The sequence below is a fragment of the Paenarthrobacter sp. 10L420 genome (assembly GCF_056395385.1).
In genome coordinates, this window is record NZ_JBFTJK010000019.1 from 1 (window position 1) to 56,746 (window position 56,746).

A 56,746-nucleotide genomic window follows, 5' to 3' on the forward strand; every position below is an offset into this window, starting at 1 on the left:
TGGCAGCGTCAGCTGCGACCCCGGTAGGCTCGTTCAAGGCTCGTGGTCCTGTTCCAGGTTGAATGCTTAGACACACTCATCCCAGCAGGGCCACGGGCCCTCTTGTCTTCAACGACACGAACTCACTTCCCCACCAACCACGAAGAGCCAGGTTACTGGCTACTGATCGCAACGCCAGCTTGTCATGCCAGACCGTTGCCCACGTTCATCTATCGGAGGCAAAGCGATTCACGACAGCGCCAATGGGTTCTATTGAATTCGAGGCATCGCTCCGAGTGCCGTGGCGCCGGACTGGTGGCTCATGGGCCGGGCCGGCCTCAAAGCCGTCGGCGTTCTAGGCGCGAAACCATGAAGTACAAACGCGACAACCTCATGGGCACTCTGAACCTGCTCCTTAGCCTTATCTAGCCCCCTGGCATCCGTTTCGAGTGCTGCCTGGCTTGATCCACAAGCTCAGTCATCCATGGCCGGTGCCCACGGTGGAGTGTCAAGCCCTCGGCCAGTCCGCTCACTGTGCATTCGGACCCGAAGACATCGATAGTGACGGGTCCGCGGCCCGTCGGGGCATTGGTGATATGTAGTCGGCCAAAGGACTCCGGGAGCGCCGGATCCAGCCACAAGCCTCCACGGGAAACGTGCGCGTCGTATCGCATCAGGCTCGTCACCAGCGCGATCGGAGCAGTTGCTGCCCATGCCTGCGGCGAACAAGCAGTGGGATAGGGCACGGGCTGCGCCACCTGTCCCCTATCAAAGCCGCAGAAAAGCTCGGGCAGCCGTCCGTTGGAGTACTCGGCGCCCTCCAGCAAGGCGGTGGCAATACGTTGTGCCTGCTCAACGAAGCCGTAACGTACTAGGCCCATGACAATGATGGCGTTGTCATGGGGCCAGACTGAACCGTTGTGATAGCTCGCGGGGTTGTAGGCTCCCATGTCGCTGGCCAGAGTCCGGACTCCCCAACCGCTGAACATTTCTGGAGACATTAGTCTTTCAACCACCAACGGCGCCTTGTCGTCGTCGACGATGCCAAACCAAAGACAATGACCCATGTTGGACGCGCACGCATCGACCGGACGCTTGTCGCGGTCCAGTGCGATGGCGTAGTAGCCACGCTCTGGCAGCCAGAACTGCTCATTGAACTGCTTCTTTAGCCGCTCCGCGCGGTCCATGAGTTCGGCCCCCAGCGACTCGTCACCGACGTCGTACGCCATCCAGGCCCGTGAAACATACGCGCCGTAGACATAGGCTTGCACTTCGCATAACGCCATCGGTGGCTCCGCCAGGGTACCGTCGGCAAAATTTATGCCATCCCACGAATCCTTCCAACCCTGGTTGATTAGGCCCTGATCGTTGAGGCGCGCGTACTCGACAAATCCGTCGCCGTCTTTGTCCCCGTAGTCCCGGATCCAAGCTAACGCACGGTCGGCATGGGGTAGCAGAGCAGCGGTGGTATCCGGGGAAAACCCCCAGCGGCTCACCGCCCCGAGCATCATCACGAACAGCGGTGTCGCGTCGACGCTGCCATAGTAGGCGGACTTGCCACCCAAAGCCAGCCCGCTGGAGACATCAAGCCTGACTTCGTGGAGGATCTTGCCGGGCTCCTCCTCGGTAACCGGGTCCACCACCTTGCCTTGGCGGTCCGCCAGCGTTTGCAGGGTGCCCAAGGCCAGGGATGGGTCAACGGGAAGCGCCATTAGAGACGTCCAAAGCGAGTCCCGGCCAAACAAGGTCATGAACCATGGCGCCCCCGCGGCTACAACCACACGCTCCGGATGATCCGGATCCTCGATCTGCAAGGCCCCCAAATCGTCGTAGCTGCGTCGCAAGGTCCGCTCGATGGAATGGTTACCCATCTGCAACACTGGGATTTTGGCCACCCACCCCCGGCGGCGCAGATCGCTGGGTGACGGTCCGCGGAGGTCCGGATGCATGAACGGTTCCACGTGATCGGCTCGGTCACCAGACGGCACTACGCTCAGTACAGCTTTCCAGTCGCTCGCTGGCCCCACCACCGTCCGGTATGTCAGAGCATCCGCCTCCACCTGAGCACCAATGGCCGTAATAACAACCCCTTTGCTGACCTCCTCCCAGAGTGCCTGAATGGTGAGTGAATCACTGTTCGGTCGTCGACTTTCGTCCCAACGCCGCTCGATCTTGGCTTCCTTCACTTCGAACACATCGGCGAAATCAGCCTCAACGCTGAGGCGGATCAGACATTCGACTGGACTTACCGAATAATTCCGAACGGTGATCTGCTCCAAGAGCCCAGCACCTACTTCGCGTAGCCGCTCAACAATTAGCGGGCTGTCTGCATAGCCGTCTGAACGGGGAACACGGCCGATAAAAAGTGCCCGGTAGGGTTCCTTCGTCTCCGCTGACAGTGGTTCAAGCGATTGGCCGTTGATAGTCAGGGCCCAGTTGGACAGAATCCGCGTGTCTTGAACAAAAACTCCCTGGGGGTAGCCCGGCAGGATGTCGCCGTTGGACGAGGAGATGCAGAAGGACGATCCTTCCACTAATGTGACCGCCCCGCTCCCCAACGGCCCTGCCGCAGTTTCTGCATTCCATCCCGCCATGTCCGATCCCTTCGAAAGGGTTTTTATGCGGCAATCGATGCGAGCTCCGGCCCGACTGCGGCCACCGTATTCATTGACATATCAGACGCTACGCTTCTCTTTCTTCCGGGACCAGACCGTGAATTGACTCGCAAAACCTCCACCAGGCGATTCGACCGTGGAAGGGCCCTACAGAAGTAAATCAGCATCTTCACGCCGACGAACGGAGCCCCTTCGTTGGAAATAGATGCCGGTGCTGGATCCGACCATGCCGAAGTCGCTTTGCTCGGCGAACGGTCCTGCCATTACTACCGCGGCGGTGTCGGGCGAACGGTTCGCCACACGCCTGGGAGCCGCTAGCGCCTAAATCCTGCCTAGCGGCCTCACTTCACGTTTGGTTGAGACCTTGACAACCAAAGGGTGTGTGCTGTGTCATATTCCTAATGCCTAAAGGTATTAGGTGTGAACCACAAGCCTAATGCGCACACCCCATGGGCCTCAGTCCACGTCCACCCCCTGGTCCCCAAATCTCAGGGACTTTTCTCCGTTCTAAGACGCAGCACCCCACCCCATAGGAGTCATCGTGACCCAAGCTCCATCAACCGCGGCCAGGCCACCAGTTACTGCAGGCTCCATCCCGCGGCGGCAGCTCGCCGCCGCCGCCGTTGGAAACCTCATCGAGTTCTTCGACTGGAACGCGTACGTCTTTCTGGCGGTCTACTTTGCAAAGCAATTTTTCCCAGCGGATACGGATCCGATGGCTGCCTTGATTGCCACTTTCGGAATCATGGCCATAGGCTTCCTTGTGCGTCCGATTTCGGGTCTGGTCATCGGAAAGATCGCGGACCGCCTCGGACGCAGATTTGCCCTCATGCTGACCGTTTACGGCATGGGCGGCGCAGCCCTCGTGATCGGGCTGACCCCGACGTACGCCCAGATCGGCATAATGGCGCCCATCATCCTGATTCTTGCCCGAGTGGTCCAAGGGATCTGCATCGGTGGAGAGTTCGGCGCGGTGACTGCTTTCTCCATGGAAGTCGCTCCCGAAGGACGCCGCGGATTCATTTCGGGCGTGATCTACGCCGTCGCGTGCGCCGGTCAAATTCTGGTCACGCTTCTTGTCGCCCTCGCGACATGGACGCTCTCACCGGCAGACATGACCAGCTGGGGATGGCGTGCCATCTTCATCTTCGGCGCAATGCTGTCCTTTGCCGGTATCTGGATTCGGCGCGGAATGGCAGAGACAATCGACACCGAGCCTGCCAAGCACGAGCCGCTGGGGATCTTCGACGCCATCCGCCAGCATCCGAAAGCGACCCTGAAGGTCGTTGGCCTGACAATCGGCTACACGGCGATGACCTACGCATGGGGAAACTACATGCCGACTTACGCGGCGACCTATAAGGGCCTGGACCCCAAGTACGGGCTCGTTTCATTGGCAATAGCAGTGTCCATAGTCGGCGTCGCTTCCATCGGGATCGGCCGACTGACCGACCGCTTCGGCCGTAAGCCCATTCTGCTGACAGCAGGTGTCCTACTAACCGCTGGCACCGTACCCGCACTGGCGCTGCTCAACGACCAGCTCATTACCCTGGTTATCCTCCAGACGATCGCCATGAGTACCCTTGCTCTGATCGCCGTAACGGCGGCACCGACGTTCGCTGAAATGTTCCCGAAGAAGTTTCGCGCCGCAGGACTGGGCTTCCCATACGCCGCCACTGTGGGCCTCGTGGGCGGCACCACTCCACTGGTCGGCACTCAGTTTGTCGCTTGGGGAGCGCCCCTTGCATTCCCGTGGTACCTCACCGGTTTGATGGTCATCTCAGTCATCTTTTACGCAACCATGAAGGAAACTGCGTTCAAACCAATTCCCAGCTAGTAGCTGAACCTCTTCATCATGATCCGGTTTGGCCACGAGAGCAGGTGGTTTGATGCCGTTGGTGGCATCAAACCACCTGTTCTGGCGCATCCCTGATGGGCCCTGGCCAGAAACTGTCAGAGCCTTGATCGCCCCATCAGACCTGCCCTGGATGAACGCCGGCGGAGCTTTGGGCCCGAAAATCCCGTCAACTACACATCACAGTCAAGTTCGAGACACGCTCGCCGGAGACATGGCAGCCGCCTTGACATGTGCTCTGGTTGAGGATCATCCTTTTAAGGTATGCGGTGTAGACCTCATACCCTAAAAAATAAAAAAACTGCAGCCAATTCACTGCTCGCTAAACCCCTGAGGAGAACACCTTGACCATGACAGAACCAACTCGCCCGAGAATCGGCATTACAGCCCGGCTCTCCCGGTTGGGTTGTGGATCGAGTGACCCGGCCATGCAAGAGGCAGAAAAGGCTTTTGATTCGGTAGTCGCCCTGATTCTCGAATCCGGCGCCGAACCTGTCATCATCGGCCCTGGAACCGACGAGGAACTCATGGAGAGGTTCGCCCGCTGCCACGGATTCGTGCTCCCTGGCGGCGGAGATGTCAACCCTGTTCTATTCGGCGGCCCGGACGATGATCCGACCCTGTTCGGGGTCGACCCGGAACAAGACCGCATTGACATGGCTGCCATCCGATTCGGCCTCGACAACGGCCTGCCTGTGTTGGGCATCTGCCGCGGGATGCAGTTATTGAACGTTGCCCGTGGCGGTTCCCTGCACACCGACCTGCGTCCCAGCAGCGTCTCCCACTACGAATTGCGCCATAACAACACCATGGATTTTGCGGTTCACGAAGCTGAGCTGGAGGCCGAAAGCCGGGTTTCAGCCGTCTTTGTAGGCGCAGCCCGGATTAAGGTCGCGTCATTCCACCATCAAGCCATCAATATCCTCGGTGACGGCCTGCGCGTCACAGCCCACGCCGACGACGGTCTCGCCGAAGCCATCGAACTCACCGGAGAAAACTGGGTGCTTGGTATCCAGTGGCACCCGGAGGCAAACCTGCCTGAGGCCGAACTGGGGCAACCGCTCTTCACCGCACTGAAAAAGGAGGCGGAGCTAACGCTCCTTCGCCTGACGACTCCCAACTTCGAATGCCAGGAGGCCTAACATCATGAGCAAGATTGTGGACTTCATCCGCCCCGCAGAGCGACTGGACAGCGTCCGGCCCTCGACCATTCGCGGCCGTCTTCAATCGTTCCGTGCAGATTGAGAGCCCGGCAACTACTACCCGGCCACCGTCCTGACCGATATCCCCGCCAATGCGGATGTCCGCACCGAAAAAATCTTTGGCCCCGTCGCAGGGATTTACACCTTCGAGATGGGTGGCAGACGCTCTCGACGCCGACATGACCGCACCACCGCCGGCCCGCAGCCGGCCCCTCCCCCTCGGTGGAACAAACCAATCCGGACTCCACGGGCACGCGGGCACCGAAGGCCTCGAGGCCTGCCAGGAAACGAAATACACCGGAATCCTGCTCTAAGAACCAGCCCACCCCATACTCCCCGAACTGGAGCCGCTTTGTACACCGTACCTGCTTATTCCGCCGCCGGCCCCGGCGAACCGCTCATTCTCACCACTGTGGAACGACGGGAGCCTGGGCCTAGCGACGTCCTGATCGAAATCAAGTACGCCGGCATTTGCCATTCGGACATTCACACGGTTCGGGGCGACTGGGGAGCCCAGAAGTATCCACTCTGCCCCGGCCACGAGATAGCCGGCATCGTTGCGGGCAAGGGCTCCGACGTGACCCGGTACGCCGTCGGCGACAGAGTGGGCGTCGGATGCTTGGTCGATTCCTGCCGCGAATGTGCGCACTGTCTCGCGGGTCAGGAGCAGTACTGCCTGAACGGTGGCGTCGGCACGTATGGTTCCATTGACCGCGACGGGAGTATCACACAGGGCGGTTACTCCACTCACGTTGTAGTGACAGAGGCATTCGTACTTCGAATCCCGGACGCGCTAGCCCTTGACGTGGCTGCGCCACTGCTCTGTGCGGGCATCACCACATACTCGCCGTTGCGCCACTGGGGAGCGGGCGCTGGGCGGAAAGTGGCCATTGTTGGCATGGGCGGCCTGGGGCACGTGGCCATCAAGATTGCGGCCGCCCTAGGTGCCGAAGTCACAGTCCTGTCCCAGTCACTCGCCAAGCAAGAGGATGGGCATCGTTTTGGAGCAACCACTTACAAGGCAACCAGCGACCCGGAGACCTTCAAAGAGCTAAGCGGAGTCTTCGACCTTATCCTCAACACCGTCAGCGCACCGATCGACATTGACGCGTACCTCGGGATGCTGGCGTTCAAGGGAACTTTGGTAAACGTAGGAGCCCCAGCTCAGCCCTTGCCCGTCAACGTCTTTTCGTTGCTCCGCAACCGGCGCTCGTTTGCCGGCTCGGCCATTGGGGGCATTTCTGAAACCCAGGAAATGCTCGACTTCTGCGCCGAACACGCCATCGGCGCGGAGGTGGAGGTTATCTCAGCCCGGGACGTCAACGACGCTTACCGACGAGTCATCGATTCTGATGTCAGATACCGTTTCGTCATCGACGCCACCACTATCGCCGGAAGCAGTGAGTAGGGTCACAACTGGCATTTTCCATGACCCTCTGGGAGAGGATGGCATCCCCAAGACCGAGGTGACCACTGCTGCAATCCATGGTCCGAGGTCCTTCCGGAAGGACGATGGGCCGACGCCGGACCGCCGCCGGCAATCCGTGGAGGAGGTGCTCGGCGATCTCAAGGAGTTGCAGGCAAACAAAAAAATTTGCTGAAGTCTGGGCTACCTCCACCAAAAGGACACCCTTTGGCCTTAAGCTGGGACCTATGTCCGATCAAGTAACTTCCGTCTCTGTTCCCCAAGGCGTGGCCGAATACGTCAAAGGCTTGATACATCGCGGCGAACTGGGCCCGGGTGACAGGCTCCCTCCGGAGCGGCAGCTCGCAGAATCTCTCGGCGTGGCAAGAGTAAGTTTGCGGGAGGCCTTCAAACAGCTTCAGGAAGAGGGCTACATCGTGGCCCGCCGGGGCAAGAGCGGCGGTAACTTCGTTACGGCCCTAAGCCAACCGCTCGCCGAATGGCGCCGGAACATGCTCGAACGCGAAGATGAGCTGGACGATCTCACAACGATGAGAGTTGCCGTAGAGTGCCACGCGGCTAGCTTGGCAGCATCGCGTCGGACATCAGCCGACTTGGAAGCTATGCTCGCCGCGATTCACCAGCAAGCCGCCGCTACCAACCACACCGAGTTCCGGTTGGCGGATGCTTCCTTCCACGATGCAGTTGCCAAGGCGGCAGGGAGCAAAAGGCTGGAAAACGCGGTCCGGCACGCCCGCAGTGAATTATTCAGCCCCGCGGACATGTTGGACCACCCCGATCCAATGGAAGATGATCAACTGCAACACAAGCTCGTGTTCGAAGCCATACGGGACGGTGATCCCTCACGCGCACATCAAGCGATGCAGGATCACATTGAGCACACACGGCAAGAGATCCGCCGAGTCATCGAAAGCGGACGCAAATAGTTTCCACTTCCGTCCCCTAATCGAGTAGCAGAGCGGGGCAGGGGGAACCGCGCTAAGCCGTCCTGGGCGGTGCCCGCCGCCACCCTGGCAGCGCCATCGCAGTGCCTTACTGTCTAGAATGATTCTGACCAGTCCTCCGCTGCCATCCTTCAATCAAGACAGCATAGGGATTCATCTAGGCATGGATCCATGCAGCTTCGAGACTTCCCGCCTCTACCCCACCGCCTAAATACGATGGCAGTCTCGACCAACAGATTCACTCATGACGAGGCGTAGAATCCGCTGTCGGGCAGTAGATGGCGGTGGCTGGCGGTACGCAAGTGTCCCAACTGAACCTCCTGATTCAGCTGGGACGTGTAACCGGGCAGGCCATGCGCTAGGAGTGCGGGTGGTACTTCGGCGCAACAACCGCATCGTTCCATGACCTTGTGGACGTAAATTCGGGATGATACTCGGCGCCCCTTGTCACGACCCCCATCACGTTTCGAAGAGAGGCAAGGTTCCTGCGGGGTTCACCCATGATGGCAACGAGATCCGCGTCATGGCCCGGGGACAAGGCCCCTGTCACACCCTTCAAACCCAAGGAAGTCGCCGCAGAAGCCGTGGCCGCCAGCAGCACCTCATCATTGGTCATGCCCAGTGCCGCCATGCCCTCCAGGCCAGCCACATATTCAAGATGGCTCGCGTGACCGATACCGGCATCCGTACCGGCAACAATCCGAATGCCTTGGTCCACGAACTTACGCATCATGTCGAACGGCACAAATTCGCTGCCATCCATTACGGTGAACCACGCGATGTTCAGGGTTGAGCAGACGAAAACGCCACGGCTCGCCGCCAGCTGAATAAGTTCGGGACGTTCCTGCCGCGATCCGTCCGCCATCCGGAAGCTGAAATGCTCCAAGCTGTCCACTCCAGCTTCGATGGCGCGACGGATACCTTCTTCGCCGTGGGCATGCGCCGTGACCATAAGGCCATAGCGATGTGCTTCCTCGACGATGGCCCGCAGCTCCTCAAGCGTGAACTGAGGCTGCGAGGGCATCGTTCCGGGAGTCAGGTCTCCACCGGTCGACATGATCTTTATGCAGTCTGCCCCGTCACGCCGGGCGGCTCTGACCTTGCGCCGGACTTCCTCCACACCTTCACACTCACCACCGAAGAACCAGCAATGACCCCCCGTGATGGTCAGAGGCGCCGTGACCGTCAAGAGGCGGGGGCCCCTAGCGTAGCCTGAATCAATTGCCCTCTTCGCTGCCTGGTCCAAGAGATCAGGCGCGCCCAGATCACGCGCCGTCGTCACACCAGCGCTGAGCAACTCCCGGGCGTTTTTCAACATGCATGCGAATTTTTGGCGGTCATCTGAATTGTTAAATGCGGTCAGCGGGTCCGGACTCCCATCCAAGGCCAAGTGAACGTGTGTGTCTATTAGCCCGGGAAGGATCGTGGACCCCGGCCCGAAATCGCGTAAGGAATGGCCTTCGCCGACCAAGTCGCCCAGAGGCGCCAGCGCAATGATCTTGCTGCCGTCCACAAGAATCCCTGAGCCGTGGAAAGACTCAATGGAGACTCCTCCATGGTCAGCCGTGATCAGCGTTTCTGCCGTATAGATCGTGCCCACTGAAGTCCTTTCAACGTGCCTTTGTCGGCACTCGGCGGTTTGTCACAACAGCGGCTCTCCGGGTGGACCTGCAAGACGCCAGCCGGGAGGAGCTACTCCGTGCTCCGGCCGACCGCATTGTTGTGCGCGCTGTTTAGCTAAATTAGACAAGGTATTAGGTGTGTACCATACACCTTATGTTGATGGCAGGCAACGGCGTCTCAATCACATCTTCCGACCTGATGTTCCTACGACTCCTCAAGAGGACGATGCAATAAACGAAACCTTTGATCTTCGAGCATCGCCCGGGCCAAATCTGGACGCGCCGGCGCCGGGGCAACGCGTCACATTCCGGAAACCAAACGGTGAATCGGGGATCAATAAGCGGTCTTGGGACAACGCCAGCACCTCCCCAGTGCCTGGAACTGTCCTGCTGAGGATCCCCGGCCCGACGTCCCGGCAGCCGAAGTATATGGAAAGTCGAAGCATGCGCCGTCGCTCCCGCCGGAATCCGGGAGGTGTGGGCCCTGGCGTGCGGTTAAGATGCCTTCAGCTACTACATTGTCGTCCGGCCAGAGAGACCGGCGGCAACTTTGCCAGCGCAGGAGCCAGCCGCTGCAGAATGGCGCCGCAGCATGCTTGGAAGTGCAGAGCAGCTGGACGACCTTACAACCGTGAGAGTTGCCATAGAGTGCGTGCCGCGACTTTGGCAGCAACGCGGCGAACAGTAACGGTCTTGACGCCATGCTGGCTGCAATCAGCCAGCATGGCCTCTGCATCCAATTCACGAAGATGGCCCGGCCGGCCTCCTCTTGTGAGGAAGCCTGCCGGGCAGCTTTATGTTTCAGTTTTCGAGCCATGGAAAGACTTGGGAACTTGTGGAATGCTCTCCCGCGAGTGCCGGACTAACCATCCGGCCGGTTGAAGCGTGTGTCGTGGGTCGATCCAGGGTTTAGAGGCGCCCGGCCTCCACAATCTGGCGAAGGAATTCGCGCGTCCGTGGCTGCACGGGGTCGCCGAACACCTGTTCGGGAGGGCCTTGTTCCAAGAGGCGTCCTTGTTCCAAAAAGACGACAAGGTCAGAAACTTCGCGCGCGAAGTGCATTTCATGTGTCGCCAGCATCATGGTCATCCCATCTGCCGCGAGCTCACGAACTATGTTGAGAACCTCAGCGACTAGCTCTGGGTCAAGTGCGGAGGTGATTTCGTCCAGAAGCACAGCTTTGGGCTCCATCGCGAGTGTTCGCATAATCGCTACACGCTGCTGCTGGCCCCCGGAAAGTTGTTCGGGGAAATAGCTCGAGCGGTTTCCGAGGTTGACCCGCTCGAGGAGTGTGTAGGCGCGTTCACGCGCTACATCAGGGCGAAGTCCCAGGAGCTTGATCGGACCAAGGGCAACGTTATCCAATACGCTCATGTGCGGGAAGAGGTTGAAGGACTGGAATACCATTCCTACCGCCCGGCGCAGACTATTGACGTTCACCCCGGGGCCACTGACCACGTCTCCGTCAATGCGGATCTCGCCTGTATCTATCGGCTCCAGAGCATTAATGCAGCGCAGCAAGGTCGATTTGCCCGATCCGGAGGCACCAATCAAGGTGACGACCTGATGCCGCTCGACCTGGAGGTCGATGCCTTGCAGCACGGTGTGGGCGCCGTAACTTTTATGCAGGCCGGCCAACTCAATGAACGACATTATTTACCTCCCTTTCGTCCGCGGCGGGTAACGCCTCGCGCCAGCATCCAATCAACGAAGCGGGTTTGCGGGATAGTGATCAGTATGAAGAGTACGGCGACAACTGTTACTGACGAGAGGTTGAAGTTCGCCGATGAATAGAATTTGGCCTGGTTGAACGCATCCATGGTGCCAATAATGTTTACCAGCGAAGTGTCCTTCTGAAGAGAAATGAACAAGCTAAGCAGCGGCGGGATCACGCCCCGCACGGCTTGGGGCAAGATAACAAATCGGAGCGTCTTGCCGAACGAGAAGCCGAGCGAACGGGAAGCGGACCACTGGGACGGATGGATTGCTTCTATGCCCGCCCTATAGGTCTCGGCGGTATAGGCACTGAAAGTCAGAGTCAGCGCGATGATCGCGAACCATTCCGGCGGCAGATCGGACAATACCGGAAGCTGCAGCAGAGGCAAGCCGAAGCCTACCAAGTAGATGACGATGATCGCCGGCACTGCGCGCAGGCAATCGATGTAGGCGATGGCAATGGCCCGAACAGGCCGCCAGGCATTTCCGGGGGCAAGGCGAGCTACTGCCAGCAGCAGACCGAAAGTAAGAACGAAGATCTCGGTGATGACCGCAATCCAAATGTTCAGGCCGAAGGCTGCGAAGATGTCACCTACGCTTTCAGCCATGAAGTCCCAGCGCAGGAAAGTCCTCTGGATGATGGCTTCGTTTACGGTGAGCAGCACCGCACCTGTGATGACGATGAGGACTGCAATGCCGAGCCCGAAGGTGAAGGTCGCATCATGCAGGGATGCTGCGCCACTCGCCCGGGCGTCGAGAATCCGTCCTTCACGCACTTCCTTGGAAGCACGGAGAGACCGGCGCAAGGACCGCACCGCGATCCACAACACGGCAGCTGCCGACAATACGCCGACAGTACTCAAAAGCCAGCCGACAACATACGTGGTGGTGCCTTCTTCGGAGCCATTCATCGCGGCGGCACCGAGTGCCGCGACTGAAAGTACTAGGAACAGGGCGAAAACTGCAGCCGCCGCCGAAAGAGCGAGACTCCTTGGCGGAGGGCTGAGACGTGGCGCCGCCGCTAGAGGCGAGGCAGCAATCGACGTCACTTGACGACCCAGAACGGGACGGAATTAGGGTCAACTCCGAACGTGGGCTGAAGGTAGTCAGCGGCTAGAGACTTCAGTGTCCCGTCAGAATCCAGGTCGCCGACGGCCTTGTCGACAGCCGCGGTATTCTCCGAGTTGCGCGGAAGCACAACGCCGTAGCCCTGATCGAGAGCTATCTGACCCGTTACGGCGAGAGCACCCCCTGTCTCTTTCACGCTGGTCAGGGCGATTGTTGTGTCGGTAACGACTGCGTCGACCTGTCCGGCACTGAGCGCAGTGAAGATGTCCGCAGCGGATTGGAAGACTGCTGCGGACTTGGTGGGCTTGAGCACTTCTGCCACCCACTGTGCGCCTACGTTGCCCTGGAGGACTGCGATCTTCGAGTCACGGAGGGTGTCGGCCGTGACGTTTGAATCCTTCTTGGTCGCTATGCCAAGGTTTGAGGAAAAATACCTCCGTGAGAAGTCAAAAACTTCCTTGCGCTTATCGGTAATTGTCACTGTTGCCAGTCCAATGTCGTAGCCGGATGCCGTTCCGGAGATGAACTGATCCCATGCAAAGTTTTTCAGTTGAACTGATTTGAGGCCGGCACGGTGGGCGATATCTGCGGCCATGCAGTATTCAAATCCGCTCTTGACCGAATCGGGGTTAGTGCCATTGGACCATCCAGGGTTTGGCAGAACGACGGCGACCGTCAGGACATCGGGCTTTTGAGTTTTGAGCTTGATGCTGTCCGGCTGGCCAGTGACTTTGCAGTCTCCGAAGCCGGAGGCGCTGCTGGACGAGCTCGAGTTTGCGTTGCCACCACATGCGGTCAGGGCGAGAGCCCCGATCGTCACAGCGACGGCGGCAAGGAAGTGCTTCTTCATCTGGATGCTCCCAAGGAGAGTAGTGAGAAAGGACGGCAGCCTAAAGGTGCGACAGAGACCGCAGTGAATAGATAGCCCATCCTTGGCGTAATGGTCCTAGATATGGTCCATTGGCCTGCAAACTATGAAACATGACACAGTTTCAGGTGTCAAGGGCTTCTAAGTGTCGGAGCCGAAGGCCGAGCGCAGCGGCTTGACATCACCTCACAAACCCGCCATTCTTGTAAGGTATTTGGATCACACCTAATACCTAATTCCCTTAAACCGACGCTAACCGGTCGACACCTCGCTCAAGGGCACATTTCGGCCATATCTGCGACGCAGTTCCCGCTGATCGGCATTCCAGTCCGCCTCTCCGGCCTTGGTTGCGGGGTCCCCCGTCCGCACGAGGGTGAGAGTGCTTTTGATCCAGCGGTCGCCCTGATTGGGCTGCGTGGGTCGCGGAGCGGCCCACCTCCGTCTTCGTCAGTTCGGACCAACAGGCAGTGTGCTGCTGTGCGCCCTCCACGAAACTGGCCTGCGAGTACTGGAAGACCTCGCGGTTTTCGCTTTTGATGGCTCACCCGAATCCGAATACACTTGGCCCCGGCTTAGTACAGTCGCCCGGCCCGTGAAGGACCTCGGACAAACCGCCCTGGAAGCCCTCCTGCCCCCCCCCCCCCCCGGCTGGAAGCGAAACCCAAACCAAGATCTTCCCCAGCGAACTCGTACTGCGCACATCCTGTGGCTGCCACTGACACCAACAAAGCCTTCCCGACGACTTTCTTAGGCATGGAATGGCCCCCGCCCCTGTTGCGAGCAAAGGGCGGGGGCCAGCGTGAGGGCGACGATCAGCGCTTATCAGCGCGAGGACATCGCGTTTAGACTGCGTACGGGTCGGGGATGGCGATGTACTGCGCAGTGGTGTATTCGGCGAGGCCTTCGGCGCCACCTTCCCGGCCGAGTCCGGACTGCTTGACGCCACCGAACGGAGCCGCAGCGTTGGAGATCATGCCGCTGTTGAATCCGACCATGCCGAACTCGATCTGCTCGGCGACCCGTAGCATTCGGGCGTGGTCGCGGCTGAAGAGGTAGGAAGCCAGTCCGTACTCGGAGGAATTTGCCAGGCGGATGGCTTCTTCCTCAGTGCGGAAGGTGGTGACCGGAGCAACGGGGCCAAAAATTTCGCTGGCCAGAATCGTTGCATCGTGCGGGACGTTGGCCAGAACGGTGGGCGGATAGAAGTAGCCCGCGCCGTCGCGCGGTGCGCCGCCGGTTGCCACAGTGGCCCCTTGCTCTACTGCTTCGGTGACCAGGGCGTGGATGTCCTTGCGGGCACCACCATCGATGATGGGCCCGACGGCGGTACCCGGGTCAGTGCCTCGGCCCAGCGTCAGTGAACCCATGGCCGCAGCAAACTTCAAGGTGAAGACATCTGCGACCGATTCGTGCACCAGGAAACGGTTGGCTGCGGTGCAGGCTTCGCCCATGTTGCGCATCTTCGCTGCCATCGCGCCTTGTACAGCCTTGTCCACGTCGGCGTCCTCGAACACGATGAACGGAGCATTGCCGCCCAACTCCATCGAGGTGCGGAGCACGTTGTGCGACGCGTCCGCAAGTAACCGTCGGCCTACCGGCGTCGAACCCGTGAACGAGACCTTCCGAAGGCGCGAGTCCTTCATCAGGGGCCCCGAGATCGCTGACGCGGATGATGAAGCGACGACGTTCAGCACACCGGCAGGCAGGCCTGCTTCCTGCATCACCTTGGCGAACAACAGCGACGTCAGCGGTGTGAACTTGGCTGGCTTGAGGACCATGGTGCAGCCGGCCGCAATGGCCGGAGCAACCTTTCGAGTGGCCATGGCCAGCGGGAAGTTCCACGGTGTGATCAGCAGGCACGGCCCCACGGGCTTGCGCTGGACCAGTATCTTGTTCTTCCCCTCAGGGGACGTGAGGTACCGGCCGTAATCGCGGACGGTCTCCTCTGAGAACCAGCGCAGGAACTCGGCGCCATAGGTCACTTCGCCGCGTGCCTCAGCCAGAGGCTTACCCATCTCCAGGGTCATCAGCAGCGCAAAGTCTTCGGCCCGTTCGGTGACAAGTTCAAAACCGCGACGCAGGATTTCCGCCCGGACGCGAGGGGCGGTCCGTGCCCAGGACGCTTGAACGGCGTCGGCAGCATCCAGTGCTGCCATCGCATCGGCGCTGGTGGCGTCTGCGATCTCCAGAAGCTTCTTTCCGGTTGCGGGGTCTTCGACGACGAACGTACCGCCACCGCTGGCATCGCGCCACTGGCCATTGATCAGCAATCCAGTGGGAACAGTCGAGAGCAGAAGGCGCTCGAGTTCGGGGGTGACAGTGGCCGTTTCAGACATTGGGGGTTCCTTCCAAGGCAAATGGGTCGAGATCACTGACGACCTCTGGGTGGAGCTCATCAAGGATCGGCAGCAGGTGAGTCTTGAACAGCGGGTAGTTCTCGGCCATCGGGAAGTGCCCGATGTCCTTCATCGCGCCACCCTTGGCCCCCGGAATTTCGGCGATGGCATCTGCGGTGTCGGCTGGAGTGCAGGCGTGATCGTATTCGCCCGTGAGAAGGTACACGGGGCAGGCTTCGGTGTCGATCTCGTGGCCCCTTCCCCTCAGGTCCAGATCCTGAGAGTAGAAGTAGGTGTCACCCCGGTAAATCCCCGGGCCACCTTGACTGTAGATCCACCAAACCTCTCGCCGGGAAACCTCAGGGCTTTGCGGCGCCATGAGGCTCGACGTCCAGGTGGGCACAGATTGCTGGGCATTAACATCCGGCCGCAGGGACCAGTCCTGGAAGCGCCCGTTGACCTTGAGCGCTCCTGACAGGCCAATGACTCCGCCGATTTCGTCAGCGTGCCTGCGAGCCAATTCGAGCACGAGGGACCCAGCCATGGAACAACCAATCACTGTCGGTTGATCCAGGTTCAGGGCGGCGGCAAAGTCGCGGACAATAGCGACGTAAGCATCGGCGGTGAGTAGATATTCTTCTTCCCACCACCCTTCGGGTGGGAGTGACCGGCCGTGCCAGGGAAGGTCGAACGCTACCACTCGGAATCGGCTGGTGATCTCCGGATCATTAAGCAGGTGCCGGAACTGTCGGGAATCCGCTCCCGCCGTGTGCAGGCAAAGCAGGACAGGTCCGGTGCCGGCTTCTTCGAAGTAAATGCGCTGCTCCCGGCCCGACGAGCGCAGGTTCACGTAGCGGCCAACGACATCTTCGAATCGGGCTGCTGAAATCTCAGTGCTGGACATGGAGAGCCTTTCCGAGGTCCACGAGGCGTGAGAGGACCCTCAAGTTGCGGACGAGTTCGACGTCGGAACCGCCTAGCGTTACATCCGGGCTGTTCTTTCCGAGCGCAAGTAGGTCATGCAGCAACGGTTTAGGTTGGGGGTCGAAGATCTGTCCCCAGCCAACTGGTGTGGCCGAAATGACAATGTGGTCAAGCGGCAAGTCTTTCCAGGGCGTGGGAATGAGGCTGGAACCGTGGAAGTTCAGGGCAACCCGCCAATGGCCTGGCGAAACGGCGTCAATCCAGAAGTTGCTGTATCTGCCGATGACCTGAAGCTCCCGATCACCGTGCACTGCATTGGCTAGATGGGTGAACCACAATTCCGAAATGGCAGGGGGTGTGCCGGTAGTTGAAGTCATGAAATATCTTTCTGCGTTCGGGGACGGACTCACAGTGCTCGGTTGGGAGGCCCGGACAATAGCCCCGGCCCTGCAACCGCGATAAGACTCAGATGCTTAGTTCGTCCACGCGGACGGCGGAGTTGGCCCTGCTGTCACGAATTGTTTTTGCAGTGACGATGGCGATGAAACCCAGCGCTGCCGAGATGACCATGTACCAAGCGACCGCGTTGCTGGACTGATACTGCTGAATCAGGAGGGTCGCGATGATCGGCACTGGTGCGGAAGTGACGATGCCACCGAGCTGATATGCGAGGGACGTCCCTGTGTAACGCACTTCCGTGGGAAAGAGTTCTGCCGTGAAACCTGAGATCACACCATACGAGACCCCATGAAGGATGGGAAGCGCGATCACGAGGGCCAAAAGGATCCCCCAAAAGGTTCCCGTGCTGAAGAGAGCGAAGACCGGAAAGGCACCCAATCCCACCAGGACGCAGCCGGTCAGCAGGACCTTCTTCTGGCTGTACTTATCCGCGAAGGTGGCGAAGAAGGGCAACGTGAATACCTGAAGTGAGGCGGCGATCATCAGCGCAACGAAGATCGTGCTTGACGGGATGCCGAGCTGTTTGGGGCCATAGCTGACCAGGAACACGGTTGCGATGTAGAACGTAAAGTTCGGAGCGAACCCGCAGAGAATACCGTGCATGAGTGAGCGCTTGTGGTGCTTGAAGACCTCGAACGCCGGTACCTTGGGGACTTCGTTCTTTTCCTGGATTTCCAGGAACTCAGGAGACTCGGTGACTTTGAGCCGGATCCATAGGCCAATGATGACCAGCAAGATGGAGGCAACAAAGGGAATCCGCCAACCCCAGGACAGAAGCTGGTCCTGAGGCATGAGGGCAATAAGAGCAAAGGTGCCGCTGGAGAGAACCGTGCCGGCCGGGACGCCGGCCTGGGGGAAGCTGGCAAAGAATGCACGCTTGTTGGCTGGGGCGTGCTCCAAAGACATCAGTACGGCGCCTCCCCATTCACCGCCGACAGCGAAGCCCTGAAGGAAGCGGCAGACGACGAGCAGGATCGGAGCCCAGATACCGATGGTCGCGTAGTTGGGTAGCAAGCCAACGACCAACGTGCCAAGTCCCATCGCCAGCACCGACCAAACGAGCATCTTCTTCCGGCCGATCTTGTCACCAAAATGTCCAAAGAAGGCGCCACCGAAAGGGCGGGCGATGAAAGCGACCGCAAAGGTGGCAAAGGAGGCAAGCGTGCCTGCGAACGGGTCCAAGGTTGGGAAAAACTGGCTGTTCAGCACCAAGACTGTGGCGGCACCAAAGATGTAGTAGTCATACCACTCAATAGTGGTGCCGATGAAGCTGGCCATGGCGACCTTGGCCGGTGAAGGCGGCGACGCCAGTGTCGCGGATGATGCGCGCATTACGCTCAACCTTTCGAAGCAGAGTTGGAGAACCAGCTAGAGCTGGAGGTCATAAGACCGTATTACGGTCTTATGAGCTTAGAGGCCCTGTGTGACCCACGTCAACCGCGACGAAACAAAAAAGGCCCCGCTTCCGCCATCGGACGGAACGGGGCCAGAAAGGTGCCGGAATCAATTCGCCCGAAGTTTACGCATCTCCCCCAAGGCGGCTTCGGCAGCATTGCGAACATGCTCTTCGCACGCCGAACGGGCTTCATCAGGATCGCGATTGACGGCCGCCGCAGCCGTGATCCGGGTGATCTCAGCGATGGTGCGGGCGTCGCGGCCGGGTGACGCCAAGGAAAGCGTTCGGAGCATCTGCGTCCGCGCATTGACGCTTCGCAACATTCGTGCGATCTCAGCATTTCCCGTGCCGTCCAGAAGAACGTCGTAGTAGCGATCCTTCGCGGCTAGACGCTTTTCGGGGTCTCCTGAAGCCACTGCGGCTTTGACTTCGCCCAATCGGGAGACCAGCTCCGCGCACTGCGAATCGCTTGCCCGCTCCGCGAAGAGACTGCCAGCGAGGGATTCGAGGGCGCGGCGGACTTCGTACAGACTTTCCGCGTCATGGATGCTGAGCGTGGCAACTTCGGGACCCCGATTCGGAACCATTGTCACGAGGCCCTCAGACTCGAGCTGCCTTAGAGCTTCGCGTATCACGGTCCGACTCACGGAGTATTTCTCGCACATTACCGTTTCAACGAGTCGGTCGCCCGGAGCAAATTCCTGGGCAACAATGGCGCGGCGTAGCGCGTTAACCACTTCCGTACGGAGTGGGGCTGCTGTCCTGCGGATAGCGTCAATAGTCATGGCATTCCTTCTAAAGGGTTTCATCATCATACGCGATAACGCCGATAGTGGGACTGGACACACTCGCAAGTATTACTGTAATACTGGATTAGCGCGAAGTGCAGCTCATGAGAAATATGCCGCCGGCGACGGCGGGGACTGGAGTAGAACGATGAAGTTCAGAGGAGCGGTTCTGGAAACCATCGGGGCGCCCACGCCCTGGGAGGAAACAACCCCCATCAACGTTGCTGAATTGACCCTTGATGCCCCGGGCCGCGGTGAAGTACTCATTCGAATGGAAGCCGCGGGAGTGTGCCACTCAGACCTCTCGCGCGTCAGTGGTGTACGCGTCTGCGCAGTACCGATGGTCCTGGGTCACGAAGGCTCGGGCATCATAGAAGAGCTTGGGGAAGACTGCGACGATCTGAAGGTCGGGCAGCGGGTCACGATGACTTTCATGCCGCGCTGTGGTGAATGCGCTGCATGCACCTCCAGCGGTTGGGCACTCTGCCTTGAGGGCACCAAGGCCAACGCGGAAGGAACGCTGCTTCATGGCGACCGGCGTCTCCGCATTAACGGCAAGCCCCTTGACCACCACGGCGGGGTATCGGCGTTTGCCGAGTATGCCGTCGTGGACAAGCACTCGGTGGTGCCACTGCCCGAAGGCGTGCCCGCAGACGTTGGTGCCCTACTTGGGTGCGCCGTGCTAACGGGGGGCGGCGCCGTCATCAACGCGGCAAAGGTCCGGCCAGGCGAGACTGTTGCGATCGTCGGCATGGGCGGCGTTGGCCTTGCAGCTGCCCTTGTGGCCATAGCCGCAGGTGCAGCTGAGGTCGTTGCAATCGACATGCTCCCGTCCAAGCTGGAAACTTCGCTGGAAATCGGTGCAACTGCTGCTTACACACCAGCCGACGCAGCGGCCGCCGGCCTAAAGTTCGACGCCGTGATCGAGTGCGTGGGAAACCCCGCTGCGCTGTCCGGAGCCATCGACTTGACCAAGCCAGGTGGCCGAACTGTGACAGTCGGACTTCCACGCCCTGAAGCACGTCTGGAAATCTCGCCGTTGAGCCTGGTGGTTGAAGCCCGGCAGTTGATCGGCTCCTACATGGGCTCCGGTATTCCTTCCGAAGATATTGCCCGCTATGCCCAGATGTACCTGGATGGCGTCCTGCCGGTAGAAAAGCTCATCTCCGGCACCATCGCTCTGGACGACATCAACCATGCCATGGATGAACTCCGCGAAGGCAAAGTCATCCGCCAGATCATTGACCTTAAGGGAAGCGCCTCGTGAATTTCACCGATCAAACTGTCATAGTGACCGGCGCCGGCAGCGGTATCGGCAGGGCAGCTGCCCTCCGATTCGCTGAGCTTGGCGCCAACGTGGTCATTGCCGACAAGAACGAAACGGCTGCCCGGGAAGTTGCCGACGAGGCAGGCGCCAAGGCGCTTGCAGTCACCGTCGACGTCAGCGACTCAGCAAGCGTCCAGTCAATGATCAAAACCGTCGTCGATAACTTTGGGGGCATCGATGTCCTCTGCAACAATGCAGGATTCGGTTTCCCCGGGAACGTGCTGGAAATTGACGAGGACAACTGGGATCGCCTCATGTCCGTTAACCTCAAGGGCGTATACCTCTGCTCAAAGTACGCCATCCCGGAACTCGCGAAAACCGGTGACGGCAGGATCGTTAACACTTCCTCGTACACCGCGAACGTTGGCATCCGCGATCGCGCCGCATATGTGGCCTCGAAGGGCGGGGTTTCTGCCTTGACCCGGGCCATGGCCCTTGACCACGTGGATCAAGGCATTCGCGTCAATGCCGTCGCTCCAGGAACCATCAACTCGCCCTATTTCGACAAAATGATCTCCGAGTCAGAGGAACCGCAAAAGCTCGTAGACGCCCTTAACGGCCGTTCGCCCATGCATCGCATGGGCCGTCCGGAAGAAGTAGCCGAAGCCATTGTCTGGCTTGCCGCCAAAGAGTCCAGCTTCGCCACGGGATCTGTACTCACCATCGATGGAGGAACGTCGACATGGTAATCGCTGACACTCACGCTTCCCTGTTTGTAGGACTCGGCAACATGGGCCGGCCAATGGCCATCAACTACTCCCCCGGCCGCGAACTGTTCGTATACGACACGAATCCTGCAGTCGCCGCGGAGGTAGCTGCGGCGACGAACGGCACAGCTCTGCCGGACCTGGAGAACATCCCGTCACACGTGGGGACCGTGATCCTCATGCTCCCCAACAGCCGGATCATTGAGTCCGTCCTGCGCACCAGTCCGGGACTACTTCGGCAACTGGCAGCTGGAACGTTGATCATCGACATGAGTTCCTCCGAACCCGAAAGCACTGCCGCCCTCGCTGCTGAAGCCGCCGCTCTCGGCATCGATTACGTCGATGCACCGGTGTCCGGTGGTGTCGCAAAAGCCTTGACCGGGAAGCTTGCCATCATGGTTGGAGGCGAAAGCACCGCCGTCGAACGTGCCAAACGGCATCTTCGTAACCTTGGTGAGTCCATCACTCATGTCGGGCCCCCGGGAACGGGACACGCAGCAAAAGCCCTGAACAACCTGCTGTCGGCCACCAACCTCGCCGCCGCCGCCGAAATCCTTACGGTTGCCGCGACGGCTGGAATTGCGCCGGAAAAGATGTTGGAAGTCATCAATGGCTCCACGGGTCGGAGCCAGGCATCAGAGTTCAAGTACCCCCGCCATATCCTGACCGGCAGTTTTGATTCCGGTTTTGCCATGGACCTTATGCTCAAGGACCTCAAGATTGCCAGGAACCTCATTTGCCAGCAGTCCGCTGAAGCGCCGATCGTGCTCACTGCGCAAGAAACCGCCGAGAAAGCGCGGGAAATCCTGGACAGTGACGTCCCCGACCACACCGAATTTGCCCGATACTACGAAAAACTCAACGGCACGCCGCTGCGCGCTGGCTGATTGCCGCACCATCCGAAAGGACACCAGTATGACCATTGACCTCAACGACCAGACCGCCGAGGCCCAGACCTACATCGACGACATGGCGCGCAAACGCGGGTACGTGCTCGATTACCACAAGGTCATGGCCAAGCACGATTTTCCCGTACTTCAGGCGGCGAACCATGTCGTTTCCGCCGCCTACTTGGATGAGCGCACCCTTGACCGTAAGACAAAGGAACTCATCTTCATTGTGAGCCTCACGGTCATGCGCGCTTCCAAGGGCCACATCCAGTCCCACATCCGCGTAGCGCTCGACCTTGGCCTCACGCCGACCGAAATCCTCGAAGCGATCGAGATTTCGCTCCCCGAAGCCGGCGTCGTAGCATTCCAAGCTGGTTTCGAGGCTTGGCGCGAAGTGGTCGGCGCTGACGGAATCGAACCCTCCGTGGCCGTTCACGAGGGCGGCAATGGCGCCGGCTAAGAACGACGGCGGCTACCGGGTTGTCGCCGTTCGCGTCGGGACCCGGGCCACAGAACGCAGCGACATCTACCTTAACTACCGCTTGTACGGGGAAGACGACGGCCCGACCACGGTGGACTACTACTTCTGGGTCCTTCAAGGGTCGGAAGGAACCGTTGTCGTGGACACCGGCTTTGGCGAAGATGCCGGCCGCCGACGTGGCCGCACTCTGCTGTTGCACCCTGCCGAGGCACTTAACCTGCTGGGCATCGCCCCGGCCGGTGTTGATGACGTCATCGTGACCCACGGTCACTATGACCACATTGGCAACCTGGATCTGTTCCCGAACGCGCGGATACATATGGCGGAAGCAGAATACAAGTTCTGGACGTCCGCCACAGCTGGGCACATCCAGTTCTCCTTCTATTCAGAAGACGTCGAGATTGATCAGCTCCGCCTGGCAGAAGCCCAGGGGCGCCTGAAACTATTCTCGGGCGAAACATCACCGGCGCCGGGACTCAGGCTCGTGGAAGTCGGCGGCCACACGCCGGGGCAGGCAGTTGTCTACGTCCCCACCTCGGAGGGCGAAGTGCTGCTGGCCTCAGATGCTGTCCATTTCTACGAGGAGCTTGAGCGGGACATGCCTTTTACGGCAATCAGTGACCTGCCAGCCATGTACGAGGCCTTTGCCTTCATCCGGGAAGAAGTGCGGCAGCGCGGACTTACCGTCATCGCGGGCCATGATCCAGACGTGCTCACGCGTTTCCGCGCCTGCCAAGAGCTCCCCGCCGGGGCCGGCGTGGCCATCGGCGCATCCCACCAAGACCAATAGGAGACATCATGACCAGCACTTTCAATGTCGTTGCCAGATACAGAACCAAGCCTGGAACCACGGATGAGGTTCTTGGGCATCTGGGAAGAATGGCAGCCCAAACCCGCGACGAACCCGGCAACATCTCCTACGAATTCTTCCGTGGAGTTGAGGATGACCGGAAGATTGTCATCCTTGAGAGCTATCACACTGCCGAGGACTTCGATCTGCATCGGCAGACGCAACACTTCCTCACCATCGGGGCTGTACATATCATCCCCGAGCTGGAAGCGCGGACCGTTTCCACCTATGTCACTGCCAATAGCCCCGCAGAAGCTCCTTAGGAAGGCACGCGGATGGAAACAGCCTCCACCACCGAAGCCCGGACCAGTCAGAACTGGTCCGGGCTTCGGCCTACCCAGAACGTCCTGGTAAGTGAATCTGTTGGCGAGCCGTATCGGGCAACAGTAGACGCGATCACCGAAGACTGCACTGTCATCTGGGTATTCTCCGACACTACCCACCAGCGCAGGGCTTTCGACTACCGCGAAGGCGTCATCGTCTCCCCGGCCTAGTCATTAACCCGCCGCAGAACGCACCCCCGGAGGACCGTGAAACACTCACCACCCGCCACGTCAACAATGCGTGCACTGGCCGTCAGCCCTGAGGCGCCCGGCCGAATCGCCATCCAGGACGTCCCCATGCCTTCAGTACAGCCTGAAGAAGTCCTGGTTGAGGTTCATGCCATTTCCCTAAACCGAGGCGAGATGCGTGCACTTCGCGCTGCGGCCGCAGGCATCATCCCAGGCTGGGACTTCGCTGGTGTCCTCATGGAGGACGCCAGCGACGAACTGACGGCTGGTTCGAGGGTTCTCGGAATAGTGGAACATGGCGCTTGGGCAGAGATGGTCGCCGTGCAGCGAGACTCGATTGCAGCCATTCCTGATGAGCTGACGTTCGCTCAGGCCGCTGCCCTGCCGACGGCCGCACTCACCGCCTTACGCACATTGCGGCTGGGCGAGACGGGCCTCGGCGATCATGTCCTGATCACCGGCGCCTCCGGCGGTGTTGGCCAGTTCGCTGTTCAACTCGCCGCGCGAGCAGGAGCCATGGTTACGGCTCTGGTCTCGAAGGGCACCGACGCTGAGGCGATCAGGGCCATGGGCGCCAAACAGGTCGTATCCAACATCGAGCAAGTCCACGATCGTTTCGACGTGATCATTGAGTCGGTGGGCGGCCACGTGCTTGGCCGCACACTTTCCATGCTGGATCCACGGGGCCGCCTGGTTGCCTTTGGTAATTCGTCCGACGAGCCAAGTACGTTCAATGTCCGTGATGTTTACAACGGGGCCTTGGTCAGGATCCTGGGTTTCGAACTGTTCTTCGATCCTCTTCCCTTCGGACGGGACCTGGCGAAGCTCCTGGAACTCATGGTGCAAGGTGCACTCGACCCGCACGTTGCCGCAGTCCTGCCATGGGATGAAATGGCCGTCGCGCTGGACCGTTTAGAGAATCGCGCTGTTGGTGGGAAACTGATCCTCACGATGAGAGGCTGACGCGAGCCATCGATGCGTAAGTCCGCCAAACGACTAAGAAAAGTAAGCCGCCCCAGCCCGGGGCGGCTTACTTTTCTTATGCGGGAGTAGGCGTCGATCCTAGGCGTCGTCCGCCGTCGTTGAGAGCACGCGGCCGAGTCCTTCGTATGCCGCAGGGCGCTTGGCCTTCAGCCAGAATGCGATGAGGAGGCTGAAGACAAACCAGCCGATGCAGAACCACGGGATGAGACTGACCCAGATGATATCGCCCCCGAGGGAGCTGAGATTCGACCACAGCAGGTAGAGAGCGCCACCCAAACCGAGTGCTCCGATTCCGGGGGCCAGCATGGTCCGCCACCAGTGCGCGTGCATGCGGTGCGCTGGCAGCCGGTGGTACCGGATGGTCGCAATGGAACACAGAATCTGATTGAGCATGACCCAGAAAGTACATGCAATGGCGAACCAACCAAAGACCTCGGAGTAGGCGGCCGTGTTGAAGTCGTTGCCAGCGAATTCCTGGGCCGAAGGAGCCGCAAAGTAGAAAGCCGTGAAAAGTGCCAGAATGAGTGCCGCTCCAAAGAACGTCGCAACGGCAGCGTGGTGGGGGCTTCCATAGCGCGCGTGTGTGTGGCCCAGCTTGCCCGGGAACAGAACACCCTCACGTGCAATCGCGTAGATATAGCGTGAAACAGTTTGGTGGAATGCCAGCACAGACGCGAAACAACCGGTAATCACAAGCCAGTTGATGCAGTCGGCTGCCCAGGCGCCAACATACGTTTGTGCGAGAGAGATGTAGGACTGGCCCAACAGGCCGGTTGTTTCATCGACTACTTTGCCGGTTCCGAAGCCCGTGATTGTTGCCCAAGCCGTGACGAAGAGAATCAGGCCGATGCCAATGACTGCAAGGTAGGTTGCCAGCGGCACAAGTTTCTTGGGGTTCTTGGATTCTTCAGCGTAGTTGGGTACCACTTCGAATCCGAGCCAGGACCAGAAGGCGAAGAAGATCCCGATGCCTGGGGCGATTCCTCCGAAGGCGTTGATGGGGTTGATCGGTTCAAGGCTTACGCCCTCCGGTCCACCGTTGATGAAGATGGCACCATTGACGATGGCAAGAATGATAATTTCCCCGATGAACAGGACGCCGAGAACCTTAGCTGAGAGTTCGACTCCGAAGTACGATGCCACAGCGGCGAGGACCAGTGCGATACCTGCGATGACAAGCCAAGACACGTCCATCCCGAAGGACTGCTTCAGTGCGGCAGAGCCGAAGTAACCGATCGCCCCCAACACTGCCACCTGGACGCACAGGTACCCCAGCATCAGGGATAGCCCTGATGCCAGCCCGAGCGGTTTACTCAGACCGTTGCTGATAAAGCTGTAAAAGCCGCCGGTCGCACTGAGACGTCGTGTCATTGCTACATAGCCGACGGCGAAGCAAAGGAGTACGCCCATTGCGACGATGAATCCGGCTGGAGCTCCAACCCCGTTGCCGAATGCGACCGCAAGCGGAATGTTGCCCAAGCAGCCCACCAAGGGCGCTGCACTGGAGAAAGCCAGCAGAAGAATGCCTACCAGTCCAAGGGAACCGGACTTGAGGCGATGGACTTCTGTCTGTTCAGATGACGCGGAAAGGGCACTGGAAGTTGCCATGGGGGTCCTTCTTCAAATTTTGGCGCACTGTTGGGGAGCACGACAAAGAACATTGGGAGGATGCGGAACCGTCGTTGTCATGAGACGGAGTTGGACCGCATCGTTCTGCCACCTCCTGTGGAGGGTTTACCGCACATAGGGGTGGCAGATCAGTCGTAGTCAGGCAGGACATCGCTGCGTCCAGCGAGAGTCCGAAAGAATGAAACACATTCATCTTTCATATTTGAAGTATGAGGCATGGCTCACACTTCATGCAATAGGCAATTTCCGGCAGCGACGCATGATCCGTAATGAACGCCTTAGACTGGGCTGAGGTTAAAGGTGAAACATCTACGTATTTGGGCAGGCCGAAGGGGGCGCCAGATGAGTCAGGCAGCACAGCACGAGGTAGACGGACTTCTGCCAAGCCCTGACGGGGTCGATCCCTTGGCGACGTCGGGACCACCGCACTCCCTGTCCGAGCTGCTGACCGAAGCATCCGCCACGGTCGGCGCTCATAGGACGGCCGTACAGAAGCGGAGCCGGTCGAAGATGGAGACAGTGCTGAATGCCGCAATCGATCTTCTCGTCGAAGGCGGGCCTGAGGCCGTCACTACTACTACCGTAGCGGCGCGGGCAGGTGTATCTGTGGGCTGGCTCTACAACTTCTTCGATGGCCGGGAGGCCTTGCTTGAGGAAATCCTTGTATCTTGCCTGCAGGACCTGGATAACCGTCTGGACAAGGTTGATTTCGACCTGGGCGGACCTGACTGGAAACAGAAGGCCGAAGCCGGCGTAGAGGCCCATATCGAATTCTTCAACGAGACGCCGGCCTTCCGTGCTATCTGGTTCTCCACAGAGTTCACCGGCCGCATGATCCGGGCCAACCGTATGCACGACGACGAATTGGCAGCCTTTTTGGCCCGAACCATTACCAACGTCAAGCCCGAAGCGCCTCAGGTTCCGCTGGGCGTTGTGACCCAGATTTTTGTCGGCATGCTGGACAAGGGATTTGACCTTGCGTACCGAGAGTCGCCTGATCGAGGCAACGAGGCGCTGCTGCAGGAAATGAAACGCTCCAGCATCGAATATCTGTCCACATATCTGCCGTAGGATCCCGCGCCCGCGGCCGGCCAAGACAGCTGTCAACGCGTCGGCCCGGACGCGAACGCCCGGGCCGATCCAGAAAGCCGTATTAATTTCAGTTGGGTCCCGGGGCGCGAAAGCCGCCCCAGGAATTCGTCAGTACTCGAGGAATCCCTAGATGAGTAAGTCCTATTGCTGTGGCGGGCGCGGGAGCTTTTAAAGTAAGGCGGAGAGTGTTAAGCCGAGTTTGTGAACACGCAACTAAACACTCTCCTGACCACACTTTACGTCTATTTGGATGACCATGTGCTGCCGGACCTGGGTGTGTCCAGGGCTCGCCGGCCGGGCCGGAAACCGGTGCTGAGCGACGCTGAGCTGCTCTGCCTGGCCGTGGCACAGCACCTGCTCGGCTTCTCCTCGGAGAGCAGATGGATCCGTTACTCCCGGATCCATCTCTCCGGCATGTTCCCGGGCATCCCGCACCAATCCGGTTATAACAAGCGTCTCCGGGCCGCGGGCCCTGTGATCGCGGCAGCCATTACCGCGCTGGCACGAGGTCCTGCGCCTGGTCGATTCCACCCCCGTGCCGTGCGGCATGTCCCGGGAAACCGTCAAACGCTCCGACCTGTCCGGGCACGCCGGCTACGGCTACTGTGCCTCCCACTCCCGGTTCTTCTGGGGCCTGCGTCTCTACCTGATCAGCACCCCTGAAGGCATGCCCGTAATCTGGGGCCTGGCGAACCCGAAGATCGGTGAACGCGAGGTCACCCAGGCCCTACTCGAACACGACCACCACCTCATCCGGGCCGGACAGGTCATCCTCGGGGACAAAGGCTTCGCCGGCCGCGACTTCGAACGGTTCATCACCGAGGACCTCGGCGCGCACCTGATCCGCCCGGACCGCAAGGACGAGAAACCCCGCTTCGGCAAACTCGGCGGCATCCGACAATGGATTGAATCCGTCTTCGACACCCTCAAGGGCCAACTCGGCCTCGAAGAACACGGCGGACGGACCATGGCCGGCGTCTACGCCCGGGTGGCAGCCAGACTCCTCGCCCTCGCCGCAGGCATCTGGCATAACTGGCGCATCAACGCGCCCCGCAAGCGCTCGCTCATCGCCTACGACCACTAAATCCAATAGGACTTAATCATCTAGGTGGGACGTGGAGCCGTCAGCTCCCGGTCCCCCAAATGAAAAGGGCGGAGGTGCGACCAGGGCCTGGCGGCTTCGAATGCTGCGGCGGCCCTCAGAACCTTCGCATCCGAGTGAAAACCGCCCGCAATTTGCAGTCCAACGGGCAGCCCTCCCGAGGTAAATCCGGCGGGCACCGTGATGGATGGCGTCGTCATCATGTTGAATGGATACGTGAGCAACCATCCGAGGATCTGCTCCCGGAGCGGCTTACCCTCAAGCCAGCTGGGCGCGAACTGTTCCAGAGGAAAAGCCGCTGAGGTCAGGGTTGGAGAAATCAAGAGGTCGAAACCTGACATGAACTCTCTGAAGGTCTGCCACATCTGACCGCGGTAGAGGTCGGCCCGACCCTTATCTTCTCCATTCAGCGTCTTGCATTGACTCATGATCTCCAGAAGGTTTTCATCCACCTGTCCCGTCATGCTCTGCCAGTCCAGCAGGTCAACCTGGCTGGCAAATCCAGGAAGCCAGACGCCGTTCCACATCGCTTCCTGGGCTCCGCCCCATGACGGAGTGGCCTCTTCGACAACCGCACCAAGTTCCTCGAAAGCGTCCATGGCAGACCTGCAGATCGCCGAGACTTCCGGGTCCACGTAGCCAAGGCCCAGATCTGAGGACCAGGCGATCCGTAGGCCGTCGATCGGCTTCTTGATCTCCTCGGTGAAGTCAATATTCATGTCCGGAAGACTGGTTGGGTCTTCGTCGTCCGGGCCAGCCATGACATTGAGCATGAGCGCAGCGTCAGCCACTGTCCGGGCAATCGGCCCATGATAGATCCAGGTATAAAAGCGACCCCCCAGAATTGTCTGTGGGATGAGCCCATGGGTTGGTTTCATTCCGACAACACCACACATTGAAGCCGGGATCCGAACCGACCCCGCTCCATCGCTCCCCTCTGCAATGGGCGCAAGGCCTGCAGCCACAGCAGCAGCCGATCCCCCGCTGGACCCGCCGGCCGAGTAGCCGCTTTTCCAGGGATTGTGAGTGGGCCCGTACAAATGGTTGTCCGTCCCCCCGTAGTAGCCACCTTCGGGCATATTCGTTTTTCCCAGAAACAACCCCCCAGCCGCTTTGAGACGCTTAACGACGGCAGCATCGTGCTGAGCTACGGTTCCTTTCAGCGGCAAGTAGCCGTACGTTGCCGGCAGTCCACTCATGGCGGTGAGTTCCTTGACTGCGAAAGGGACCCCGTGAAGCGGCCCAAGCTCTGCACCCGAGTCCACCTGTGTCTGCAGGCGTTCGGCGTCCGTGTTGACCTGCTCCTCGTCGAAGGTAACGTACGCGTTCAATTGCGGATTCACAGCCTTGATGCGGTCCGTCATCGATGTGGCGATATCGACAGGGGAAAGTTCCTGGCGGCGTACCTTTTCGCTTATATGTGTCGCGCTCATCCAGGGGATGTCTTCAGTGGTGACGTGGTCCATGATTCTCTCCTTGAGTTTGAGGTTTGTGGTGTAGTCGTGGCTGGTCACTGAGCGCGTCACTTGGACCGCTGCACCCAGAAGCGAATTGCCTCAAGGCCGGCGGCCAGGACCAGAACACTGCCCGTCACGATTCCGGCGATTTCCGGCCCCAAGTTGAGTAGCGTTAGCCCGTTCTTAAGGATGGCGATGAGCCATACTCCAAGAACCACGCGAAGGACGCTGCCACGTCCACCGTTGAACGGCACACCGCCAAGGAGCACGGCGGTCAATACGGTCACTTCGAATCCGACCCCAAGGGTGCCAGAAGGGGCGCTGTCCAGTCTCGCCACCTGCAGGACACCTGCAATACCGGCCGCCAGTCCTACTACAACGTAGAGAAGCACTGACAAGCGTTTGACTGGGATGCCTACAAGGTAGGAAGCCCTTGCATTCACCCCGATTGCGATAATTTTGCGGCCAACAGGGAGACGATTCATGGTGAGCAGGGCTGCGCCGATGACCAACAGGGCTGCGAGGCCCAGATAGGACACACCGAAAATGGAGCCATTGCCCAGGATATTGACATCAGACGGAAAGCCGTAAAGCGAATCGGGGGCGAGATACTGAGCAACACCCCGAGTAGCTGCGAGCATTCCCAGCGTTACTACCAAGGGAGACAGTTCCAGCCATCCAATCAGCAATCCATTGATGGCGCCGATTGCTGTACCTACTGCGATTCCTACTAAGAGCCCGGGGATGAGACCGGAACTCAGGAAAGTGAGCCCGGAGCACACTCCGGCCAAGGCCAACGTCGAACCGACGGACAGATCTACGAATCCGGCCATCAGCAACACTGCAGCCACCACGGCCACTATGAAGGTCGGCCCATTCTGGGTTAGTACCGCAAGGAGGTTGCCGCCGGTAAGGAAAGACTTGGTCGCCAGAGAAAAATACACCATGAGACCGAGGGTGGCGGCCGGCATAAACCAGTTGATGCCCTGAAGAACCAGCTTTTTGCCGGCAAGGACACGCTGTTTGGTCCCTGGGCTGTTGCTTGGGGGACTCATGGTGGTGGACTCCAACGTAGTCACTTTGATGTTCCTTCCGCTTCGCCAGAACTGCCTTGGGCAGCTGACAGTAGGTAATTTTCTGTGATGTCTTCGGGGGCGATTTCCCTGGGCACTCCATCCACCAGAACGAAGACACGGGTGGCAAGCGCAAGGATTTCCTCGGGTTCGCTGCTCGCGAAGATCACGCATCGCTCAGGACCGGAGACAAACTCGCGGAGTAATTCGTAGATCTCGTGTCGGGATCCGATGTCCACCCCTTGAGTTGGTTCATCCAGGAGCAGAACCGATGTGTCGCCAAGCTCACCGGCCCAACGCCCCACAACCAGCTTTTGGGCATTTCCCCCCGAGAACGAATCCGCTGGATTCCCTGGAGACATCGGACTCAGCCGGATCCTCCCCGCGGTCTCAAGAAAGGCCGCCCGTTCGCGGCCACGGCTACGAAATCCTCGTGAGAGCTGGAGGTAGTGCGGAAGAAGTACGTTTTCTTCAGCCGTCATGCTGCCGAAAAGTGACTGTTCTTTTCGATCGGAAGCCACCAGGGAAATGCCTGCCCTCAGTGACTTGGACCGAGTGGAGGCAGGGGACGTCCGCGACAGGCTTACGCCGCCTCCCACGGGCCTCCTTACTCCTGCCAGAGACTCCAGAAGGTTCGTCCGTCCCGAGCCCAACAGCCCGAACAGTCCGACGATTTCATTGGCGTGCACTGTCGTCGTCAAAGGCCCCGTGAAGGAGCACTGTAGTGCCTCCAGCTGCAGCATCGGCGCACCTGGTTCGCAGTCTGATGCCCGGCCGGTCAGTGAGCTGCCTGGGGAGATGCCATCAACCAGGTCCTTCATTTCAAGGTCCAGGCGATCCCGGGTCCAGTGCACCCGGCCGTCGCGGAGGACAGTCACAGCGTCGGCGACCTGCAACACCTCGTTCAGCAGGTGCGTCACGTAGATAACAGTGAGTCCCTGCGTCGTGGCCAGCCGGCGCACGAGCCGGATCAGGGCCGTCACTTCATGAGGGCCGAGGGCTGCCGTTGGTTCATCCAAAATGAGCAGGTCCGGTTTCCGTCGCAACGCCCGGGCGATTTCAACGATCTGCTGCTCCCCCACTGATAGTGAACCGACCAAGGATTTGGGGCTTATGTCCACGTCCAAAGATTCGAGGATGCTTTGTGCTTCACGCTCCTGCCGGCGGGTATCGATGGCCCCGAGGACGCTACGACGCTCTTGGCCGAGAAATATGTTGTCCGCGACGGAGAGCGACGCGATGAGCTGAAAATGCTGGTAAATGATGGCGCATCCAGCTTCAAAAGCTTGTGTCGGCGTGAGCCCACGGTATGGGCGTCCCCCGATGACGATTTCACCATCATCGGGACTGGTAGCTCCGCTGAGGCAGCCCAACAGTGTGGACTTCCCCGCACCATTGGCGCCCAGAAGTGCGTGAACTGTGCCCGCAGGAATATTCATGTCAATGCCCCGCAGCACGTGATTTGCCCCATACGATTTGCGGATACCCGATAGCATCAGGCCGAAAGTCACAGATTTTTCCTGGTCCAGAGCGTCCCGTGGCATCTCATTGGCCCTTACGCTCAAAATTCCCGATGAGATCGGCCACCAGTTGCGGGTTGTCAGCCTTGGCCAGAACCGTTGGCGTGACGAGGTTGGTCTCGCCCTTACCCGTTGCGGCGGCCATGGCAGCGTCAACGATGGACGCTGCAAGGGCATCCATGGGTATCGCGGAGCTTGCCCGGTACATGCCGCCCTCCTTGACCGCGGCCAGACCTTCCGGTGAGCCGTCCTGGCCAGCTATGTAGACGGTATTTGGGTCGATTCCAGCGTTTTTGAAGGCCTTCATTGCGCCTATCGCGGACTCGTCGCTGAGCCCAATGAATATGCGCAAATCGGGGTGCTCGCGAAGGGCGTCTTCGGCAATTTGCAGACCACATGCTTGATCCGTGCAGTTCTGTTCAGAAACGACCTTGAGCCCGGCCGCTTCAATGGCCTTGATGGGAAGTTCGTATCTGGGGCGAGAAGGCGGCAGTGTGGTCAACGTAGTGACCGCGGCTGTTGCCCCGCCGTCGGGGTAGTTCTTCTCGATCCACTCTGTGACATCCGCCGCGATTTGCTCTCCTTGGAGCTTGTTGTCAAATCCCACGCTGCCATCTTGTCCGTCCATGCTGGTCAGATAAGTGAGCCACTTGGTGCCCTGGCTCTGCGCCTGCTTCTGGAGACCGGCGAAAGCCGTCGAGTCGACCGGCCAAAGGACGATGGCGTCTACTTGCTGCGTCACCCAGCTTTCGACCGTGGCGCGCTGGCTTTCCAATTTCATTCCCGTGGTGTTGTCCAGAAGCAGGTCGACGCAACCAACCTTGGTGGAGTACTCCTTCGCCAATGACTTCAAAGCTTTGATCACCTCGGCTTCCCCGATCGGGTGACTGAAGCCGACGGTGTACGTCTTGGAACACTCGCCGTTGGACGAACTGGATGTTGGTGCGCTGCAGGCCGAAAGCGAGGCCGTAGACGCCAGGGCCAAGGCCGCGACGCCGGCAACGAGGGCTGGTTTGAGATGCATGGTGGTGAGCCTCCTGGGGGATGGATTGTGGGGCCGCAGGGTTGTGATTCCTGGGGAGTAGATCCAGCCTAGGAAGGCCGCGCTCTGGCTACCATCGGTGATTTCACGTATATTTGTGATGCGGATCGCTTTTACAAAGTGCGAGCCCTTCATGCGAACCCCAACAGACTTGCTGTCCGGGTCATTGTCGCCGTTGGTTTTATCTGACAACCACTGTGAGCTTTTCCCTACGAACCACGGAGGCCACATGGACTCCGCTTCCCGGGTTCTCATCTTGCAGGACCTACAAAGCGAAGACATTATTCGCCGGCGCAACGCATACTTCGACCTCGTTCGCTTCGAAAGCGGTGCAGGGGCGATCCTTCTGACGTATGTGGATCCTCTGGCGCACACTCACATCGCGGTCGGCAGCTCAGGCTACAGGGACAGCGTTGTGGACTACATCACCCGGGATCTGCTTCTCCACGACAAAGCGGCCAGACAAGCACTGCGGGATGAGTCCACCATTTATGACTGGGATAACCTGCCAGGTTACCGGGCCTCAGCGCCCGCGCTTCTGCATTTCGGACCCGAAGGTTTCAACAACGGAGTCACGATGCCGCTGACAGTTAAGGGACAGATCGTGGGGACTTGCAACCTGAGTACGGATCGCGCGGCCTGGCCGGCGCCTACGGCACCCATGTTGACGGCTCTGCGACCGGTTCTAGCGGATATGGTCGAACGCGCCAGGCAAAGCCGGAGCCTGGGGCTTACTCCGCGTGAGTTGGAGATCCTTCGAATGGTAAAATGGGGCCTGACGGACACCCAAATAGCCAGCGAACTCTTTCTCTCACCACGCACGGTTTCTACGCACATGGAGAACGCAAGGGGCAAGCTCTCTTCGACAACCAGAACACGGGCCGTCGTCGTTGCCACGGACCTTGGGCTGATCTAGCAAATGCCACCATCCAGAGCGCAGCCCTGATCGCGGTCCGACCAAGCGGACGGATCGTCATCCGCAGGCGATAGACCTCGGAGCGTCCACTTTTCAGCGTATTCCTCAACCTGGCTGGCAATGGCCCTCGTGGAAGTGTCGAGCCGAAGCTGGTCCGCAGCCAGCGCCATCAATTGCACGGCCCGGGATGCGATTCCCGGATCGTCGAGTCCTATCCGGGCAGCGGCTTCCCAGTCCGGGGAGCCCGCGCAGATGCCTCTGGCTTGGTCTGAGACAGCGGGATTGGAGATGAGCGCGGAAACGACGGCGGCGGGGACAGCCCACCAGCAGCCGGGCTGGGCATCGATGTATCTGATTTCGAAATACCCTTTGGGCCGAACGTGCGGGAAAAGTGTACTCAAGTGCTGCTGCAAATCTTCAAGGTTTGCTGGCGGCCGGTCCGGTACCACCGCTGTCCCTAGACGGAGCCAATCACGGAACGTCAGACCGGCGGGGGCATGCCACTCCCCCGCTACACGTCGAATCATCATCAGGGGGGCGTCCAGGGCCCACCGAGCGTAGGACACCCCGGGATCCTGGGCCGCGCTGAAATGCGGTACGCCAGTCCTGGCCGGGTCCAGAGCGAGCCACGCTGCGAGCCGTGTGCCCTTCCAACCGCTTCGCCGGCCACCGATCCAGCCGGAATTCGCGAACGTCGCTGCCAGCACTGGCCCAATTGAATACAGCAGGTTCCAGCGATGACGGATTTCGACATCGTCCGCGCCCGCTTCGACGTTGACCTGCACTGACGCGGTGGAACACATCATGGTGGTGCCCGCCGGCGCCCACGGTTCAAAATACTGCTCCATGGCAGCGTAGCGGGGGGCTTGAGTGATCCGCCTGGGTTCGAGATGGGGTGATACTCCGGCACCCACCAGGATTGCGTCCAGATCGGCGGCCTGCGCCCGCAACAATTTGAGGCTGCCATGCACTGACAAAATGAGCTCCTGCAAAGAGGCTTCGGGGTGCGAGCTGAGCTCAAGCTGACCACCGGGTTCGAGCGTAAGACTTCCGCGAACGTCCAGATGACGCAGTTCTGAGAACAAACGCCGGTAGTTGTCGTCAGCAAACGGACGCTGCAGGGACGGGTCTCCGATTCGACCCATGAGCAACTCAAGTTCAAGTCCGATGCGCCCGGCAGGACCGGTCGAGAAGCATGTGCGCTGAATCCACTCCTCGGCAGCAGCGACTGTGAGGGGTACTTCCTGCTGATCAGCGATGGTGCTGTCGCCGCGGAGAAACCCGGTGGAAGTCATCATGCTTTGGTCCTTTCGAAAAATAAAGAAAGGGGTCCGGGTGGACCACCTCCAGGAAGCGATCCACCCAACCCCAACTCCGCGCGGCCTCCCGCGCGCAAGCCCAATCAGGCCGGGATGTCGCCGTCGTACCGCTCGGCACCCGGGAGAGCCTCGACCCATGGCTGCGCGGACCGGCACCAGACTTCCACGGTCGGCTTGAGCCATGACGTGTCGTTGAGTGTTCCCGCCTTGACGAAGGCCAATCCAGGCATCGCGTCAATGCGCCCAACAATTGGCGAACCGCATTCCCCGCAGAACGACCGGTTGGTGTTGGTCTCGTGCTCAGAGCCGACGGTAATAAACGTCTTCACCGCGTCGCCTGTGATTTTCAGCTTTTCGTCGTCAACACCGATGACCAGCGAGTACGCGCCACCTGTCTGACGCTGGCAATCGGTGCAATGACACAAGGCCGTGAACTTCGGCTCGCTGTCAATCGTGTAGGTGACTTCACCACAAAGGCACTGTCCGTCGAGTTTCATGTCTGCTCCTTGAGCTTCATTGGTAAGGGACTTCAGGGGAGGTCGCACTGCTATCGTGTCGATCATCACATCCTAAACTGAAACAATATCGTATTTCAGAATTTACCAAAAGGTCTTGCGAGTCCAACCCACTGGCCCTAAACTGAAACATGAATCTGTTTCAGCATTCGATTTGTTCACCGCTCCACGGCAAGCCGCCGCACGACAGGAGAGATCACATGGGAGTTTCCATCACAGAGGGCGCGCGTACCACCACGCCCCCGAACTTCAACGGACCCTACGGACTGCTCATTGATGGCAACATCGTTCAGACTGAGGACCATTTTGACGTCTACAACCCAGCCACAAACTCGGTCCTCGCATCCGCACCTCAGGGCACACGGGAACACATGGAACGCGCCATCGGTGCCGCCAAGCGGGCTTTCCCCGCGTGGGCTGCGCTGACCGCAGACGAGCGCGAAGCGATCATCGTCGAATTCTTCGAGGCCCTCGAGGCCCACAAAGAAGAGTTCATTACCTTGCTCTCACTGGAGCAGGGCAAGCCACGACACAATCAGGCGACGTTCGAAGTTAACCTTGCCAACCCCTGGATCCCCAACACCGCCAAATCGAGGCTGGAGGACAAGGTACTGGTGGAGGACGATGAGAAGCGCGTAGAGCTTCGCCGCTCACCGCTCGGTGTCGTGGGGGCCATCATCCCCTGGAACTATCCCTACCTCCACGTTCTGTGGAAGACCGTCCCCGCGCTGATCACCGGCAACACCGTAGTTCTCAAGCCTTCTCCCTATACCCCGCTCTGCGCATTGCGGATCGGGGAGCTGGCAGCCCAGGTCTTCCCTCCCGGCGTCTTCAACGTCGTCACAGGCGGCAACGAACTTGGGCAGATCCTCACCGAGAGCCCCGACGTCGGGATGATCACCTTCACGGGATCCACGGAAACCGGGACCAAGATTATGGCTTCAGCCGCCCGCACCATCAAGCGGGTCACTCTCGAACTGGGTGGAAATGATCCTGCGATCCTACTCCCGGACGCGGACTGGCAGGACGCCGTGCCGCAGGTATTCAACGCCGCCTTTGGTAACTCGGGTCAGTGGTGCATCGCGGCCAAGCGCATCTACGTACACCGTTCCTTCCATGAAGACTTCGTCACAGCGCTCGTGGACTATGCCAAAACGCAAAAGGTCGGCGACGGCATGGATCCCACCAGCGATCTTGGCCCCATCAACAACCGCATGCAGTACGACAAGCTTCGTGACCTCTTCGAAGACACTCGCCGCCATGGGTACGACGTCCCAGTCGGAGGCACCATCGACGAGTCCCTGGACGGCAACTTCGTTCCAGTCACCATCGTCAACAACCCTCCCGAAAACAGCCGCATCGTCCAGGAGGAACCTTTTGGACCGATCGTACCCGTACTCGTGTACGACGACGTCGAGGACGTCATCGAGCGCGCCAACGCCACAATCTTCGGCCTTGGTGCCACCATCTGGGGGCGAGACGAAGAGCGGGCACTGGCCGTGGCGGACCGCATCGACTCCGGCAACGTCTGGGTCAATCAAGGCCAGAGCCACCCGGATCATGCGCCGTTCGGCGGCCACAAACAGTCCGGCCTGAGCGTCGAACACGGTGATGAAGGCCTGGCTTCGCATACCAACAACAAAACCGTCGTGATTCGAAAGCGCTAGCGGCTTTTCTTCAGCCAAACCATCCCAGGGTGCCGCAATAGGACCCGCTCATTCACAAGGAGAAACCATGCCCAAGAACCTCAAAGTCGTCCCGACCGACGAATATGACCAGATCGTCACCACCGTTCAGAAGTATGTCGAAGGCCTGCGCGTCGGCAGCCCCGAAGGCGTTGCAGAAGCCTTCCATGAAGACGCCACCATGTACGGCTTTACCAACGGCCAGCTTCTGGGCGGCCCCATCAAGAACTTGTACGACTTCGTCGCCGACAACGGCGCGGCTCCTGATGTCAAGACCCGCGTGGACATCATCGGCATCACCCAGACAACTGCCGTGGTGAAGGTTGACATGGAAAATGACGCCATTGGAGCTGACTACACCGACTTCCACACCCTGCTGAAGCAGGACGGCGATTGGAAGATCATCGCCAAGGTTTACCACCAGTACGAGGCCTAGTCGAACAGAACCGGGGGAGGCTCACCGCCTCCCCCGGTTTTTTCGTTCGTACTGGTATTCAGCACGCGAGGGGCGAGAATGATTTCGGAAACAATCCAGCGAACAGCCGCGCCATTGCGCCAAGAGGTGGTCGCCGCCCTTCGCCGGGCGATCGTTACCTCCGAGTACAGTCCTGGAGAGAGGCTGGTCGAGACTGCCCTTTGCGATAGGTTCTCCGTCAGCCGAACAGTGGTTCGTGAAGCACTGCGGCAGCTGGAATCCGAGCGGCTGGTAGTGACGACGCCGAACAAGGGTCCCGAAGTTGCAACCCTCACACCCACCGAAGCCCGAAGTCTCTATGAAGTTCGCGGCGCTTTGGAATCGCTCGCTGGAAGCCTGTTCGCTGCACGAGCCACAGAGGCTCAGCGTGGGCAACTCGTTGCGAGACTTTTTGACATCCGTAGAGCAGAGTCAGCTGGCGGGGCGCAGCTGTTGCTGGCCGCGAAAGACAGCTATTACGAAGTGCTTCTGGCTGGTGCTGGCAACAAAGAAATCTCGGGCATGCTTCGGCAAATCAATGCCCGCACTCAAGTACTTCGGGCCCTATCAACGAGTTCCCCTGGGCGGAGTCCGCACATGTTGTCCGAGCTGACGGACATCACCACGTCAGCTGCCATCACTAGAGATCCGGAGGCGGCCCGGCGAGCATGTGAAGTGCATGCATCCAACGCCGCGGAAGCCGCACTCATTGCCATGGAGTCGACGCCTAAGTCCGGACATGCGTGAAGCTGTAGGGAAGCGCGAGGAGGGGAGGCACGCGCTTCGCATGCCTCCCCTCCGTTCTTGCAAAAAGCTCGTCTGCTTGTTAGCCAACCAGCCCGGACACAGCATCTTCCACCGCGGTATCGCCATCGGTTAGCTCGACAATGGTCCGGCTCAACTGCGGGTTATGGAGCGCCGCGTCAATGAACGCCGCGACGTTATCGCGTCGAATGTCTCCGTACTCAATCGCAGGACCGGCCGTTACCCGCCCATCTCCTGGGGCGTCGGTCAGAAGCCCCGGGCGAACTATCAGCCAATCCAGATCAGTGCGTGTGAGGTAGACGTCTGCTGTCTTCTTCGTGCGCATATAGTGCTCAAAGCGTTCGTTCACCGATTCACCCCGCCCTGACTCCGGGAAGGCAGATACCAGGACAAAACGGGACACTCCGGCGAGGGCGGTGGCATCGGCAGCCTTCTCCAGCCCCTTGCCGTCGATGAGGGTGGTTTGGTCCATCCCGGTGCCATGGGCGCCCGCAGAGAAGACGACGGCATCGTGTCCCTTGAATTTTTCGGCCAACACCTCAGTGGAGTCCTTAATCAGGTCTCCCTCTACGGGCGTCGCGCCGCTGGAGGCAACGGTGTCAGCTTGAGCGGGATTCCTGAACATTCCCGTGACGGTATCACCGCGGCCACTCAGCAGTTGAGCCAGACGTCGGCCTACTCCCCCGGCTGCGCCTATTTGGAATACCTTCATGTGCGTCTCCCTTCACTTTAAGTTCGATATGCATCAAAGTACGACAAGTATAGGATTTGTAAATCGCCAGGTCCTCGAACTTCTTGGATAATCGAAGCATGCGAACTCTGGACCACCCTACGCCCGACGGAATTCACATCGATGGCGTGCTGTCGGCGCTGGCCGATCCAATCCGGCGTCGGATAGTAACTCAACTGGCCGATGGCCATGACGACCAGGCATGCATCGCGTTTGAGCTGCCCGTGAGCAAGTCCACGTCCACCCATCACTTCCGCGTGCTTCGCGAGGCGGGAATCATAGAACAGCACTATCAGGGCACGGCGATTCTCAACACGCTTCGGACCGGCGTTATGGAATCGCTGTTTCCAGGCTTGCTGAGTGTCGTCATTGCGGCTGAACGCAATTCCGGACTGAGGCAACGAGCATCCTGACGTATGATCGCCCGCATCTAGGTCTGGGGAACCAGGACGTCGCCAACCTTTGACTCGGCAGGGGCCTTGCGGCCGCTTCGGAGTCGAAGCTCAATGTACGTTGCCAGTCGCGATAGTCCCAGATTGATGACAATCATCACAAGCGCGATCACTACCAGCGCCGGTATGTAATTCGAATACGCAGAGCCGGCCTGGATTCCTTGCCGCACTGCTTCCACGTAGGTGATTTGGTAACCAAGCGCAGTGTCCTTCAGCGCCACAACCAATTGAGCGACGATTGCCGGGAGCATTGCCGTGATTGCCTGGGGCAGAAGAATCATACGGAGGGTTTGTCCACTGCCCAGCCCAAGAGCCACAGCAGCTTCCCCTTGGCCTCGCGGAATGGCTTTGATTCCTGCGCGCACAATCTCTGCAATCACGGCCCCGTTGCTCAGAGCAAGGCCGGTAACCACTGCCGCAACTGCCAGATCGGTTGACGGGAACAAGTCGTAGTCGGCGAAGAGCTGAAAGCAGAAAATCATCAGAATCAGCAGCGGAATTGCCCGGAAGAACTCCACCACGGCGGCGCACGCGTAGCGCACGAACCGATTGTCGGAGAGACGTCCGACGCCGAGCAGGATACCCAGAATTATGGCGAGGATTATGGCAAACACCGCAGCCTGGAGCGTTCCCACAATCCCGGGCAGAAGGTACGTCTGCCACATTTCCGGCGTGAGAAATGGCTGCCACTTCTCCGGCGCCAGTTGACCCTTGTCTGCCAGGGCTGACGCCACGAACCATCCGGCCGCTGCCAGCCCAACGACGCACAGAGCACTGATGACGACGTTCAGAATTTGCCCCTTGGGCCCGGGGACGTCATACAGATTGTTGATGGGCGCTCGAGTGTTGCTCATCGCTTGACCTCAAACTTCCTGCTTAGGTATCCGAAAGCCGCGCCGGTCGGAAGAGTCAGGCACATGAAGCCGGCCCCGAAGATCAGCCCAACAACGATGAGGGCGGAGGTGTTCTCTATCATTTCCTTCATCAGAAGAGCGGCTTCAGCCACACCTATGACGGAGGCAACCGTTGTGTTTTTGGTCAACGCAATGAGGATGCTGCCCAAAGGCGCAATGACCACCCGGAAGGCCTGCGGCAGGACGATGTGGCCCAATCCCTGCATAAAGTTCAGGCCCAACGACCGGGCCGCCTCCGACTGGCCAGGAGGGACCGTATTAATACCCGCCCTTAACGCTTCGGATACGAATGTCGACGTGTACAGGCTGAATGCCAGGACGGCCAGCCTGAACGAGCTGTCTGTGATGGATGTGGGTGACTTTGGATCTGCCAAGGTAATCCCGAGTTGCTGCGCCAATCCGAACGAAGCGAAAAGCACCACAAGGGTCAAAGGGGTATTCCGGACGATGTTCACGTACCCGGTAGCAAGCGTCCGCATCGCCCAAATTGGTGAAACCCGCATGGCTGTCAGTACAGTGCCCAATACCAACGAGCCCAGTGCAGACAGCGCCGTGAGCTGCAGGGTGATGAGGAAGGCCGCCAGGATCTGATCCCCGTATTCATTGAGGATGTTCATGTTAAGTATCCAGTCTCTTGTCTGGCTGCTTCGACTAGTAGCGGTCGACCACGGGTGTGGCCGGCAATGCATAACCGGACGGTCCAACGTTGCTCTCAAACGCTTTTGCCCACGATCCGTCGTCGATCATGGACTGAATGGCGTCGTTGATCTTGGCACGGCCCGCGGTGTCATCTTTCTTCAGACCAATGCCGTAGTTCTCCTTGCTGAAGGTACTGCCAACAAGCTTCAGCTTTCCCTGGTTGGCAGCTGCGTAACCGGCAAGTTGAATATCATCCGTGGTCATCGCGTCAACGGCGCCGCTCTTCAGGGCTTCAACGCATGCGGAAGGGGTGTCGTACTCCTGAAGCTGCGCGTCCTTGCTGTAGTTCTTCTTGATGTTCTGTGCTGGTGTGGAACCGGTCACCGAGCACAACTTTTTGCCCCCATTCAGGGACTCCGGGCCCGTGATGTCCGTGGAGTCAGAACGAACCAGTAGCGACTGGCCAGCCAGGAAGTAAGGCCCCGCGAAGGCGACCTTCTCCTTTCGGGCGTCGTTGATGCTGTAGGTATTCACCACATAATCCACCTGCCCGTTCTGGATCAGGCTCTCTCGCTGCGCCGGAGTCGCTTCCTTCCAGGTGATGGAAGACTCCTCGACGCCAAGCTTCTTGGCGACATACTTGGCAACGTCAACATCGAAACCCTTGAATGATCCGTCCGGAGTCTTGATTCCAAGGCCTGGGCGATCAAAGGAAATGCCGATGGTGAGGTGGCCCGATTGAGCGCTTGCTTCAACTGTTTTCGCTTTGTCGGATGCACCGGAGCAACCGGCGATCGAGCTGGCAAGGAACAGCGCTGCGGCCGGAATGGCCAGGAACTTGAGCTTCACGATGTGCTGCTTTCTAGATTGGGGTGGCTTGTCAGTGGCTGAGGATCTTGCCGAGGAACTCTTTGGCCCGCTCCGTGGTTGGGTTGTCAAAAAACCGGTCAGGGGTTGTGTCCTCGAGGATCTGGCCATCGGCCATGAACACCACCCTGTCGGCGGCGCGTCGAGCGAAGCCCATCTCGTGCGTGACTACGAGCATTGTCATGCCCCCTTGTGCCAGCGACGTCATGACATCCAGTACTTCGGTCACCATTTCCGGGTCAAGAGCCGAGGTAGGTTCGTCGAAGAGCATCACCTTCGGCTCCATGGCCAACGCCCGGGCAATGGCAACGCGCTGCTGCTGTCCACCCGAAAGCTGCGCAGGGAGCTTGTGTGCCTGGTTTGCTATCCCTACCCGCTCGAGCAGGGCCATTGCCCGGGTCTGAGCCTCAGCCTTTCCGATTCGTCGCACCTTGAGGGGCGCAAGCATGACGTTTTCGAGGATGGTTTTGTGGGCAAAGAGGTTGAATGACTGAAAGACCATTCCGACGTCGGCCCTGTAGCGCGTCAGCGCCTTGCCTTCCTTGGGAAGAGGCTTGCCGTCCACGGCGACTGTGCCGGCCTCGACTGTCTCCAACCTGTTGATAGTTCGGCAGAGGGTCGATTTGCCCGAGCCGGAGGGGCCCAAGACAACCACAACTTGCCCCTGAGAAACCTCAAGATTGACATCACGGAGGACGTGCAGAGGTCCGAAATGCTTGTTGACCCCCCGGATGGAGATCATCGCCTTCTTCTTATCGCCAGCTGCTTCAGAAGTGCTGTCAACAAACTTTTGCAGTTCCATGTTCGCCATTCGTTCGGGGATATTTCGTCTCAGCGGTCGCGTCGGGGCGGTGCAAGGCTTCTCACCCTGAGCTCCCATGTGACCTAAGTTACGAAAGTAAGAATGTTAACATTTGTACGGCAAAGAATTGGAGAGGGCAAGTCCGCCGCAGGAGCTTCGGACGTGGACGAAGCCGGCACTGGGGCTTCGTCCACAGGCGGACTTTCAGAAGGACGTGTGACTAGCCCGCCCCTGGAGGCGTTCCTTGCTGTCGAGGTCGGCTTTTATTCTTTCGAACGCAGTCTCGATGTGCTCACGCACCAGCTCTTCAGCCTTCGCACCATCCTGGTCGCGGATGACGCGAAACATTTCCCAATGCTCAGGGCCAATGCGGGCCCTGTAATCATCATGGCCTTGCTGTCGATTAAGGAGAAGCAACGCGATCTGCGAACGCAGACCCAACCAAACTTGCTCCAACCGTTCATGACCGGCACAGGCGTAGATCGCATCATGAAACGCAATGTCCGACTGGAGCATGTCGCCCCTATCCCCCAGGGCGGCCGCCCGCTCAATGTCCTCGGCACGCACCTGAAGCAGGTCCAAATCCTTCTCGGTGCGGTGTGCAATCAGTCGCTGAACGGCGAGCAACTCTATCGAGTACCGGAGCGAGTAGATCTCTTCGAGGTCTTTGTGCGTAAAGACGGTAACCCGCGACCCCCGGTGCCAGTCGCCTTGAAGCAGACCCTCCTGCCGCAGCAAAACGATGGCATCGCGCACTGGTCCGCGACTCACGGATAATGACGCAGCCATCTCCACTTCATTGATCCGCTCCCCGGGAGGTATTTCCCCGGCCAGAATTGCGTCACGGATCCGGTCCGCGACATCCTGGGCCATACCGCGACGTTTCAGGGGTGCTCGAAGGGTTCCGTCCTTGACATTTGCTGTGGTGTCAGATTTCATAATGTTAACATTCTTGCAGTTGGAGGCTTGCTGGTCACGTCTTCCACACTATCCCAGCACTCCATTCGGAACCTGTCCGGATCGCGGGATGCTGCATTCAAGAAGACCGCCTGCTTTCGATGCAGGCTCGATTCCACCACCTGTATCCCCTGAAATTGGAGTATCCCTATGAGTACCGCTACCACTACCCGGTTTGGACGGTTTGCTGATCGGTTGCGGGATATTGGTCCGTCGCCTATTCGGGCGATCTTTGATAAGGCTGCGGCGCTGGAAGCTGCAGGTGAGAAGGTGTATCACTTCGAGATCGGGCGCCCGGATTTTGATACCCCGCAGGTAGCCAAGGACGCTGCGGCTGCGTCGTTGGACCGCGGGGAAGTTCATTACGGCCCTAACGCGGGGACGTTGGATCTTCGCAAGGCGATCAGCGGGTATCTGCAAGAGCGCCGCGGGACCGGCTATGACCCGGGCACCGAAGTGCTCGTCACGATCGGCGCGAACGAAGCGGTGTTCCTGGCCTTGATGGCTTTCTGCGGCCCCGGCGATGAAGTGATCTTCCCCGTCCCGGCCTGGGCGCACTACGAGTCCTGCATCCGTCTGGCCGGCGCCACCCCTGTCCCTGTCCGGCTCGACGCGGACAATGATTACCGTCTCGATATCGACGCGATCGCCGCCGCAATCACCCCCGTGACACGCATGGTCATCCTCTGCACCCCGAACAACCCCACCGGCGGTGTCGCAACGGCCGAGGAAATCGACAGACTCGCCAGCGTCCTGGAACGGACCGATGCGCTGCTGATGTCCGATGAAATCTACGCCGACCTCGTCTACGACGAGATCCGCCACCAGTCCCCGGCCGCCGTAGGGAACCTTCGCGAACGGACCTTGGTCATCGGCGGCTTTGCGAAAGCCTTCGCCATGGACGGATGGCGCCTCGGCTGGCTCGCCGGCCCCAAAGAACTCATCACGCCGGCACTAAGAGTCCGCCAATACACCACCGTCTGCGCCCCCACTTTCCTCCAACCCGGCGCCGCAGCAGCCCTCCGCCACGCGGGCCCCGCCGCAGAGACGATGCGGACCCAATTCCAGGAACGACGCAAAGCCGGCCTGAAGATCCTCACCGGCGTTCCCGGCGTCACAGTCAGCCAACCCGACGGCGCCTTCTACTTCTATCTCACCTACACACCCGAGACCGCCGAACCAGCCGAACAACTGGCACTACGGCTCCTCGAGGAACAACGCGTCGCCGTCGTCCCAGGCACCGCGTTCGACCCCGACGGCGGAACCCACTCCATCCGGATCTCCTACGCCTGCCACATCGATGACCTCACCGAAGGCCTGCGACGCATCGTCCAGACCCTGACCACACCACACACCAAGGGAGCCTGACCACCCATGACTACCACCATTACCCAGGACCGCCACGCCGAAGTGGTGGACGCGATCGTGCGCCTGGCCCCCGACGGCGTCGCGTACGTCCCCTCCGCCAGCATCGCCCCGATCATCAACGGCGTCCTGACCGCCCAAACCAACGGGGACCTGCCCCTGGTCTACCCCGTCTCCCGCGAAGAAGAAGCCATCGGCGTCGTCGGCGCCTACCCTCTCGCCGGCAAATTCGGGGTCATCATCATGCAGGACAACGGCTTCGGCAACGCCCTGACCGCGTTGACCACCTTCGCCGTGTCCTACCACCTGCCCCTGCTCATCGTCGCGAACACCCGCGGCGGGCTCGGCGAATACAACTCCATGATCCACACCATCTCCGCACCCGTCCCGGCGTTGCTGGCCTCCACCAACATCCCCGTGTTCCAGGTCGACCGGCGCAACACCGCCCAGGACTGGGGCGCGACCGTCGCCGAAGCCGGCAACCACGCCCGCATGACCTTCCGACCCGTCGTGGTCCTGATGGAATTCTTCGACCCCAAAGACGCAAAGGCAAAAGCATGAAACGCATCGAAGCCCTCCAGGCCATTGTTGACACGACCGCCGAGGTCCCCGTGATCGCGACCTGCGCCGCGACCTCCCGCGAACTGGCCTCCGTCGCTGACCGCCCCAACCACCTCTACCTCCTGGACGCCATGGGCCTGGCCATCTCCGTCGGCACCGGCATCGCCCAAGCCATCAAAAACACCCCCGTCACCCGTGCGATCGTCATCGAAGGCGACGGATCCCTCCTGATGAACCCCGGCTCAGCCATCACCGCCGGCTACCTCGCCCCCGAAAACCTCGTGATCATCCTGCTCGATAACGGTGTCTACGCCTCCACCGCCTCCATCCCCACCCAAGCCGTCACCATCGACCTCGGACGCTTCGCCGAATCCGTGGACCTCAAAGTCCTCCGCGCCGAGACCCCCGAAGAACTGTCCCTGGCGCTGAAACAAACCCTCACCGAGGACGGGCCCTGGTTCATCCACACCCGCACCGAACCCGGCAACGAACCAGGCACCAAACTCCTCCTCATCGACCCCGTCACCCACGGCAACCGCTTCCAAAACTGGCTCACCCCACAACTGGCCGAGTCAAAGTAGCCAACAATCAAACACTTGCCGGGCCCGAGGGGGCCCGGCAGTGCCCATCTGCTGAAAGCACGAGAACTTCCATGGAAATTACCACCACTGCCTCCGCTCCCCCGCTTGGATTTCCGGAGAAGCTTATGCCCATCGGCGGCTCGTGGATCTCCTCGAGCAACGCTGCAACTCTCACAGTCGCCAACCCGGCCACTGGAGAACCCATTGCGGATGTTCCCTCTGCAACGGTTCAGGACGGTATGTCTGCTGTCGATGCCGCGGTCGACGCACAGCCTGCCTGGGCTGCTACCCCTGCGCGGGAACGTGCCGACATTCTCTTTCGCACCTACGAGGGAATCCTGGCTCGTCGCGACGAGTTCGCGGCACTGATCACCGCGGAAATGGGTAAGCCCCTCCCGGAGGCCCAGACTGAAGTCGATTACGGTGCCGGGTTTTTCCGCTGGTTCGCCGAATCCTCCGGCAGGATACACACCGAAGGCCAGTTCGGCGTCGAACCCGGAGGCAACTACCAGATCGCAGTCTCCAAACGCCCCGTGGGACCGTCCCTGCTGATCACGCCCTGGAACTTCCCGCTCGCGATGGGCGCACGGAAGATCGCACCGGCCCTCGCTGCAGGGTGTACAACGATTCTTAAGCCCGCCGAGCTGACGCCCTTGACTTCGCTATTACTGGCCTGGGTTCTCGAAGAAGCTGGCGCCCCTGCCGGTGTTGTCAACGTCATCACCACCTCCAATTCCCGCGACGTTATCGCCGCAATTATGAAGGACTCACGAGTCCGGAAGATCTCCTTTACCGGATCGACACAGGTTGGGCGTGCGCTCTTGGCCCAAGCAGCCGAGAACGTCATGAACACCTCCATGGAGCTCGGGGGCAACGCTCCACTGATCGTGTTCGATGACGCCGACCTTGAGCAGGCTGTCGAAGGCGCCATGCTCGCCAAACTCCGCAACGGCGGCCAATCCTGCGTCGGCGCCAACCGCATCTATGTGCAAAGTGGCATTGCTGCCGAATTCACTGCCCGTTTCACCGAGCGGATGGCTGCTGCTCGTCTCGGCGACGGCGCACGCCCCGACACGGATCTGGGTCCGCTTGTGGATGCAAAACAAGTAAATACGGTGGCTGCATTGGTTGCCGACGCCATCGCCAAGGGCGCCGTTTGCCTGACGGGCGGAACTATTCCCGGGGGCCCTGGTTCTTACTACCCTGCCACGGTCCTGACTAACATCCCAGCAAACGCAGACATCCGCACCGAGGAAATCTTCGGTCCCGTCGCAGCAATATACGAGTTCGCTACAGAAGCCGAAGCTATTCACGAAGCCAACAACACCCCATACGGGCTGGCCTCCTACGTCTTCACCGAAAACCTCTCCCGTGCGCTGCGCGTCGCAAACGCCATAGATGCCGGTATGACCGGCATCAACCGCGGACTCGTCTCCAACCCGTCCGCACCCTTCGGCGGAACAAACGCCTCCGGACTGGGACGCGAGGGCGGAACCGAAGGCCTCGAGGCCTACCAAGAAACCAAATACACCGGGATTCAGCTTTAGCCGGATGGAAGTCGCTCAGGTCCACCAGGAATGTGGGGCTGATCCATGCAGACGGTGATGATTTTCCTGGGGATAGGTGCGGGTGTTGCTTCAGTGGTCCTGTCCGTTCCGTCTCTCCGTCGTCGTACCAGTGCCGCAGAGTCGCTGTCTGTGGCAGCAACCGGGGCCGTGATATCCGGTTTACTGGCGTTGGCTTTTTGTGGTGACGACCTCGCCGGTCCTGTGAGTGCGCTCAATCTATTGGCGTCGGCGACCGGTGCCACAGCATTGCTGGGCTTAACGCTCACGTCAGGGCGGACAGGTACCCCACGTCACCAGCGCGACTAACTGCACAGGGAAGGGGCCGTTCCAAGGAACGGCCCCTTCCCTGTGCATCTGATGTCACCAATTCTGGCGAGTTGGGGAGATCACCAAATCGTTGACGGTGGTATTTGCTGGTTGGTTAAGGACATAAACCACGGCGTCGGCCACAGCCTCCGGGGTAATGGCCAGTGCATTGAGCTCTTTGGCTGCTGCGCGTCCAGCGGGGTCGCTCACTTTGTCGGCCCACCCGGTGTCGATGACTCCGGGGCTGATAGTGCTGGCCTTAATACCGTGTTGCACTCCGAGTTCCTTGCGCATGCTCTCCGTGATGGCTCGTACGAAGAACTTGGTTGCGCTGTATACCCCGGCAGAGTCGCCGATCTGATGACCCGCAACAGACGCCATGTTCAAGATGTAGCCTGATTGACGCTCCAGCATGATGGGCAGGACAGCCTGGATACCGTTGAGATACCCCCGGATGTTCGTATCGATCATCCGGCCCCAGTCGTTGACGGCCAAATCCTTCCAGGCGGAGAACAACATGAGTCCGGCGTTGTTGACCAAGATGTCGACGCCACCAAAGGTCTCGACAGCATTATGGGCCAGAGCGTCCATATCTGCAGAATCCGTAACGTCGGCGACACGCGCTGCCGCGGTTCCCCCAGAAGCACGAATCTCCCCGACGAGGGCGTCGAGGCGATCCTGGTCCCGGGCAGCGAGCACCAGTTTCGCGCCATGTGCTGCCAAGGCCTTGGCTGCTGCGGCACCGATGCCTGATGATGCGCCGGTGATGATGATGGTCTTGTTGTGCAAGTGATTCATGGAGAGACCTTCCTACTTCTTGCGACGTTGTACGGCGTAGCCATATTGTGCGGGCCACTGGGGTTCGATGCCGAGCTCACTGGCAGCCTGCTGCGGCCAGTACGGGTTGCGGAGCAGCTCGCGGCCAAGGAATACGGCATCTGCTTGTCCGGTTTTCAGTATGTCCTCAGCCTGGTGGGCGTCGGTGATAAGTCCCACAGCACCTGTAGCAATTCCAGCTTGGTCGCGTGCTTGCCCCGCAAAGGGAACTTGATAGTTGGGGCGGGCAGGAATCTTGGCGTCCCGAACGATGCCTCCGGTGGAAACGTCAAGGAAATCGACCCCGTGAGCCTGTAGTTCTTTGGCCAGACGGACGGTGTCGTCTGCGGTCCAACCCTCGCGGGGATCATCGTCGTTCTCGCTTAGCCAGTCGGTGGCTGAGGTACGGAAGAAGACCGGGAGGTCCTGGGGCCAAACTGTCCTGACGGCGTCCACTACCTCGAGCGCAAAACGCATCCTGTTTTCGAAGCTTCCGCCATAGGCATCCGTGCGCTTGTTGGACGCCGGAGATAAGAATGAGTGGATCAGGTATCCATGAGCACCGTGAACCTCGACAACCTCAAAGCCCGCTTTGAGGGCTCGCTTTGCAGATTCGGCGAAGTCGGTGACGAGCTGCTTGATTTCGGCGACGGACAACTCTGTTGGCAGAGACAGTCCCTGGAAGGCTTCCTGGCTGGGGCCGACCGCTGTCCAGCCGCCGTCGCGTTCGTCTAAGTAGCCGTCAGAAATCCAAGGCTTGTCAACGGAAGCCTTTCTCCCCGCGTGGGCCAGCTGGATAGCGGGCACTGAACCATAAGACCGGATTGCTGCTGCTATACGGCCAAAAGACTCTTCTTGCTTGTCATTCCACAGCCCCAGATCCCACTGGCTGATGCGCCCGTCCGGCCGGACACCGGTCGCTTCGACCATGACCAGGCCGGCACCGCCTGCCGCACGACTGGCCAAGTGGGTCAAATGGAAATCCGTGGGGACGCCCGTTTCCGGGCCATCGGCAGCGGCCGAGTACATGCACATCGGGGACATCCAAACCCGGTTCGGAATTGTTAGATCCCGCAGCTTAAGGGGAGCGAAAAGGCTACTCAAGGAAATCTCCTTCTGGGTTCTGTGTGGAGGACGGCAGCCAGCGTTGTTCGCAAGCCGACCTAAGTACGATAAGCCTCGTAGTATGCATATTGTCAAACTACGATGAGTATCGTACCTTTGATGATGATCGACGAAAGGGACACCATGCGCTCTGCCGTAGCTAGATCCGAGGCGCGCCTATTGGATCACCCCGAGCCTGAAGAGATTCGACTCGAGGCAGTTCTGCACGCGCTATCGGATCCCATCCGCCTGAAAATTGTCGGGGACCTGGCCATGGGGCACGATGACATGGCATGCATCGCATTTGAGCTGCCCGTGAGCAAATCCACGTCGACGCACCACTTCCGCGTACTTCGGGAGGCAGGCGTCATTCGACAGCACTACCGGGGAACATCCCGTATCAGCAAACTACGCAACAACGACCTTCAGGCGAGATTCCCGGGACTGCTGGATGCGGTACTGCTGTCGTCGGAGGGCGCGTCAACGACGACGGAACGCACCGGGGATTGACATTTCGGACGGACTTTCGGGTGTTGACGTGCGCGGCTGAGTAGGCCCCCACTCCCCGACTGCAGCGAAGCGGGAAGTGACACTGCCCGGATCGAACTAACTTGCCCCCACGGCCGAGTGCCCGCTGGGCGCACCTTCGGCATCAGTGGTGAAACTGGCAAGCGCAATGTCGCCGGCATTCTTGACGTGGGCACGGCACAGCCTGCTGGCCTCGTCAGCATCTCGGCTACGGACCGCCTGAACGATTTCGTCCAACTCAGCCACCGTCTGGTCAAACCGACCCGGGGAGGACAGGGTCATCCTACGCAGCATGGTTACACGATTGTTCAGCTGCTGGAGCATCTGCGCGAGTACGTGGTTTCCGGACCCGGCGAAGAGAACTTCGTAGAACCCGTTCTTCGCCTGGAGTACGTTTATTTGGTTGGCAGCAATGTCCGACTCATGGAGAGTTCGAACAGAGGCTGCGAGTTTGTCGATTTCGGCGTCTGACGCCTTGAGCGTGAAGCAATACGCGAGGTGCCCTTCGATGAGCCCCCTCGCCTCATAAATTTCACGGGCGTCTTCTTCGGTGATCACCGCAACTGACGGGCCCTTGTGGACCACGTTGGTTATCAGCCCTTCGGCCTCCAATTGCTTCAGAGCTTCCCTTAGGAGGGTACGACTAACACCGAGCCTGTCGCAGAGGTCCCGTTCTATGAGTTTTTGCCCGGGTGTGAAGGCGCCGTACAAGATAGCGTCCCGCAGTGTGTTTTCGGCCAGTTTCCGCAGCGACATGTCGTCGCGCTGCAGCCTCAAACCCAGTGGTGACTCCATGACAGCCTCCCCTCCCGTCGTGAACATGCCTTGACCTAGGGTACTACGGTCAGGGCCGGAGCGGCCATAATGACTGGCGATCGGATTGTCCGACACGTCATCGCGTCACGTTCTTCTGGTTCATCTTCTCGCACCCCAAGAGTCTATTGCCCTAACACCATCCCGCTCTTATACTCAAGCAAAGAGCTGTTTTGTATGACAAAAATGCATTGGGACAATCGTACTGGGCAGTTTTTGGTGTGATCTGCACTCCTTCCCGAGGAGGGGATGGAGCAGATACCGACCGTAAGGACAAAATAATGGTCAATGAAGACCTGAACCTCGATTCGGCCCCGAGTGCAATGGTGGCCGACTATCACGAGACAGCAGTAGCAATCCAGGACGTGAAGAAGTCCTTCGGGGAGACGCAGGCCCTGCGAGGAGCGAGCTTCTCCGCGCGTGCTGGGGAAATCCACGCGATTGTCGGTGAGAACGGCAGCGGGAAAAGCACGCTGGCAAAAATCATGTCCGGCATCGTTCTCCCAGACGAGGGATCCGTGGACATCCATGGTCACCACGTGTCGAGTCCCGCCGAGGCACTCAAGACAGGCGTCGCGACCGTATTCCAGGAAGTCCTCGTCGCAGAAGGCGCCAATATTTCGGACAACGTTTTCATCGGATCGCAGGGCGTATGGCGCTCCCGCATGTCCAGGAGCGAGCAGCACCGACGTGCAACCGATGTGCTGGAGCAACTTATGGGCCATTCCGTCGACGCCTCGGCATTGGTCGAAACCTTGAGTCTGGCAGACCGGCAGTGGGTCACCATTGCGCGCGCCCTTGTCCGTTCCCCGAGAGTAGTGATCTTCGATGAGTCCACCGCGGCGCTCGACCTATCGGGGGCCGCACGGCTTTACGCCCAGATGGAGCGGCTCCGTTCCGAAGGTGTCTGCGTTGTGATTGTTACTCACCGTATCGCTGAGCTCACGACTTTCGCCGACAGTGCAACGGTTCTGCGCGACGGAATCGACGTCGGGATCCTCAGAGGCAGCGAGATCACCGAATCCCGCCTCATTGAACTCATGACCGGAGTCAAGGAGCGGAGCGGCCTGGCACCTCAATCGCGCAGGCTCTCCAAAGGCGGAACAGCAGATATCGTCCTTCAAGCCGCCGGTCTCGTGGCAACGCAGGGAGCACGGCCTTCGGACTTTGTGCTGCATAGTGGCGAGATCGTCGGCTTTGCCGGGCTGGACGGTCAAGGTCAGGCTGAGTTCCTCCAAACCCTCACGGGCGTCCGACAGGCAATCGACGGCGAAGTTACCGCCATTGCCAGGACCGGCGCAGAGCACCCAATTAACAACCTGGCAGAGGCTATAGCAGCGAACGTCTCCTATATTTCAGGCGATCGACGCAAGGAGGGGATTTTCCCAAATCTCAGCATTTTCGAGAATTTCGGAATGCCGTTATACCGTCATCACCGCCGTGCCGGCGTCATCGACAGGACTGCCATCTCCGCGCGCTTTGATGACATGTCCAAAACCCTGAAGCTACGGTCAGGCGCATCGTCGAATCCCATCACCTCCCTCAGCGGCGGTAATCAACAAAAGGTCCTCATCGGTCGGGAACTGGCTCAAGATCCGCAGGTTGTTGCCCTCAACGATCCCGCACGGGGAGTCGACATCAGCACAAAGCGTGAACTGTATGCCCAGTTGGAACATCTCGCCTTGGAAGGAGCCGGAATCATTTATCTCTCTACTGAAATCGATGAACTCATCGGGCTCTGCGACCGTGTGGCTGTTTTCCGCGATGGCGCACTCCTTGGCTGGGTGACCGGCGACAACATCACCTCCGACCGCGTTCTTGCCGGAATGTTCGGTCACCTTGAAGCAGACTTCGACGTCGAGAAAGCACTGGTGGAACAGCAATGAAACAACAAAGCCGATTCGGCAGATTCACCAGCAAATCTGCCTACGCATTCGCCGCGTGGGGTTTGCTTGCCGTCCTTCTCATCGTGTGCGCAGTACGCGCGCCTTACCTCTTCACCGCCAGCGGAATCGGAGGGCTGCTGGTCTCGGCCGTACCACTGGTCCTTGTGGTGATGGGAATTACCGTCACAGCCCTGGTGGGCAGCGGTGTCGATCTGTCCGCAGGTCCGCTGATGATCTTCGTCAATGTCACCCTCGTCAAAGTCCTCTTCGACCAACAGATAGGGTCACCCGTTGCTGTTATCGCGTGGGCACTTGGCATTGGAGTCTTGATACAAATCATCCAGGCCGTCGTCATTACGGTCGCCCGCATCGAACCCGTGATCGTGACCCTGAGTGCATTCCTGGCATTGTCCGGGATCAACCTGGTTATTCTGGCACAGCCTGGCGGACAAGCTCCGAGGTGGCTCGCTGAATGGGGGTCCGGCAGGTCGATACTCGCCCCAATGACGATAGTTCTGATCACGGCGATATTGGGTTGGTGGGCATTCACCAGGACCCAACTGTTCACGAACCTAAGGCTCGTCGGGTCGAACCAGCGCACCGCGTTTGTCAGCGGAGTACCCGTAACAATGATCCGTGTCGTCGCTCACGGTATTTCCGGATTGCTGATTGGTGCGGGTGGCCTGGCCTACACCGGTCAGATAGCGTCGGGAAACCCCACCCAAGGAGGCACCTACACACTCGCAGCGATCACGGCCCTGGTGCTTGGAGGTATCAGCCTTGCGGGTGGCCGCGGCGGCGTATTGGGCTCCATTCCCGGGGCCGTCGCCGTCACGCTTATCTCATTCACTCTGACCACGTTCTCACTGGGGTCATTGGCTTCATTCGTTGTGCAGCTCTCGTACGGCCTCATCCTGGTTGCAGCACTCTTGATCAGCGTGATAATCCCATCACTGTGGCGCAAGCGCCAGGAGGTAAAAGCATCATGACAACCGTCAAAGCGCAACAACGCACCATCCGGGTCCCGCTGCTGTCCAAGGCCTCAGGGCAAAAGAACGTCATCCTCGGGCTCATTATGCTGGCGGCTTTACTTGCCGTCGGCGCCGCCACAGTACAAGGTTTCCTCTCCGGCTCGAATGTTCGCTCCATGCTGCTGCTCGGCGCATTCCTTGGCCTGGCATCGGTTGGGCAGACTCTCTGCGCGTTGCTCGGCGGGCTTGACCTCTCCATTCCCTACTTGATTGGTTCGGCCAACATCGGAACCCTCTACATGATCAGCTCTGGCGTACCGGCAGGCATGGCGATCGTGATAACTCTTGTTCTCGGCATTGTTATCGGAACAATAAACGGACTCATAAGTCTCCATCTCCAGAATCAAGCTCTCATCGTGACGCTGGGTGTTGGATTCGCCACGGTGGGGGCAACACAGGTTCTCACCAGCGCAGGCGCATCGAATGCCGGGGGCACGAGCGGAGTGGTACCTGATTGGCTCGCCAACATTTCCTCACTGAGCGGAGAAACATTGGGGCTCCCTGTACCTCCCGTCATCCTCATTTGGCTTGTTCTCGCCGCTGCCCTGATCTTCATCATGCGTTCCACATGGTTTGGTCGGAGCACCTACGCCTTGGGGGGAAACCGCTCGGCCGCAAGGCTCATGCTCATCTCCGAACCGCGCAGGTGGGTCACTGTCTACGCGCTCAGCGGCCTCTTCTCAGGAGCCACAGGAATACTCCTGCTCGGCTTCACTGGTGGAGCGTTCGTGCGGGTGGGCGATCCCTACCTGTTCCTCACCGTGGCCGCAGTTGCCGTGGGCGGAACCTCCTTGCTTGGCGGCAGGGGCGGATATGGCAGCACTCTCGTCGGCGTGCTCGTCCTGATCGCCTTGACCTCGCTCCTGGTGGGCTACGGCCTGAACAACAACGCGCAACAATTTGTACTCGGCCTACTGATCGTGCCCCTCGTCGGCTTCTACGCGCGCAATCCCCACATCAGACAGCAAATCTAACGCCCGACATCCAACTCAACTTTCTGCCCCGGGGAACTCCGGCAGTGGCGCCGCTCCCCGGGATCGACTGAATACATGAAGGACCGACATGACTAACCAGTACGAAGCAGACGAACACAGCGAACTATGGAATGACGGAATTAAGGTACGCCGGGAGGTTCTCGGGGATTCATACGTCACTGGTTCCCTCGAGCGCACAGCCGGAACCGAAAGTGAAGCCCTTCAGACCCACATCACCGAAACAGTATGGGGTGCCGTGTGGACGCGACCTGGCCTTGACCGTCGAAGCCGAAGCCTCCTCAATATCGGCATGCTGGTCGCTCTCAACCAGCAC

General features: G+C 59.6%; 56 protein-coding genes and 1 pseudogene (1 of these 57 cut by a window edge). 31 read left to right on the plus strand and 26 right to left on the minus strand.

Translation table 11 applies throughout. The features are described 5' to 3' along the window. Window positions 1-404: 404 nt before the first annotated feature. Window positions 405-2,573, minus strand: coding sequence for an amylo-alpha-1,6-glucosidase (locus AC1DD5_RS21095; protein WP_477522688.1), 2,169 nt, complete (start codon window positions 2,571-2,573; stop codon window positions 405-407). Between the two features lie 562 nt (window positions 2,574-3,135). Here AC1DD5_RS21095 and AC1DD5_RS21100 point away from each other — a divergent pair. The 5 genes from AC1DD5_RS21100 (at window position 3,136) to AC1DD5_RS21120 (ending at window position 8,003) form a co-directional block, all read left to right on the plus strand. Next, entirely contained in the window at window positions 3,136-4,431 is a 1,296-nt protein-coding gene (locus AC1DD5_RS21100) for an MFS transporter (protein ID WP_442017957.1), read from the plus strand. A gap of 368 nt (window positions 4,432-4,799) precedes the next feature. Continuing rightward, on the plus strand, window positions 4,800-5,591 hold the full coding sequence (locus tag AC1DD5_RS21105; RefSeq protein WP_442017956.1) for a gamma-glutamyl-gamma-aminobutyrate hydrolase family protein: 792 nt from the start codon (window positions 4,800-4,802) through the stop codon (window positions 5,589-5,591). Window positions 5,592-5,806: 215 nt separating this feature from the next. Further along, complete coding sequence (locus AC1DD5_RS21110; protein WP_442017955.1) at window positions 5,807-5,965, plus strand: hypothetical protein; 159 nt, start codon at window positions 5,807-5,809, stop codon at window positions 5,963-5,965. Window positions 5,966-6,003: 38 nt separating this feature from the next. Continuing rightward, a complete protein-coding gene (locus tag AC1DD5_RS21115; protein ID WP_477522689.1) occupies window positions 6,004-7,059 on the plus strand; it encodes an NAD(P)-dependent alcohol dehydrogenase in 1,056 nt (351 codons plus the stop codon). Window positions 7,060-7,304: 245 nt separating this feature from the next. After that, on the plus strand, window positions 7,305-8,003 hold the full coding sequence (locus AC1DD5_RS21120; RefSeq protein ID WP_477522690.1) for a FadR/GntR family transcriptional regulator: 699 nt from the start codon (window positions 7,305-7,307) through the stop codon (window positions 8,001-8,003). Window positions 8,004-8,379: 376 nt separating this feature from the next. Here AC1DD5_RS21120 and AC1DD5_RS21125 read toward each other — a convergent pair whose 3' ends face one another. The 4 genes from AC1DD5_RS21125 to AC1DD5_RS21140 form a co-directional block, all read right to left on the minus strand. Continuing rightward, window positions 8,380-9,621: a metal-dependent hydrolase family protein gene (locus AC1DD5_RS21125; protein WP_442017952.1), complete on the minus strand. Its 1,242-nt coding sequence runs from the start codon at window positions 9,619-9,621 to the stop codon at window positions 8,380-8,382. A gap of 931 nt (window positions 9,622-10,552) precedes the next feature. Then, complete coding sequence (locus tag AC1DD5_RS21130; RefSeq protein WP_477522691.1) at window positions 10,553-11,296, minus strand: amino acid ABC transporter ATP-binding protein; 744 nt, start codon at window positions 11,294-11,296, stop codon at window positions 10,553-10,555. After that, complete coding sequence (locus AC1DD5_RS21135; protein WP_477522692.1) at window positions 11,296-12,408, minus strand: amino acid ABC transporter permease; 1,113 nt, start codon at window positions 12,406-12,408, stop codon at window positions 11,296-11,298. Before AC1DD5_RS21135 ends, AC1DD5_RS21130 begins: the two co-directional genes overlap by 1 nt. Then, the gene (locus tag AC1DD5_RS21140; RefSeq protein WP_442017949.1) at window positions 12,405-13,277 is read right to left on the minus strand and encodes an ABC transporter substrate-binding protein; all 873 of its coding nucleotides are present in this window, start codon (window positions 13,275-13,277) and stop codon (window positions 12,405-12,407) included. The genes AC1DD5_RS21135 and AC1DD5_RS21140 overlap by 4 nt, the downstream gene beginning before the upstream one ends. A gap of 487 nt (window positions 13,278-13,764) precedes the next feature. Here AC1DD5_RS21140 and AC1DD5_RS21145 point away from each other — a divergent pair, with 487 nt between their 5' ends. Next, window positions 13,765-14,046 carry a substrate-binding domain-containing protein gene (locus AC1DD5_RS21145; RefSeq protein ID WP_477522737.1) on the plus strand — a complete coding sequence of 94 codons (282 nt, stop codon included), beginning with the start codon at window positions 13,765-13,767 and terminating at the stop codon, window positions 14,044-14,046. Window positions 14,047-14,137: 91 nt separating this feature from the next. On the opposite strand, the gene AC1DD5_RS21150 is transcribed toward AC1DD5_RS21145, so the two are convergent. From AC1DD5_RS21150 to AC1DD5_RS21170, 5 genes are all read right to left on the minus strand, one after another. Continuing rightward, window positions 14,138-15,631, minus strand: coding sequence for an NAD-dependent succinate-semialdehyde dehydrogenase (locus AC1DD5_RS21150; protein ID WP_477522693.1), 1,494 nt, complete (start codon window positions 15,629-15,631; stop codon window positions 14,138-14,140). Next, the gene (locus tag AC1DD5_RS21155; protein WP_477522694.1) at window positions 15,624-16,535 is read right to left on the minus strand and encodes an alpha/beta fold hydrolase; all 912 of its coding nucleotides are present in this window, start codon (window positions 16,533-16,535) and stop codon (window positions 15,624-15,626) included. Before AC1DD5_RS21155 ends, AC1DD5_RS21150 begins: the two co-directional genes overlap by 8 nt. Beyond that, entirely contained in the window at window positions 16,522-16,932 is a 411-nt protein-coding gene (locus AC1DD5_RS21160) for a hypothetical protein (protein ID WP_477522695.1), read from the minus strand. Before AC1DD5_RS21160 ends, AC1DD5_RS21155 begins: the two co-directional genes overlap by 14 nt. An 88-nt stretch (window positions 16,933-17,020) precedes the next feature. Beyond that, window positions 17,021-18,346, minus strand: a complete 1,326-nt coding sequence (locus tag AC1DD5_RS21165; RefSeq protein WP_442017944.1) for an MFS transporter — start codon at window positions 18,344-18,346, stop codon at window positions 17,021-17,023. Between the two features lie 171 nt (window positions 18,347-18,517). Beyond that, entirely contained in the window at window positions 18,518-19,195 is a 678-nt protein-coding gene (locus AC1DD5_RS21170; RefSeq protein ID WP_442017943.1) for a GntR family transcriptional regulator, read from the minus strand. A 151-nt stretch (window positions 19,196-19,346) separates the two neighbouring features. Between AC1DD5_RS21170 and AC1DD5_RS21175 the strand changes: the two genes are divergently transcribed. Genes AC1DD5_RS21175 through AC1DD5_RS21210 form a run of 8 tightly spaced genes read left to right on the plus strand, consistent with a single transcriptional unit; the run spans window position 19,347 to window position 24,928 of the window. Further along, entirely contained in the window at window positions 19,347-20,465 is a 1,119-nt protein-coding gene (locus tag AC1DD5_RS21175; protein WP_442017942.1) for an alcohol dehydrogenase catalytic domain-containing protein, read from the plus strand. After that, complete coding sequence (locus AC1DD5_RS21180) at window positions 20,462-21,214, plus strand: SDR family oxidoreductase (protein WP_477522696.1); 753 nt, start codon at window positions 20,462-20,464, stop codon at window positions 21,212-21,214. The genes AC1DD5_RS21175 and AC1DD5_RS21180 overlap by 4 nt, the downstream gene beginning before the upstream one ends. Then, window positions 21,208-22,119, plus strand: coding sequence for an NAD(P)-dependent oxidoreductase (locus tag AC1DD5_RS21185; RefSeq protein WP_477522697.1), 912 nt, complete (start codon window positions 21,208-21,210; stop codon window positions 22,117-22,119). The genes AC1DD5_RS21180 and AC1DD5_RS21185 overlap by 7 nt, the downstream gene beginning before the upstream one ends. Window positions 22,120-22,147: 28 nt before the next feature. Next, window positions 22,148-22,582: a carboxymuconolactone decarboxylase family protein gene (locus tag AC1DD5_RS21190; RefSeq protein ID WP_442017939.1), complete on the plus strand. Its 435-nt coding sequence runs from the start codon at window positions 22,148-22,150 to the stop codon at window positions 22,580-22,582. After that, complete coding sequence (locus AC1DD5_RS21195) at window positions 22,569-23,393, plus strand: N-acyl homoserine lactonase family protein (RefSeq protein WP_477522698.1); 825 nt, start codon at window positions 22,569-22,571, stop codon at window positions 23,391-23,393. Before AC1DD5_RS21190 ends, AC1DD5_RS21195 begins: the two co-directional genes overlap by 14 nt. Before the next feature lie 8 nt (window positions 23,394-23,401). Continuing rightward, window positions 23,402-23,716: a putative quinol monooxygenase gene (locus AC1DD5_RS21200; protein WP_431114755.1), complete on the plus strand. Its 315-nt coding sequence runs from the start codon at window positions 23,402-23,404 to the stop codon at window positions 23,714-23,716. Between the two features lie 12 nt (window positions 23,717-23,728). After that, window positions 23,729-23,947, plus strand: a complete 219-nt coding sequence (locus tag AC1DD5_RS21205; RefSeq protein WP_442017937.1) for a hypothetical protein — start codon at window positions 23,729-23,731, stop codon at window positions 23,945-23,947. Between the two features lie 36 nt (window positions 23,948-23,983). Further along, the gene (locus AC1DD5_RS21210; RefSeq protein ID WP_442017936.1) at window positions 23,984-24,928 is read left to right on the plus strand and encodes a zinc-binding dehydrogenase; all 945 of its coding nucleotides are present in this window, start codon (window positions 23,984-23,986) and stop codon (window positions 24,926-24,928) included. Between the two features lie 99 nt (window positions 24,929-25,027). Here AC1DD5_RS21210 and AC1DD5_RS21215 read toward each other — a convergent pair whose 3' ends face one another. Next, entirely contained in the window at window positions 25,028-26,557 is a 1,530-nt protein-coding gene (locus AC1DD5_RS21215) for an APC family permease (protein WP_442017935.1), read from the minus strand. Window positions 26,558-26,920: 363 nt separating this feature from the next. Here AC1DD5_RS21215 and AC1DD5_RS21220 point away from each other — a divergent pair, with 363 nt between their 5' ends. Next, window positions 26,921-27,649, plus strand: coding sequence for a TetR/AcrR family transcriptional regulator (locus AC1DD5_RS21220; RefSeq protein WP_442017934.1), 729 nt, complete (start codon window positions 26,921-26,923; stop codon window positions 27,647-27,649). A 222-nt stretch (window positions 27,650-27,871) separates the two neighbouring features. Beyond that, a pseudogene (locus AC1DD5_RS21225) lies at window positions 27,872-28,754 on the plus strand (IS982 family transposase). Window positions 28,755-28,774: 20 nt separating this feature from the next. On the opposite strand, the gene AC1DD5_RS21230 reads toward AC1DD5_RS21225, so the two are convergent. The 4 genes from AC1DD5_RS21230 to AC1DD5_RS21245 are packed head-to-tail and all read right to left on the minus strand — an operon-like array spanning window position 28,775 to window position 33,846. Next, on the minus strand, window positions 28,775-30,238 hold the full coding sequence (locus AC1DD5_RS21230; RefSeq protein ID WP_442017933.1) for an amidase: 1,464 nt from the start codon (window positions 30,236-30,238) through the stop codon (window positions 28,775-28,777). Window positions 30,239-30,294: 56 nt separating this feature from the next. Next, entirely contained in the window at window positions 30,295-31,308 is a 1,014-nt protein-coding gene (locus AC1DD5_RS21235) for an ABC transporter permease (protein ID WP_442017932.1), read from the minus strand. After that, window positions 31,305-32,846, minus strand: a complete 1,542-nt coding sequence (locus AC1DD5_RS21240) for a sugar ABC transporter ATP-binding protein (protein WP_442017931.1) — start codon at window positions 32,844-32,846, stop codon at window positions 31,305-31,307. Before AC1DD5_RS21240 ends, AC1DD5_RS21235 begins: the two co-directional genes overlap by 4 nt. Window position 32,847: 1 nt before the next feature. Continuing rightward, window positions 32,848-33,846 (minus strand): sugar ABC transporter substrate-binding protein, encoded by a 999-nt coding sequence (locus tag AC1DD5_RS21245; RefSeq protein ID WP_477522699.1) that lies wholly within the window; start codon window positions 33,844-33,846, stop codon window positions 32,848-32,850. Between the two features lie 247 nt (window positions 33,847-34,093). Here AC1DD5_RS21245 and AC1DD5_RS21250 point away from each other — a divergent pair, with 247 nt between their 5' ends. After that, entirely contained in the window at window positions 34,094-34,780 is a 687-nt protein-coding gene (locus AC1DD5_RS21250; protein WP_442017929.1) for a response regulator transcription factor, read from the plus strand. On the opposite strand, the gene AC1DD5_RS21255 is transcribed toward AC1DD5_RS21250, so the two are convergent. Together AC1DD5_RS21255 and AC1DD5_RS21260 are read right to left on the minus strand one after the other, a co-directional pair. Beyond that, window positions 34,777-36,078, minus strand: coding sequence for a glutamate-cysteine ligase family protein (locus tag AC1DD5_RS21255; protein WP_477522700.1), 1,302 nt, complete (start codon window positions 36,076-36,078; stop codon window positions 34,777-34,779). The genes AC1DD5_RS21250 and AC1DD5_RS21255 overlap by 4 nt on opposite strands. A gap of 104 nt (window positions 36,079-36,182) precedes the next feature. Continuing rightward, window positions 36,183-36,596 (minus strand): GFA family protein, encoded by a 414-nt coding sequence (locus tag AC1DD5_RS21260; protein ID WP_442017927.1) that lies wholly within the window; start codon window positions 36,594-36,596, stop codon window positions 36,183-36,185. A gap of 218 nt (window positions 36,597-36,814) precedes the next feature. On the opposite strand from AC1DD5_RS21260, the gene AC1DD5_RS21265 reads away from it, so the two are divergent. The 3 genes from AC1DD5_RS21265 to AC1DD5_RS21275 all read left to right on the plus strand — a co-directional run bounded on the left by AC1DD5_RS21265 (window position 36,815) and on the right by AC1DD5_RS21275 (window position 39,500). Then, window positions 36,815-38,281, plus strand: coding sequence for an aldehyde dehydrogenase family protein (locus AC1DD5_RS21265; RefSeq protein ID WP_477522701.1), 1,467 nt, complete (start codon window positions 36,815-36,817; stop codon window positions 38,279-38,281). Window positions 38,282-38,348: 67 nt separating this feature from the next. Next, window positions 38,349-38,735 (plus strand): nuclear transport factor 2 family protein, encoded by a 387-nt coding sequence (locus tag AC1DD5_RS21270; RefSeq protein ID WP_431114747.1) that lies wholly within the window; start codon window positions 38,349-38,351, stop codon window positions 38,733-38,735. A 78-nt stretch (window positions 38,736-38,813) separates the two neighbouring features. Then, on the plus strand, window positions 38,814-39,500 hold the full coding sequence (locus AC1DD5_RS21275; RefSeq protein ID WP_477522702.1) for a GntR family transcriptional regulator: 687 nt from the start codon (window positions 38,814-38,816) through the stop codon (window positions 39,498-39,500). Between the two features lie 79 nt (window positions 39,501-39,579). Here AC1DD5_RS21275 and AC1DD5_RS21280 read toward each other — a convergent pair whose 3' ends face one another. After that, window positions 39,580-40,230, minus strand: a complete 651-nt coding sequence (locus AC1DD5_RS21280) for an NAD(P)-binding oxidoreductase (RefSeq protein ID WP_431114745.1) — start codon at window positions 40,228-40,230, stop codon at window positions 39,580-39,582. A 98-nt stretch (window positions 40,231-40,328) separates the two neighbouring features. On the opposite strand from AC1DD5_RS21280, the gene AC1DD5_RS21285 reads away from it, so the two are divergent. Beyond that, complete coding sequence (locus AC1DD5_RS21285; RefSeq protein WP_431114744.1) at window positions 40,329-40,661, plus strand: ArsR/SmtB family transcription factor; 333 nt, start codon at window positions 40,329-40,331, stop codon at window positions 40,659-40,661. A 17-nt stretch (window positions 40,662-40,678) separates the two neighbouring features. Here the strand turns inward: AC1DD5_RS21285 and AC1DD5_RS21290 are convergent, their stop codons facing one another. The 5 genes from AC1DD5_RS21290 to AC1DD5_RS21310 all read right to left on the minus strand — a co-directional run bounded on the left by AC1DD5_RS21290 (window position 40,679) and on the right by AC1DD5_RS21310 (window position 44,861). Next, entirely contained in the window at window positions 40,679-41,554 is an 876-nt protein-coding gene (locus AC1DD5_RS21290; RefSeq protein ID WP_477522703.1) for an amino acid ABC transporter permease, read from the minus strand. After that, on the minus strand, window positions 41,551-42,231 hold the full coding sequence (locus AC1DD5_RS21295) for an amino acid ABC transporter permease (protein WP_477522704.1): 681 nt from the start codon (window positions 42,229-42,231) through the stop codon (window positions 41,551-41,553). Before AC1DD5_RS21295 ends, AC1DD5_RS21290 begins: the two co-directional genes overlap by 4 nt. 34 nt (window positions 42,232-42,265) lie before the next feature. Further along, the gene (locus AC1DD5_RS21300; protein ID WP_429331906.1) at window positions 42,266-43,105 is read right to left on the minus strand and encodes a glutamate ABC transporter substrate-binding protein; all 840 of its coding nucleotides are present in this window, start codon (window positions 43,103-43,105) and stop codon (window positions 42,266-42,268) included. A 28-nt stretch (window positions 43,106-43,133) separates the two neighbouring features. Next, window positions 43,134-43,862 (minus strand): amino acid ABC transporter ATP-binding protein, encoded by a 729-nt coding sequence (locus tag AC1DD5_RS21305; RefSeq protein ID WP_477522738.1) that lies wholly within the window; start codon window positions 43,860-43,862, stop codon window positions 43,134-43,136. Between the two features lie 264 nt (window positions 43,863-44,126). Next, window positions 44,127-44,861 (minus strand): GntR family transcriptional regulator, encoded by a 735-nt coding sequence (locus tag AC1DD5_RS21310; RefSeq protein WP_477522705.1) that lies wholly within the window; start codon window positions 44,859-44,861, stop codon window positions 44,127-44,129. A 168-nt stretch (window positions 44,862-45,029) separates the two neighbouring features. Between AC1DD5_RS21310 and AC1DD5_RS21315 the strand changes: the two genes are divergently transcribed. From AC1DD5_RS21315 to AC1DD5_RS21335, 5 genes are all read left to right on the plus strand, one after another. Next, window positions 45,030-46,247: a pyridoxal phosphate-dependent aminotransferase gene (locus AC1DD5_RS21315; protein ID WP_477522706.1), complete on the plus strand. Its 1,218-nt coding sequence runs from the start codon at window positions 45,030-45,032 to the stop codon at window positions 46,245-46,247. A 6-nt stretch (window positions 46,248-46,253) separates the two neighbouring features. Next, window positions 46,254-46,805, plus strand: coding sequence for a thiamine pyrophosphate-binding protein (locus AC1DD5_RS21320; RefSeq protein WP_477522707.1), 552 nt, complete (start codon window positions 46,254-46,256; stop codon window positions 46,803-46,805). Next, entirely contained in the window at window positions 46,802-47,386 is a 585-nt protein-coding gene (locus AC1DD5_RS21325) for a thiamine pyrophosphate-dependent enzyme (protein WP_477522708.1), read from the plus strand. The genes AC1DD5_RS21320 and AC1DD5_RS21325 overlap by 4 nt, the downstream gene beginning before the upstream one ends. A gap of 71 nt (window positions 47,387-47,457) precedes the next feature. Then, window positions 47,458-48,933 carry an NAD-dependent succinate-semialdehyde dehydrogenase gene (locus tag AC1DD5_RS21330; protein ID WP_477522709.1) on the plus strand — a complete coding sequence of 492 codons (1,476 nt, stop codon included), beginning with the start codon at window positions 47,458-47,460 and terminating at the stop codon, window positions 48,931-48,933. Between the two features lie 45 nt (window positions 48,934-48,978). Then, on the plus strand, window positions 48,979-49,260 hold the full coding sequence (locus AC1DD5_RS21335) for a hypothetical protein (RefSeq protein WP_477522710.1): 282 nt from the start codon (window positions 48,979-48,981) through the stop codon (window positions 49,258-49,260). 54 nt (window positions 49,261-49,314) lie between these two features. On the opposite strand, the gene AC1DD5_RS21340 is transcribed toward AC1DD5_RS21335, so the two are convergent. Both AC1DD5_RS21340 and AC1DD5_RS21345 read right to left on the minus strand, forming a co-directional pair. Beyond that, window positions 49,315-50,058, minus strand: a complete 744-nt coding sequence (locus AC1DD5_RS21340; protein WP_477522711.1) for an SDR family oxidoreductase — start codon at window positions 50,056-50,058, stop codon at window positions 49,315-49,317. A 12-nt stretch (window positions 50,059-50,070) separates the two neighbouring features. Then, entirely contained in the window at window positions 50,071-51,180 is a 1,110-nt protein-coding gene (locus AC1DD5_RS21345) for an NADH:flavin oxidoreductase/NADH oxidase (protein ID WP_477522712.1), read from the minus strand. 102 nt (window positions 51,181-51,282) lie between these two features. Here AC1DD5_RS21345 and AC1DD5_RS21350 point away from each other — a divergent pair, with 102 nt between their 5' ends. Then, a complete protein-coding gene (locus AC1DD5_RS21350; protein ID WP_477522713.1) occupies window positions 51,283-51,690 on the plus strand; it encodes an ArsR/SmtB family transcription factor in 408 nt (135 codons plus the stop codon). Window positions 51,691-51,786: 96 nt separating this feature from the next. Here AC1DD5_RS21350 and AC1DD5_RS21355 read toward each other — a convergent pair whose 3' ends face one another. Next, the gene (locus AC1DD5_RS21355; protein WP_477522714.1) at window positions 51,787-52,503 is read right to left on the minus strand and encodes a GntR family transcriptional regulator; all 717 of its coding nucleotides are present in this window, start codon (window positions 52,501-52,503) and stop codon (window positions 51,787-51,789) included. A gap of 299 nt (window positions 52,504-52,802) precedes the next feature. On the opposite strand from AC1DD5_RS21355, the gene AC1DD5_RS21360 reads away from it, so the two are divergent. The 4 genes from AC1DD5_RS21360 to AC1DD5_RS21375 all read left to right on the plus strand — a co-directional run. Next, a complete protein-coding gene (locus tag AC1DD5_RS21360; protein WP_477522715.1) occupies window positions 52,803-54,407 on the plus strand; it encodes a sugar ABC transporter ATP-binding protein in 1,605 nt (534 codons plus the stop codon). After that, entirely contained in the window at window positions 54,404-55,396 is a 993-nt protein-coding gene (locus AC1DD5_RS21365; protein ID WP_477522716.1) for an ABC transporter permease, read from the plus strand. Before AC1DD5_RS21360 ends, AC1DD5_RS21365 begins: the two co-directional genes overlap by 4 nt. Then, window positions 55,393-56,412 carry an ABC transporter permease gene (locus AC1DD5_RS21370; RefSeq protein WP_477522717.1) on the plus strand — a complete coding sequence of 340 codons (1,020 nt, stop codon included), beginning with the start codon at window positions 55,393-55,395 and terminating at the stop codon, window positions 56,410-56,412. Before AC1DD5_RS21365 ends, AC1DD5_RS21370 begins: the two co-directional genes overlap by 4 nt. Before the next feature lie 88 nt (window positions 56,413-56,500). Beyond that, on the plus strand, window positions 56,501-56,746 hold the 5' portion of the coding sequence (locus AC1DD5_RS21375; RefSeq protein ID WP_477522718.1) for a carboxymuconolactone decarboxylase family protein. It continues 219 nt past the right edge of the window; 246 of the gene's 465 nt are visible here — the first part of the coding sequence; it begins with the start codon at window positions 56,501-56,503; the stop codon falls past the right edge of the window.

Coding starts and splice junctions, on each gene's coding strand:
- AC1DD5_RS21095 (WP_477522688.1), bottom strand. CDS start 2,573: ATGGCGGGATGGAATGCAGAAACTGCGGCAGGGCCGTTGGGGAGCGGG.
- AC1DD5_RS21105 (WP_442017956.1), top strand. CDS start 4,800: ATGACAGAACCAACTCGCCCGAGAATCGGCATTACAGCCCGGCTCTCC.
- AC1DD5_RS21120 (WP_477522690.1), top strand. CDS start 7,305: ATGTCCGATCAAGTAACTTCCGTCTCTGTTCCCCAAGGCGTGGCCGAA.
- AC1DD5_RS21130 (WP_477522691.1), bottom strand. CDS start 11,296: ATGTCGTTCATTGAGTTGGCCGGCCTGCATAAAAGTTACGGCGCCCAC.
- AC1DD5_RS21140 (WP_442017949.1), bottom strand. CDS start 13,277: ATGAAGAAGCACTTCCTTGCCGCCGTCGCTGTGACGATCGGGGCTCTC.
- AC1DD5_RS21150 (WP_477522693.1), bottom strand. CDS start 15,631: ATGTCTGAAACGGCCACTGTCACCCCCGAACTCGAGCGCCTTCTGCTC.
- AC1DD5_RS21155 (WP_477522694.1), bottom strand. CDS start 16,535: ATGTCCAGCACTGAGATTTCAGCAGCCCGATTCGAAGATGTCGTTGGC.
- AC1DD5_RS21160 (WP_477522695.1), bottom strand. CDS start 16,932: ATGACTTCAACTACCGGCACACCCCCTGCCATTTCGGAATTGTGGTTC.
- AC1DD5_RS21165 (WP_442017944.1), bottom strand. CDS start 18,346: ATGCGCGCATCATCCGCGACACTGGCGTCGCCGCCTTCACCGGCCAAG.
- AC1DD5_RS21170 (WP_442017943.1), bottom strand. CDS start 19,195: ATGACTATTGACGCTATCCGCAGGACAGCAGCCCCACTCCGTACGGAA.
- AC1DD5_RS21175 (WP_442017942.1), top strand. CDS start 19,347: ATGAAGTTCAGAGGAGCGGTTCTGGAAACCATCGGGGCGCCCACGCCC.
- AC1DD5_RS21185 (WP_477522697.1), top strand. CDS start 21,208: ATGGTAATCGCTGACACTCACGCTTCCCTGTTTGTAGGACTCGGCAAC.
- AC1DD5_RS21190 (WP_442017939.1), top strand. CDS start 22,148: ATGACCATTGACCTCAACGACCAGACCGCCGAGGCCCAGACCTACATC.
- AC1DD5_RS21195 (WP_477522698.1), top strand. CDS start 22,569: ATGGCGCCGGCTAAGAACGACGGCGGCTACCGGGTTGTCGCCGTTCGC.
- AC1DD5_RS21200 (WP_431114755.1), top strand. CDS start 23,402: ATGACCAGCACTTTCAATGTCGTTGCCAGATACAGAACCAAGCCTGGA.
- AC1DD5_RS21205 (WP_442017937.1), top strand. CDS start 23,729: ATGGAAACAGCCTCCACCACCGAAGCCCGGACCAGTCAGAACTGGTCC.
- AC1DD5_RS21215 (WP_442017935.1), bottom strand. CDS start 26,557: ATGGCAACTTCCAGTGCCCTTTCCGCGTCATCTGAACAGACAGAAGTC.
- AC1DD5_RS21220 (WP_442017934.1), top strand. CDS start 26,921: ATGAGTCAGGCAGCACAGCACGAGGTAGACGGACTTCTGCCAAGCCCT.
- AC1DD5_RS21230 (WP_442017933.1), bottom strand. CDS start 30,238: ATGGACCACGTCACCACTGAAGACATCCCCTGGATGAGCGCGACACAT.
- AC1DD5_RS21240 (WP_442017931.1), bottom strand. CDS start 32,846: ATGCCACGGGACGCTCTGGACCAGGAAAAATCTGTGACTTTCGGCCTG.
- AC1DD5_RS21245 (WP_477522699.1), bottom strand. CDS start 33,846: ATGCATCTCAAACCAGCCCTCGTTGCCGGCGTCGCGGCCTTGGCCCTG.
- AC1DD5_RS21250 (WP_442017929.1), top strand. CDS start 34,094: ATGGACTCCGCTTCCCGGGTTCTCATCTTGCAGGACCTACAAAGCGAA.
- AC1DD5_RS21255 (WP_477522700.1), bottom strand. CDS start 36,078: ATGATGACTTCCACCGGGTTTCTCCGCGGCGACAGCACCATCGCTGAT.
- AC1DD5_RS21260 (WP_442017927.1), bottom strand. CDS start 36,596: ATGAAACTCGACGGACAGTGCCTTTGTGGTGAAGTCACCTACACGATT.
- AC1DD5_RS21265 (WP_477522701.1), top strand. CDS start 36,815: ATGGGAGTTTCCATCACAGAGGGCGCGCGTACCACCACGCCCCCGAAC.
- AC1DD5_RS21270 (WP_431114747.1), top strand. CDS start 38,349: ATGCCCAAGAACCTCAAAGTCGTCCCGACCGACGAATATGACCAGATC.
- AC1DD5_RS21275 (WP_477522702.1), top strand. CDS start 38,814: ATGATTTCGGAAACAATCCAGCGAACAGCCGCGCCATTGCGCCAAGAG.
- AC1DD5_RS21280 (WP_431114745.1), bottom strand. CDS start 40,230: ATGAAGGTATTCCAAATAGGCGCAGCCGGGGGAGTAGGCCGACGTCTG.
- AC1DD5_RS21285 (WP_431114744.1), top strand. CDS start 40,329: ATGCGAACTCTGGACCACCCTACGCCCGACGGAATTCACATCGATGGC.
- AC1DD5_RS21290 (WP_477522703.1), bottom strand. CDS start 41,554: ATGAGCAACACTCGAGCGCCCATCAACAATCTGTATGACGTCCCCGGG.
- AC1DD5_RS21295 (WP_477522704.1), bottom strand. CDS start 42,231: ATGAACATCCTCAATGAATACGGGGATCAGATCCTGGCGGCCTTCCTC.
- AC1DD5_RS21305 (WP_477522738.1), bottom strand. CDS start 43,862: ATGATCTCCATCCGGGGGGTCAACAAGCATTTCGGACCTCTGCACGTC.
- AC1DD5_RS21310 (WP_477522705.1), bottom strand. CDS start 44,861: ATGAAATCTGACACCACAGCAAATGTCAAGGACGGAACCCTTCGAGCA.
- AC1DD5_RS21315 (WP_477522706.1), top strand. CDS start 45,030: ATGAGTACCGCTACCACTACCCGGTTTGGACGGTTTGCTGATCGGTTG.
- AC1DD5_RS21320 (WP_477522707.1), top strand. CDS start 46,254: ATGACTACCACCATTACCCAGGACCGCCACGCCGAAGTGGTGGACGCG.
- AC1DD5_RS21325 (WP_477522708.1), top strand. CDS start 46,802: ATGAAACGCATCGAAGCCCTCCAGGCCATTGTTGACACGACCGCCGAG.
- AC1DD5_RS21330 (WP_477522709.1), top strand. CDS start 47,458: ATGGAAATTACCACCACTGCCTCCGCTCCCCCGCTTGGATTTCCGGAG.
- AC1DD5_RS21335 (WP_477522710.1), top strand. CDS start 48,979: ATGCAGACGGTGATGATTTTCCTGGGGATAGGTGCGGGTGTTGCTTCA.
- AC1DD5_RS21340 (WP_477522711.1), bottom strand. CDS start 50,058: ATGAATCACTTGCACAACAAGACCATCATCATCACCGGCGCATCATCA.
- AC1DD5_RS21350 (WP_477522713.1), top strand. CDS start 51,283: ATGAGTATCGTACCTTTGATGATGATCGACGAAAGGGACACCATGCGC.
- AC1DD5_RS21355 (WP_477522714.1), bottom strand. CDS start 52,503: ATGGAGTCACCACTGGGTTTGAGGCTGCAGCGCGACGACATGTCGCTG.
- AC1DD5_RS21360 (WP_477522715.1), top strand. CDS start 52,803: ATGGTCAATGAAGACCTGAACCTCGATTCGGCCCCGAGTGCAATGGTG.
- AC1DD5_RS21365 (WP_477522716.1), top strand. CDS start 54,404: ATGAAACAACAAAGCCGATTCGGCAGATTCACCAGCAAATCTGCCTAC.
- AC1DD5_RS21370 (WP_477522717.1), top strand. CDS start 55,393: ATGACAACCGTCAAAGCGCAACAACGCACCATCCGGGTCCCGCTGCTG.